Here is a 56171-nt window from a genome sequence, read left to right on the forward strand (position 1 = left end):
GGCGGCCTCGCTGCTGGCGGTGATCGCGGTGGCGATGCTGGGCCGGCGGCAGATCGGCGGGCACACCGGCGACGTCTTCGGCGCCGCGCAGCAGGTGGCGGAGGCCGCTGTCCTGCTGACCCTCTCCGCCTTCTTGGGAGCAGTTGCATGAGCGCGGTGAGCCTTACCCCGCTGACCGTCACCCGCTGGTGGCTGATCCGCCATGCGCCGGTCCACAACCCGGACAACGTGATCTGCGGGGCGAGCGACCGCGAGGCCGACACCGGCAACCGCGCCCCGGCGGCAGCACTCGCGGCCAGCCTCCCCGCCGACGCCCTGTGGCTGACCAGCCCGCTGCGCCGCAGCCGCCAGACCGCCCAGGCGCTGTGGAGCCGCAACCCACGCCTCGCCGACACCGCGGTTGTCGAGCCGGCGCTGGCCGAGCAGGATTTCGGCGAGTGGGAGGGCATCAGCCACGACACCGCGGCCCTGCGCGATGCCGAGGCGGCGGCGCGATTCTGGCGCAATCCGGCCCGCCACGCCCCGCCCGGCGGCGAGAGCTTCGCCACGGTGATGGAGCGTACGGCGGCGGCCCTGCGGCGGCTGACCGACCTCCATGCCGGACGCGATGTGGTTGCGGTGATTCACGCCGGCAGCATCCGGGGCGCGCTGGCGCTGGCGCTGGATCTCACGCCGGAGGCGGCATTGCGGTTGCGGATCGACCCCTGGTCGCTGACCCGGATCGACCACTACCACGCCGGGACAGGATCCTGGTCTGTCGGGGGAGTTAATCAGCAGGTCGGAACTTTCTGACCGCGGCGGGCGTTCCCCAGTCTCCGTTGGGCTACCGAACGAGAGGCAGACCATGGTCCATAGCACCACCGCCGGCCATAACCCCGACCAGGGCGAAGTCAAAAAGCTCTGGGAGATGATGAAGAGCGTTCAGGTCGCGATGATGACGACGCTGGACGACAACGGCCGGATGAACTCCCGTCCGATGGCGACGCTGTCCCATGCGGGGTTCGAAGACGGCACCTTGTGGTTCTTCACCCGCGCCCATTCCGAAAAGGTGGACGAGATCGACCGCCACTGGCGCGTCAACCTCGCCTACGCCAACCCCGACAAGCAGGATTACGTGTCCGTTTCCGGCGTCGCCGAGGTGGTGCGCGATCGCGACAAGATCCGCTTCCTGTGGCGCGACATCATGAGCACCTGGTTCCCCCAGGGTCCGGACGATCCAGAGGTGGCGCTGCTGAAGGTGTCGGTCGATCAGGCCGAATACTGGGACAGCCCGTCCAGCACCATGGTCTACGCCTATGGCTATGTGAAGGCGAAGCTGACCGGCCAGTCGCCCGATCCGGGCGACAACGCGAAGATCGCTTTCCAGTAAGTCGAACGGGCCGGTAAGACGCGTGCGATGGGCGCTCCGGCGCCCATCCCTCTCAGAACTTCACGAACCGGTTGAACCACCGCCCCAACGGCCCCGTCAGCTTCAGCCCGCCGATGGTGGTGGCGAGGCACAGGCAGCCTTCCGGGTCCGACACCGGCCGGTGGACCAGCGACGGGTCGCCGATGGCTAGATCGCCGGGCAGAAATGCGCCGAACTCGTCGGAGAAGCCGCCCTCCAGCACCACGGTCAGCTCGATCCCGCCATGGGTGTGCTGCGGCACGCCGACCCCACCCTTCATGCGGATCAGCCGGGTCGTCCCGTTCGGACCCGACAGCAAATCCATGCAGCGCATGCCCGGCTGAAGGAAGCGCCAGCCGCCCTCACCGATCCGCCCGTCGCCGTCGAGCCGCCCGCGCAGATAGCTGCGCAACGGTTCCGGATAGCGCGACTTTTCAGGTGACGGCTTTACCGCCGGGCGGCAGGGCGCCGGCCGCTCGTGGTCCAGGCGGGCCATCAGCGCTTCCAGGCAGCCGTCGGACAGCGGTTCCGGCTCCAGATCGTCCAGCAGGGCGCCGCCGATCGCCTCCATCTCCGCCACCGCGTGGCGGCAGGCGGGGCAGAAGGCCATGTGGGTGGCGACGGCCAGCGAGGCGCCTTCGCACAGGGCGCCGCCGGCATAGTCGATCAGCAGGGTGTCGCCGGGGTGGTGGCTCGGCCGGTTCATCGGAAATGCCTCATCCGACATCCTTCAGCGACCGGCGCAGGCGTTCCATCGCCAGACGCAGGCGCGATTTGACGGTGCCGAGCGGGATGCCGTTCTCCGCGGAAATGACGCTGTGCGGCTTGTCCTCGAAATAAGCCATGCGCAGAAGCTCGGCCTGTTCCGGCGGCAGGTCCTTCAGCGCGGCGCGCAGGCGCCCGCTGCTTTCCTTCGCCTCGATCCGGCGGTCGGCGGCCTCGTCGGGTTCGGGCACCAGGGCGGGATCGTCGGGGTCGATCTCCGGCCGCTGTTCGCGGCGCAACACATCGATTCGCTTGTTTCGCGCGATGGTGAACACCCAGGTGCCGGCCGAGGCGTGACTCGGATCGAAGGTTTCGGCACGACGCCAGACCAACAGCATGACCTCCTGAACAAGCTCTTCCGCCGCACCGGAATCGCATCCCAACCGGCGCAGATACGTCTTCAGCCGTGGCGCGAAGTGGCCGAACAGCACCCCGAACGCCTGTTTGTCCCGCTCGCGCCCAACGGCGACGAGCAGGGTTTCCAGGCTGGGGGCCGTGTCGGCCGCGGGGGTGTGCTGGTCCTGCATGGTCCCATTCAAGGGGAACATCGGCCGCCGCACAAGCCGGGGATGGCACCCATTCCCGGAAATCGCGGCAGCGCCCCCTTTTTCAAGGCCGCTGCGTCAATCCTGCACTTTGCCCCGCACGCCACCGGCCGTCACGCCGGGCTGTATGTCGCATCGTGACCTTCGGTACGCAACCTCCCGGCCGCCGGATCACAAAAAAACCCGGCTTGCGGCATTTTGTTCGGATTTGCCGGGCGATTAGGCCAGAGTCTATCTGATGAACCCCATGGCGCGCAGGGCCTCCCCCACCTCCGGCATCTCCAGCGCCTCGACGAAGCGGCGGACGGCCGGACGGTCGCGGCGGGCGGCGGGAATGACGAAGTCGTAATGCTCCTCCTGCAGCGGCAGGAAGCCCAGCCCATAGAGGTTCGCAGCGGTTTCGATGGCGACGCCCCAGTCGGCGCGGTTCTGCGCCACCGCGACGGCAACGGCATTGTGCGACTTGGCCTGCGTCCAATAGCCGGTCGGCCGCGCCGGCCCCAGCAGCCGGTCGGTCAGGATGCGGGTGCCGCTGCCGGCATTGCGGTTGATCAGGATGCAGTCGGCCAGACCGGCGACCGCGGCCACCGCCTCCGCTGCCGTCCGCCCTTCGAACCGCGGGTCGCCGCGGCGGAAAACGATGCCCTGCATGCGGCGATAGCCGGTCACCAACTCCAGCCCCGGCGCCAGGAAGGGAATGTTGTAGGTACCAGTCGCCGGGTCCATCAGATGGACCGGGGCGATGTCGCACTCCCCGCGCCGCGCCGCCGCAAGCCCGCCCATCGAGCCGACATTCAGCGCCTTGACCGTCATTCCCTCGCCGATCAGCCGGCCGAGCACGGCGTTCAGCCCGATGCACTGGCTGCCCACCACGATCAGATCGGCGGGAGCCAGCGAACGGCCGAGCAACTGGACCGACACCGGCGTGCCGGCCTCCACCGCCTCCGCCTGGGCGTCGATGGCCAGGAAGCCGTCGGCATGGCTGAAGGCGGTGACCGCGCCCGATCCCTTGGACAGCGGATAGGCCGCCAGCTCGTCCTCGTCGGCGCCATGGACCAGCGAGACCATGACATACTCCGTGCGCCCGCGTTCCGACCCCAGCCGCACCGGCAGGGTGGCCGGCACCTCCTCCGTCAGCGCCGGCGGCAGGCCGGCCATGGCGCGGATCACCGGGGCGACGAAGCTGTGGAAGGTGAACATGGCCGAGGTCGGGAAGCCCGGCAGGATCACCACCGGCTTGCCGCCGGTCACCGCGAGGCACAGCGGCTTGCCCGGCTTCAGCGCCACGCCATGGGCGACGATGCCGGGATCGGACAGCTGCGCCACGATGCGGTGGGAGCGGTCGCCCGCCCCCTTCGACGTGCCGCCCGACAGCAGCAGCGCGTCGCACTCCAGCCCTTTGGCGACCAGCCGTTCCAGCGCCGCGTCCTCGTCCGGGGCGATGCCCAGCGGCACCGGCTCACCGCCCAGTTCGGAAACCGCGGCGGCCAGGATGGCGCCGTTGCTGTCATAGACCGCCCCGGTGCGGATCGGCTGGCCCGGCGCTACGATCTCGTCGCCGGTCGACAGGATGGCGACGCGCGGCCGGCGCACCACCGGCACCTCGGCCAGCCCGATGGCGGCCAGCACGCCGATCTCGCGCGAGGTCAGCGACTGCCCCCGGCGCAGCACCACCTCGCCCCGGCCAATGTCGGAGCCGGCGGCGGCGACGAAGGCTCCGGGGGTCGCCGGGCGGGTCAGGGTGACGAACAGGCCGTCGGGCCGCTCCACCGCCTCGGTCGTCTCCACCATCACCACGGCGTCGGCGCCACGCGGCAGCATGCCGCCGGTGGCGATCACGGTGGCGGTGCCGGGCTCCACCGTCAGTTCGGGGGCATGGCCGGCCGCCAGCACCTCGTCGTTCAGACGCAGGGCGACCGGACGATCCTCTGCCGCCCCCACCGTGTCGGCGGCGCGCACGGCGAAGCCGTCGACCACCGAGCGGTCGAAGCCGGGGACGTCCACCTCCGCCACCACGTCGGCGGACAGCACGCGGCCGAGCGATGCTGCCAGCGGCACCCGCTCCTCCCCCCGCGGCGACAGGTCGAGGTGGCGGTGGAAACGGGCGCGCGCCTCCTCCCCACTGACCACCTCAAGGAACTGGTCCTGGCGGGCGGCCTGGGCGACGAAACGGCGGATGTCCTCACGGCTGCGGTCGGAGCTGTGCACGCGGCAAACCCTTACGGAAAAAGATCAGGGCGGAAGAAGATCAGGCGAAACGATACATAGTGACTGGAGCGCCGTCCGGCACGCCTTCGCTGTCCGCCCCGATCAGGACGAAGCCGTCGGCCCGCGCCGCCGCCGCCAGTCCCGGCCAGTTGGGCGAGGCCACCGGCTCCACCCTGCCGTCCTCGCCCAGCCGGACCCGGTGCAGGTCGAAGCTGCCGATCTCCGACACCAGCTTGCGCGCGGTCACCGCCTCGACCGTCGCATGGGGCAGAACGGCCGGCAAGCCGGCGGCACGCCGCACCGCGCGCCCGGCCAGCAGCTCATAGGCCGCCAGCGCCGCCATCGGCTCGCCCGGCAGCAGCAGGACCGGAACACCGCCGGCAAGCCCGAGCCCGGCGCTGCCGCCCGGCCGCATGGCGATGCCGTGCAGGTCGAGGCTGCCGGCCTGCGCCAGACCGGGCGGCGCCACGTCGTCGGGACCGGTGCCGGTGCGCCCGGCCGACAGGATCAGGTCGGCGCCCGGCCGGGCAAAGGCCTCGGCCAAGGCATCGAGGTCGGCGGGCAGTTCCTCGACCGCCGCGACCACGCCGCCGTCGCGCCCGACCAGCGCCGCCAGCATCGCGCCGAGTTGCTCCGGTGCGCCGGCCTTGGGACCGCCGGCCAGCAGGATGCGCACTGACGGTGCCGGCAGGACCGGCGCCGCGCTGTGCCCGGCGGCGGCGAGCAGGCCGAGATCGCCGGGGCGCAGGCGCCGCCCGGCCGGCAGCAGGGGGCTTCCGGCGACGGTCCAGGCGCCGCGCCGCTCCACCCCGCTGCCGGGCGCCACCGCGTCGATCGCCTCGATGAAGGGGCCGACGGCCTGCGCCGCCTCGAACGGGATCACCGCGTCGCAGCACGGCGGCAGCGGATCGCCGGCGCTCACCGCCACCGCAGCCGTCAGCGGCACCGGGTTGTAGGAGCCGGCCCCCAGTGTGTCGGCCGCCGCCACGGCAAAGCCATCCACCGCCGCCCGGTCGGCCGGCGGCCAGTCGCCCGTCGCCGCGACTGCATCGGCCAGCCGCAGCCCGGCACACTCCGCCAGGGGCAGAGTCCTTGCAGCCGGCGAGGCAACCCGGGCATCGACCCAATCCCAGGCGTCCGTCAGCGGCACACGGCGGGCGAAGCCGCGACCGCGGACGTCATGGAAAGGCGATGGAGGAGGCGGGGCGGTCACAGCGCCGGCACCGTGGCGTCCTGCACGCGGTTCCGGCCGGTGCGCTTGGCGCGGTAGAGCAACTGGTCGGCCATCTCCGCCAGCTTTTCAGGGCTGCTCTCGGCGGACGGGATCACGGTGGCGACGCCCAGGCTGATGGTGACGAAGGGGGCGACCGGCGACTGCGCATGCGGGATGCGGCGTTCGGCGACACCGGCCCGGAACCCCTCGGCCACGCGGGTGGCGCCGGGGCCGTCCGTCTCCGGCAGCAGGCAGACGAACTCCTCCCCGCCATAGCGGGCGACGAGATCGCTCGGCCGCCTTGCCCGCTCCGCCAGCACCTCGGCCACGATGCGCAGACATTCGTCGCCGGCCTGATGGCCGTACTGGTCGTTGTAGGCCTTGAAATGGTCGACATCGAGGATGATGAGCGACAGCGGCAGGTGCGACCGGGCGCAGCGCCGCCATTCGCGCGTCATCGCCTCGTCGAAGCGGCGGCGGTTGGCGATGCCGGTCAACCCGTCGAGGAAGGACAGGCTGCGCAGCAGGTCGGTCTGCCGTTTCAGCAGCAGGTGGTTGCGCACCCGCGCCTTCACGATGGGCGGGCTGATCGGCTTGGTGATGAAGTCGATGGCGCCAACCTCCAGCCCGCGCGTCTCGTCCTCCACCTCGCTCTTGGCGGAAATGAAGATGACGGGGATGTCGTAGGTGGTGGGATCGTCCTTGATGCGGCGGCACACCTCGAACCCGTCCATCCCCGGCATCATGATGTCCAGCAGGACGAGGTCGGGCATTCGCGCCTGGACAAGATCCAGCGCCTTTTCGCCGTCGGTGGCGAAATAGATGTCGTAATCGTCCTTCAGGATGCGGCTGAGCACGTGGACGTTGGACGGGATGTCGTCAACCACCAGGATTTTAGGGCGGGGATCGGCCATGGGCGCGTTCAGACCGTCGGTAACGAAAGGCCGAGGTCGCGTGCGATCCGCTGCACAATCCCAAGCGCCTTGGTGAAGTCCAGAGCGTCGATGGCGGCGGACAGCCCCTTCATCGTCGAAGGTTCGACCCAGTCCGTCAGCAACGGCGCCAGCATAGCGAACTCTTCCGCCGCTGCGAAGTTGCTGTCCTGCAACAAAGTTGCGAATTGCGGGAGTTGCCCGGCCAGCAGCCGCCGGCTTTCCGCCGACCGGGCGGGCGTGGCCGGTTCTCCCGTCCCTCCGTCCGCCGCCTCTCCGCCGACGCCTTCCGCCGCGAGGCGGCGTGCGCTGTCCAGCACCAGCGCCAGTTCGGCGCGCAACACCGGCACCTCGGCCGCCACCGCCGCGGCGTCCCCGCGCTGGGCCGCGATCTGCACCGCATCGGCGGACTCCGACAGGCGGCGGGCACCGACGTTGCCGGCGACACTCTTCAGCTCATGCGCGATGGATTTCGCCACCGACAGGTCGCCGCCCTCCAGCGCCCCGGCGATCCGTTCGACGACATCGCCATAGCTCCCGGCGAACTGGCCGATGAAGCGGCGGAACAGGCCGGCGTCGCCATCCAGCCGGTTGAGCGCGTCGGCAAGGTCGATGCCCGGCAGCTCATCGGGCAGATTGGTCCCTTGGCCGGCCCCTTGTCCGGCCCGACGGCCGGCCGGCGCGGGCGACGCGGCGGCGATGCCCGATGCGGAAGCGCCGGCGGCCGTCAGCATGGCTTCCCCCTGGGGCGGGATCGGCCCGGCACCGCAGGGCGTGGAGGGCCGGACCGCCACCAGCGGCGGGCCGATCCAGCGGGCCAGCGTGGCGAACAGCTGCGGCAGGTCGAGCGGCTTCGGCACATGGGCGTCCATTCCATTGTCGAGGCAGCGCTGCCGATCGGCCGGCAGGGCGCTCGCGGTCATGGCGATGATCGGCAGTTGCCGTCCGCCCGGCAGCGCACGGATCGCCGCCGTGGCCGCGAAGCCGTCCATGTCCGGCATCTGCACGTCCAGCAGCACGGCGTCGAAGGGCTGCTCCGCGCTCCGCACGCACTCCACCGCCTGCCGTCCGGTGCCGACCGTGGTGACGCTTGCCCCGGCGCGTTCGAGGATCTCCCGTGCCACCTGCCGGCTGATGGCGTTGTCGTCGGCCAGCAGCAGGCGGCGGCCATGCAGCGCCCTGCTGGCATCCCAGACCGGCCCCCACAGGCCGCCGCCCGGCGATCCGGCACCATGCTCGCCGGCAGGCGCCGGGACCGGGACCGGCAGGCGGAGACCACCCTCGGGCTGGCCACTTTGAGCATAGGCGACCGTGACGGCGTCGAGCAGGGTGGAGGCGGTGACCGGCTTCACCAGGAAACCGGAGATTCCGGCCTCCTCGAACCGGCTGCCCAGCCGCTCGCGGCCATAGCCGCTGATGACGATGATCATCGGCGTGCCGGACTCGGCGTCGGCGCGGATGCGGCGTGCCGCCTCGATGCCGTCCATCCCCGGCATCTTCCAGTCCATCAGCACCACGTCATAGGCATGGCCGGCGGCGGCCGCGCGCTCCAGCTCGGCGATGGCGGACTGCCCGTCGCAGCAGGCGCTGACGGTCCAGCCGAAGGCGGTGGCGATCTCGCCCAGCACTTCGCGCGCGGTGGGGTTGTCGTCGACCACCAGCACCGTCAGGTCGCGCGGCACCGGCCGCAGCGGCAGGGCGGTCCGTCCCACCGCGCCGCGCTGGAGGCCGAATTCCGCCTGGAAGCGGAAGACGCTGCCCTTGCCGGGTTCGCTCTCCACATCCATGGCGCCGTTCATCAGCCGGACCATCCGCGCGCAGATCGCCAGCCCCAGACCGGTGCCGCCGAAGCGCCGCGTGGTGGAGCCGTCGCCCTGGCTGAAGGCCTGGAACAGCCGCTCGCGCTGCTCCGGCGCGATGCCGATGCCGGTGTCGCGCACGGCGAAGTCCAGCACGGCGCGCTCGCCGCTCAGCGACCGCACACGGACCGACACCACCACCTCGCCGGCCTCGGTGAACTTGATGGCGTTGCCGGCCAGGTTGATCAGGATTTGCTGGAGGCGCAGCGGATCGCCGATCAAATCCAGCGGCACGTCCGGCGCCACGGAGAACAGGACGTCGATGTCCTTCTCCTGCGCGGCCGACCCGACGATCACCGCCAGCGTCTGCAACAGGTCGTCCAGGCGGAAATCGACCCGCTCCAGCTCCAGCTTGCCGGCCTCCACCTTGGAGAAGTCGAGGATGTCGTTCAGGATGCCCAGCAGCGACTGCGCCGACACCCGCACCTTCTGCACATAATCCGCCTGCCGGGCGGTCAGCTCCGTCTGCTGCAGCAGGTGGATCAGCCCGAGGATCGCGTTCATCGGCGTGCGGATCTCGTGGCTCATGTTGGCCAGGAACTCGCTCTTGGCGCGGCTCGCCGCCTCCGCCGCCAGACGGGCGCGCTGCATCGCCGCCTCCGCCCGCTTGCGCTCGGCGATCTCGTGGAAGACCACCACGGCGCCCTCCACCTTGCCGTCGGCCAGCATGGGCGAGGCGGTGTATTCGACCAGGAACGGCGTGCCGGCCTTGGTCCAATAGGTGTCCTCCAGCCCACGGCGGCTCTCCCCGCTCAGCAGCACCTCGGTCACCGGGCATTCGAGCGCCGGGAAATGGCTGCCGTCGGCGCGGCGCGAATGGATCAGCGAGTGCAGATTGCCGCCCAGCAGTTCCTCGTTGGCATAGCCGGTCAGCGCGGAGGTGGCGGGATTGGCGAAGGTGATCATCCCGCCGCGGTCGACGCCGCAGATGCTGTCGGACGCCGAATGCAGGATCAGGTTCAGCCGGCGGTTGGCGCTGGCAAAGGCCTCGTTGGCGGTCTCCAACTCGCGCTTCTTGGCGTCCAGTTCGGCGTTGGTATCGGCCAGTTCCCGGCGGCCGGCGACCTCGCGTTCCAGGCTGCGCAGCGCGGCATAGGCCAGCCCGGCGCAGGCCAGCACCGCCAGCCCGACCAGGATGCTGCCGCGGACCGTCCGCTCCCGCCAGGGAGCAAGCTCCGTCCCCTTCGATAAGGCGACGAAGACGACCAGCGGCAGGGTCGGCACCCGCTGGTAGGACAGGATGCGCCGGCCCGCCGGCCCGTCCACCTCGAAGACCTCGGTCGCGGCCTCCGCCGCATGGCGCAGCACCGTCGGCCCTTCCGGCCCGTCCAGCGGTTCGGTGGAGGGGAAACGCAGCACCGGCTTGCCGTCGGTGCGGTAGAGCGCGATCGCCGATCCGTGGCCGAGATCCAACCCCTCGAACAGCATCCGGTAGTAGTCGATCTCGATGTTGGCGTGGATGACGCCCAGGAATCGGCCGTCCTGCAGGATGGACCGGCTGACGGTGAAGGACTGGGCGCCTGTCAGCCGGCCGGTGATCCGCTCGCCGACATAGAAATCGGCGCCATCGCGGTGGGCCTGGAAATAGGCGCGGTCGGACACGTTGCCGGCCGGTGCCGGGAACTGGCGGCTGGACAGGATATTGTCGCCGGTCGGGCCATGCACCCACAGCGCCGCGATCTCCGGCAGGTTCTCCACCATGTCGCGGATGGTGATCCAGGCCTCGCGGTTGGAGTCCAGGCCGGCCATGCCGTGGTGATGGATCAGATCCTGCGTGCGGCCGATGGCGAGGTCGGCGGTTGCGACCGTCCGCCGCACATGCTCCTGCAGCAGACGGGCGGTGGACTGGGCCTGCTCCCGGCTGTGGCGCAGGGTCTCTTCCCGGTCGGCCCAGACGACATAGCCCCAGAACCCGGCGCCCATCAGCGCGATCAGGGCGAAGGCGGCGGCCAGCAGCAGGCGGGTCCGCGTGGGCGATAGCGTGAGAACCGCAGCGTCGATCCCGTGTCTGTCCATCATTGCCGAATCATCGCCGCCCACCGGCCCTTCCGCCTAGATCGGTCGGAGTATGGTCTTGCGCCGGCTGCGACCGCAAGCAACTTGATGGGTGCAACGATGGCGTTGGCGACACCCGGCGCTTGCGGGGGACCCCTCCGGTACAGCCCCCCTTGCACCGCCTGTCTTTGCGTGCGGTCTGCGGCATCGTCCCCATAGTTACGTCCGATATTTGTCTCATCTGTCGTCCGATCCTCCGTTTCGCCGTGAAAGCGCCCGTCCGATGGCCGACCGCCCTGCCCCGTCGTTCAAGCCTCTATTGGCCGGCCTGCTCGCGCTGGCCGCCGGTTCCGCCCTCGCCCTGACCATGCTGCCGGCCACCGCCCTGGCCCAGGCGGCGATGACCGGCCCGGTGCGCTCCGACCCGATGCAGACGGTCGGCGCCGAGGTGCATGTGCGGATCGAAACGCTGCCGAAGCCCTACGCCACCCCCGCCGTCGCCAACCAGGCGGTGCAGGTGCCGCGTCCCGAGGACCAGCCGCTGCGCGCCCCGCGCGGCTTCACCGTCACCCTGTTCCGCGACCATGTGGAGAATGCCCGCAACCTGCTGGTCCTGCCCAACGGCGACGTGCTGGTGGCGCAGCAGCGGCCGGGCAGCCTGACGCTGCTGCGCGATGCCGACGGCGACGGCCGGGCGGAGATGGCCCAGGTCTGGGCCGACGGCTTCGACCATCCCTTCGGCCTCGCCTTTCATGACGGGGCGGTGCTGGTCGGCGATCTGGCGGGGGTGTGGCGCCTGCCCTGGACCGCCGGGACCGTCCAGGCGGGGGAACGGCGGCGACTGACGGCCGAGGGCGCCTTCGGCCGGCGCGGCGGCCACAACACGCGCTCCATCGCGGTGGCGCCCGACGGACGGCATTTCTATGTCGGGATCGGATCGGAATCGAACATCGGGACGGAGGCCGAACCGCGCGCCACCATCCAGGAATTCCGCATGGACGGCAGCGGCCAGCGCACCTACGCCGCTGGCCTGCGCAATCCGGTCGGCCTCGCCTTCAAGCCCGGCACCGGCGACCTCTATGCCGTGGTGAACGAGCGCGACGGGCTAGGCGACCAGCTGGTGCCCGATTTCCTGACGATGGTGAAGCCGGGCGGCTTCTATGGCTGGCCCTATTCCTACATCGGCGACAACCCGCAGCCGGACCTCGCCGAACGGCGGCCCGATCTGGTGAAGGCGGCGCTGGTGCCGGGGCTGCTGTTCCAGGCGCATTCGGCGCCGATCGGGCTGGCCTTCGGCGACGCCACCCATTTCCCGGAGCGCTACCGCATGGGCGCCTTCGTCTCGCTGCACGGGTCTTGGAACCGGTCCCGCCCCACCGGCTATGCCGTCGCCTTCGTGCCCTTCGACACCGCGCCCTTCGACAAGAGCAAGCCGACCGGCACCTATGAGACCTTCGTCACCGGCTTCCGCGTGACCAGCCCCGCCGGCACCGCCACCGGAAGCGCCGCCGAGGGCGACGAGACACCGAAGGTCTGGGGCCGGCCGAGCGGTTTGGCGGTGACAGCCGACGGCGCCCTGCTGATCGCCGAGGACGCCTCCGGCACGGTCTGGCGCGTCGCCTACGCCGCGGCGGACAAGGAAACAGAGAAGGAGCCGGCGGCGGGCCCCAAGCGCTGACTGTTGGGCGCTGACCGCTCAGCAGCACCCGTCCCTCAGCTCTCGTCTTTCCGCCGGCTGCCCTGGACCAGGGCGGCGACGACGCCGTGGAAGGTGCGCACCTCCTGCTCGGTCATTTCCATCCGCTCGAAGGCGTTGCGGAGCGTGCGGACCATCGAAGGGCGCTTCTCCTCGCTGGTGAAGAAGCCGGTGCGGTCCAGCGCCGCCTCCAGCCGTTCGAAGAAGTTCACCCGCTCCGCCATCGTCGCCGGGCGGGTCTGGCCGGTGTGCAGGAAGCGGTCGGGTGTGCGGTCGCCCGCCTGGAACCACTCGTAGCCGATCAGCAGCACCGCCTGCGCCAGATTGAGCGAGGAGAAGGCCGGGTTCAGCGGCACCGTGACCAGCGTCTGGGCGAAGGTCAGGTCGTCGTTGAAAAGCCCGGTGCGCTCCGGCCCGAACATCACGCCGACCTTCTGCCCGGCGGCATAGCGTTCCCGCATCTCGCCCGCCGCGACGCGCGGGGTGACGAAACGCTGGATCATGTCGCGGGTGCGCACCGTGGTGGCGAAGACCGACTCCAGATCGGCGACCGCCTCGGCCGTCGTCTCGAAGATCTTCGCGTTGTCGATGACGAGGTCGGCGCCGGACGCGGCGGCACTGGCCTTTGGATTCGGCCAGCCGTCGCGCGGCTTGACGAGGCGCAGGTCGGTCAGCCCGCAATTCAGCATCGCGCGCGCGCAGGCGCCGATGTTCTCGCCGAGCTGTGGCTGCACCAGGATGACGGCCGGGCCGCCAAGGATGGACTCACGGGTGGGGTTCTGGCCGGAGGTCATGGGACGTATATTCGTTTGAGGTGAAGTGCTATGGCCCCCTCCCCGACCCTCCCCCGCTAACGCGGGAGAGGGAGTCACTCGCAGAGCGGCGGCAGTCCCCTCTCCCGCAAAGCGGGGGAGGGTTAGGGAGGGGGCAATCTGAACCCGCGCTTGGCCTATTCCTGCTGCTCCGCCGGCTCCGCCTCGACCTTCACCGGGCCACCGTCGATGGCGGTCAGGCGCTTCTTCAGGTCGGAGACGTCGGCGTACAGGCGTTTCAGGCGGGCGAGGCCCTTGTATTGTTCGAAGGCGCGGGCGCGCGGCACGGCGGGATAGCCCATCCACACCGACTTCGGCGGGATGTCCATGCCGACGCCGGAATTGGCCGCCACCACCGCGTCGCTGCCGATCTTCACATGGTCGGCGACGCCGACCTTGCCGGCCAGCACCACGCGGTCGCCGATCACCGTGCTGCCGGCGATGCCGACATGGCCGCACAGCATGCAGTTGGTGCCGACCTGGACGTTGTGGCCGATCTGGACGAGGTTGTCGATCTTGGTGCCGTTGCCGATGCGGGTGGCCGTCACCGTGCCGCGGTCGATGGTAGCGCCGGCGCCGATCTCGACATCGTCGCCGAGGATCACCGTGCCGATGGAGTTCACCCGGCGGATCAGCACGTTGGTGCCGACGACGCGGCCCGTGGTCTTGGCAGATTCGACGCTGCCCGGCTCCGGCGTGACGAAGCTGAAGCCGTCATTGCCGACGGCGGCGTTGGGATGGATGATGCAGCGGGCGCCCATCTCCACCCGTTCGCCGATGCGGGCGCCGGGATGCAGCAGGCAGCCCTCGCCGATCACCGCGTCGGCGCCGACGGTGACGTGCGGCAGGATGATGACCCCGGCACCGATGCGGGCGCGCGGACCGACATAGGCGAAGGGGGCGATGGAGGCATCGGGCGCCACCACAGCGTCGGGCGCCACATAGGCCTGCGCCGACACGCCCGGTTCGGCATGGACCGGCTTTTCGAAGATGTCGAGCATCCCGGCCATGGCGTAGCGCGGACGCTTCACCACGATGCGGCCCTTGATGCCGTCCGGAACCTCGACCCCTTCGGCGACCACGGCGGCGACCGCCTTGCTGCCGGGCAGCAGGGCCATCAGGTCCTTGTCCATCGCCAGCGCCAGATCCTCCGGCCCCTCCGCTTCCGACGGATGGACGGCGCGGCGGATGGTGAGGGAGCCGTCGCCTTCGACCGCGGCGCCCAGCGCTTCAGCGATCTCGGTGAGGGTACGGGGAGCCTGGGTCATGGAACGCACCGGTATCAGGGTCTTGCACGGGGGCGGACCCTAACACGGGTGTCCGGCGGATGGCGAGGCGTCAGAACGCGGCCCCGGCCTGCGCATCGGTGGTCCGCCCGCCCTTGGCGCCGGGCCGCAGCCACCCCTTCACCCGCTCCTTCACCCGACGCATCAGCGGCTGGCGCGCCTGCACCGCATAATATTTGCGCACCGTCTCCAGGATCTCCCAGGTGCCGGTGAAGCCCATCGGCAGCACCAGCGCATCGCCGGCCTTGTATTCGCGCGGGACCCCGCCTTCCGGCGTGATGATGACCCGGCCCGACAGCAGGACGCAGAACTCGTGATAGGGCCAGTCCTTCATCGCGACGAGGCCCGGCGTGCACTGCCACACCCCCGACCGGAAGCGGCTATAGTCGCCTTCGAAGATGTTGCGGTGAATCTCCAGCGGCTGGCCGGACAGGATGGCGCCGAAAACCGCCGGCTTGCCGACCTCGTCGTCGGCGATGCGGCGGCTGTCGATGGGAATGGGGGTGTGGTCGGGCATCGGCTCTCCCGGTTGGAGGGTGGAGGGTCGGCGACCCAAGGTCATGGGCGGGGCCACGGCCCGTCGGCGCCCCTGCGCAACACCTGACGCCGCCGAAGGTTCCTCCAGGCGCGAAAAAATTCATTTGCCCAGATTGATGATCTCCACCCGCCGGTTGGCTGCCGCCTTCGGCTGGTCGGGCAGCAGCAGCTCCCGCGCGCCCATGCCCGACGCCTCCAGCCGGTCGCGGCGGATGTGGTGCTTGGACACCAGATACTCGACCACCGCCGCCGCCCGCTTCCTGGACAGGGCAAGGTTCGCCGCGTCGCCGCCGACGGCGTCGGTATGGCCGACGATGCGGAAGCGGGTGTTGCCGGCCGTCGCCATCACCGTTGCCACCTTGTCGAGGATCGCCCGCGATTCCGGCCGGATGACGGCGGAGTTGAAATCGAACTCCACCCGGAAGGCGGCGCGCAGCTCCGGCGCCGGCATCGCCGCCGGCCCCGGCAGAGGCGGCACTGTCACCGGCGCCGGCCGCTCGGCCGGGGGAGTGGCCGGCGGCGGGGCGGCGGGACGCTGCATCGCCACCGGCGGGCAATTGGGGCCGGTGGTGCCGAGCAGAGCCGCCTGGATCTCGCATTCGCTGGGATTCGGCCCCATCGGCATTGCCGGGTTCGGCAACCCCTGGGCGATCGCCCCGACCGGCAGGGCCAGCCAGACGCAAGCGCCAAGAGCCAAGCCAAGCCGCATGGCCGCATTGTTCGGACCGCGGACGGTCGTGTCAAATTGCTCGTGGAACAGTCCTGCGTGCATCTGTACGATCCCGGTCCGTATCTTTCGTATAGGGCGCTTGGGAGGAAACAAGCATGAAATCGCTGAAGGCTCTGCTCGCCGGCATCGCGCTGGCCGCGCTGACGGTTCCGGCCTTGGTTGCCGGTGCGGCGAACGCTGCCGACTACAAGGCGGAGTACAAGCTTTCCACCGTTCTGGGCAAGCCCTTCCCCTGGGGCGTCGGCGGCGACCGCTGGGCCGAGCTGGTCAAGGAGAAGACCGGCGGCCGCATCAACATCAAGATGTATCCCGGCACTTCGCTGGTGAACGGCGACCAGACCAAGGAATTCACCGCACTCCGCCAGGGCACCATCGACATGGCGGTCGGCTCCACCATCAACTGGTCGCCGCAGGTGAAGGAGCTGAACCTCTTCTCCCTGCCCTTCCTGATGCCCGACCACAAGGCGCTCGACGCCCTGACCCAGGGCGAGGTGGGCAAGAAGCTGTTCGACCTGCTCGCCACCAAGGACGTGGTGCCGCTGGCCTGGGGCGAGAACGGCTTCCGCGAGATCTCCAACTCCAAGCATCCGATCCGCAAGCCGGCCGACCTGAAGGGGATGAAGATCCGCGTCGTCGGCTCGCCGCTCTATCTCGACACCTTCACCGCGCTGGGCGCCAACCCGACGCAGATGAGCTGGGCCGACGCGCAGCCGGCGCTGTCCACCGGCGCCGTCGACGGGCAGGAGAACCCGCTGTCCATCTTCGTCGCCGCCAAGCTCGCCACGCTGGGGCAGAAGAACCTGACCCTGTGGGGCTATGTCGCCGACCCGCTGATCTTCGTCGTCAACAAGGAAGTCTGGGCCAGCTGGTCGAAGGAAGACCAGGAGGCGGTGCGCGCCGCCGCCGTCCAGGCCGCCGCCGAAGAAGTCGCGATCTCCCGCAAGGGCATCACCGCCGAGGACGACAGCCTGCTGAAGGAGATCACCGCCCAGGGCGTCGAGGTGGTGCGCCTGACCCCGGAGGAGCAGAAGGCCTTCCAGACCGCCACCCAGCCGGTCTTCGACAAGTGGACCAAGCAGATCGGCCCCGATCTGGTGAAGGCCGCCGAGAGCGCCATCGCCGCGCGGAAGTGATCCTCACCTTCGCTGGTGTACGGAATGACGGCGTCCTTCGGGGCGCCGTTTTTCATGGCCGCGAAGCACTTGCTTGTGATGCGTGCCCGCGCGGATTGCGCTACAACTTCCCCAACTTGCCGGAAGGATTGCGGAGCGGGCGCCTATGACGTCGGAGATGCTGCTGGCGCTGTTCTGCATCGGCGCCACCCTGCTGTTCCTGGGCATCCGCCATGCTTTGATCCTGCGGGCCGACCGCCAGATCCGCCGCTGCGGCGCCACCCTGGCCGCCGAACGCGATGCATTGGAAGGTCAGGCCAACGAGCTTGAGGCCATGCAGGCCGAGATCGGGGCGATAAAGGCGAAGCTGGTCGAGCTGTCGACCGAAAAACTGATCCTCAACCGCCGCGGCGGCAAGCGCGCCGCCACAGCGCGCCGCTTCATCCACGAGATCGGCCGGCATGAGCCGGGACGCAACCGCTTCGTCTTCCGGCTGGCGATGGCGCCCGGCTTCACCGCCCGCCCGGATGCCAAGGCGGTGGTCCACCCCGCCATCTGGCGCTTCGAGAACGAGGCGCAGGTCTGGGCCGGCGATTTCGCCGCCGCCCAGATGCTGACCCGAAACATCTTCCATGACGGGGTGGGCGTGACCGTTTCCAGCGAGGGCGCCACCGAAGAGGCTGCGGCCGGGGCTGTCGCGCCATGACCATCGTCTGGCTGCTGGGGGCGGTCACCAGTCTTGGCGTCGGCATGCTGGGCGAACGGATCCTCGGCATCCGCGCCCGCCGCCAGTCGGAGAAGCTGACCGCGCTGAAGGAACGACTGGAAGTCTACGCCAACTACGCCAAGCTCGCCGCCGTCCGCCGGGTGGAGGCGGAGGAAACGCTGGCCGGCCTGCGTCGCGAGGTGGCGGCGGTCGAGGGCGAGATCCTGTCGCTGCAGTCAGTCGTGACCGACGATTCGGCACTTGCGCCGATGGAGTTCCACTGTGTCGACCGCGTCGCCCGCTCCAGCGGTCCGCTGTGGTATGTCGCGGTGGAGGCGCTGGACGCCACCGCCCCGTGGACGGGCGTCCGCACCTACGCCGTCGCCGCCGAGAGTGCGGAGGACGCGCGCAAGCGGATCACCGAACGCCACCCCTCCCCCACCGCCTTCGCCATTTCCCCCGCCGCCCCGCTGGTGCTGCCGGAGGGCTGAGGGGGGGGGCGGTGTTGGGGAGTGGTCGGCTGGCGATTGCCCCCTCCCCGACCCTCCCCCGCTAACGCGGGAGAGGGAGTTAAGCGCGAGAGCGGCGGAGTTCCCTCTCCCACCGAAGGTGGGGGAGGGTTAGGGAGGGGGCAAAAAGCCAGCAACTCCGCAAGAAAAAAGGGGCGCCCCACCAGAGCGCCCCCTCCTCCCATCAACCTGGCATCAACCGTTGTTCATGCGGTTGTCGATCAGGTCGGTCACGACACCCGGATCGGCCAGCGTCGAGGTGTCGCCCAGGCTGTCATGCTCGTTCGCGGCAATCTTGCGCAGGATGCGGCGCATGATCTTGCCGGAGCGGGTCTTCGGCAGGCCGGGAGCCCACTGGATCAGGTCGGGCGAGGCGATCGGGCCGATCTCCTTGCGGACCCAGTTCACCAGCTCCTTGCGCAGCTCTTCCGTCGGGGTCTCGCCGGCGTTCAGGGTGACGTAGGCGTAGATGCCCTGGCCCTTCAGGTCGTGCGGATAGCCGACGACCGCGGCCTCGGCGACCTTCGGGTGGGCGACCAGGGCGCTTTCGACCTCGGCGGTGCCCATGCGGTGGCCGGAGACGTTGATGACGTCGTCGACGCGGCCGGTGATCCAGTAATAGCCGTCGGCGTCGCGGCGGCAGCCGTCACCGGTGAAGTACTTGCCCGGGAAGGTCGAGAAGTAGGTTTGGACGAAGCGCTCATGGTCGCCATAGACCGTGCGCATCATGCCCGGCCAGGCATCGGCGATGCAGAGGTTGCCCTCGGTCTCGCCTTCCAGGATCTGGCCTTCGTTGTCGACGACGACGGGCTGCACGCCGAAGAACGGCTTGGTTGCCGAACCCGGCTTCTGGCCGATGGCGCCGATCAGCGGGCTGATCAGGATGCCGCCGGTCTCCGTCTGCCACCAGGTGTCGACGATCGGGCAACGGGCGTCGCCGACCACATTGTAATACCACAGCCACGCTTCCGGATTGATCGGCTCGCCGACCGAACCCAGCACACGGAGCGAGGCGCGCGAGGTCTTCTTCACCGGGCCTTCGCCTTCACGCATCAGCGAGCGGATGGCGGTCGGCGCGGTGTAGAAGATGTTGACCTTGTGCTTGTCGATGACCTGCCAGAAGCGCGAGACGTCCGGATAGGTCGGCACGCCTTCGAACATCAGGGTGGTCGCGCCATTGGCGAGCGGGCCATAGACGATGTAGCTGTGGCCGGTGACCCAACCCACGTCGGCCGTGCACCAGTAAACCTCGCCGTCCTTGTAGTCGAAGACATACTGGTGGGTCATCGACGCATAGACGAGATAGCCGCCGGTGGTGTGCAGCACGCCCTTCGGCTTGCCGGTCGAGCCGGAGGTGTAGAGGATGAACAGCGGATCCTCGGCGCTCATCTCCTCCGGCGGGCAGTCGGCGGAGACGCTGTCCATCTCCTCGTGGTACCAGAGGTCGCGGCCGGCGGTCCAGGCGACGTCGCCGCCGGTGTGCTTGACGACCAGCACATGCTTGACCATCGGCGCGCCGGCCACCGCCTTGTCGGCGTTGGCCTTCAGCGGCACCTTGCGGCCGCCGCGCAGGCCCTCGTCGGAGGTGATGACGAAGTGGCTGTCGCAGTCGACGATGCGGTCCTTCAGGCTGTCGGGCGAGAAGCCGCCGAAGACGATGGAGTGGATGGCGCCGATGCGGGTGCAGGCCAGCATCGCATAGGCGGCCTCCGGGATCATCGGCAGGTAGATGGTGACGCGGTCGCCCTTCTTGACGCCGTTCTTCTTCAGAACGTTGGCGAGGCGCGAGACCTTCTCGTGCAGCTCCTTATAGGTGATGGCCTTCGAAACGCCGGGGTCGTCGCCTTCGAACAGGATCGCGGTCTGGTCGCCGCGGGTCGCCAGATGACGGTCGATGCAGTTGGCGGAAACGTTCAGCGTGCCGTCGTGGAACCAGCGGATGTGGACGTCGTCATTGAAGTTGACATCCTTCACCTTGCTGTAGGGCTTGATCCAGTCGAGCCGCTTGCCCTGCTCGCCCCAGAATGCCTCGGGGTCCTTGACCGACTGCTCGTACATGCGGGCATAAGCTTCCGCATTCACGTGGGCGGTCGCCGCGATCTCGGGCTTCACCGGAAAGAAGCTGTTGTCGGTCATGAGTGCGATTCCCCCGTGGTGCTTCCGAATTGGCCGGAAGATGTTGCAGGGCGGCGGGCCGCCGCCCGGAATTGAGCGGCATTATCCACACAAGTTGCGGGACGAACAAGCAAATCGGCCCCCGCAGGCCCCCCGACCAAAGGAGGATTGTGTCGCTGATTTTGCAGCGCGAGACTGTTTCTTCCTCAAGCATACCAAGGCACGCAGGTTTCGGCGCCGTTCGGGTCCGAATCATGGGCGACCGCGTGCCGCGACCATCCGCCGCGCCGCGGTGCAGCATGCACCGTGTCGGCCCTGTAACGAACAGTCCCTTGCTTAACCCGACCTTAACCGACTGACAGCTATAGAGTTGCTGCATCACGGTAACGATCATCGGCGGCAAGGATCGCAATGGCCAGCACCACCAACGCGGACGATCTTCCCGAAGCGGGCGACACCGCCGGCCGCCTGACCGGTCTGGCCGACCGCACCAGCCTGACGGCCATCGACGCCACGCTGCGCGCCCTGGGCGCGCCCCTCACCGCCACCTCCGCCGCCGGCATGGCCGACGTCGCCCGGCGCATGCTGCAGGCGACCAACGACTTCCGCGCGGCGATGCAGGACGCGGCGGAGTAGGTTTTCGAGTGCGTAGTTCGGCGGCGAATGCCCCCTCCCCATCCCTCCCCCGCTTCGCGGGAGAGGGGGTAGGACGCATGCCGGAGTGATATCGAGGACAGCGGCAGTCCCCTCTCCCACCGAAGGTGGGGGAGGGTTAGGGAGGGGGCGTTCGGCAGCTCCTTTAGGCCGGCACACCTACCCCCGCCAGATCGCACACGTGGGCCCATTCCTCCTCGCTGACCGGGCAGACCGACAGGCGGGATTGGCGGACCAGGGCCATTGATTGCAGCAGCGGGTCGGCCTTGATCTGCTTCAGCGTGACGGGCGTCTTCACCGGCATCACCGGGGCCACGTCGACCATGCCGAAGCGGCCGGATTCGTCGCTGGGGTCCGGGTAATAGGTACGGACGATCTCGACGATGCCGACGATCTCCAGCCCTTCGTTGGAGTGATAGAAGAAGGCGCGGTCGCCCACCTCCATCGCCTTCAGATTGTTGGACGCCTGGTAATTGCGTACCCCGTCCCAATGGGTCCGGCCGTCGGCGACCATGCGGTCCCAGGAATATTTGAACGGCTCGGATTTCACCAGCCAGTAGGCCATCGCCGGCGCTCTCCCGCTCAGGCCTTGGGGTAGACGCGGCGCCAGGGCCGGATCGTCACGCTGTCGAACAGGCCGGCCTTGGCATAGGGGTCGCCGGCGGCGAAGGCTTGCGCGGCGGCGGCATCGGCGCACTCGACGATCAGCAGGCTGCCGACCATGCCGCTCTGGTCGTCCGACAGCAGCGGGCCGGCGACGAAGATGTGGTCGGCGTTGGCCTCCAGATAGGCCAGATGCTCGGCGCGGTTGGCGGCGCGGATATCGGCGGCACCCGCCTTGTCGACGCAATGGAACATGAACAGCATGCGGCTCGCTCCTTCATACGGTGGAGCGGGAGCCTAGCGCAGCCAGCAGCGGGGGGAAAGCGCCGGCTGAAGCGTCACACCACCAAGCGCGGACGCCGCGACGGTGCCTTGCCGCCTTTGCAGGGGGAATAGCCGCCGGGGGCGATGCGGCCCGGATTGATCCCCGTGCGCGAGATCTCGCCGAAACCGCTCAGCCCCATCTCCGCCGCGGCAGCCAGCGCGACGCGGCCGCAGGCCTCGGCGTCGCTGCCGGCATGGTGGTGGTCCAGTGCGATGCCCAGGAAGTCCGCCAGATGGTTCAGCCGGTGCGCCGTCAGCGTCGGCCAGGCACGCCGCGCCATCACGACGGTGCAGAGATAGTCGCAGGCCGGCCAGTCCAGACCATAGTCGGTCAGGGTGTGGCGCAGCACGCTGATGTCGAAGGCGGCATTGTGGGCCAGGATCAACCGGCCCTGCACCCGTTCGCGCAAGGTCGCCCACACCTCCGGGAATTCCGGGGCGTCGGCCACGTCCTCTTCCCGGATGCCGTGGATGGCGCTGTTGAAGGAGTTGAAGCGCAACTCGCGCGGGCGGATCAGATGCTCCTCCGTCCTGGTCACGCGGCCGTCCTCGATCCAGGCGACGCCGATGGAGCAGGCGCTGGTGCGGGTCTCGTTGGCGGTTTCGAAATCGATGGCGACGGCGTGGCCGGAAATGACGGTCATTGAGTTCCGATAAGCAGGCAGGTCACAGGCGCAGAATGCTTGCGAGATCCTCGGGCAGCCCGTCTTCCGCCGCCAGGACCCGCAGCTTCAGCAGGCTGGCAACCGCCATGGCGTCGGTGATGGCGCCGTCCAGCACCATGTCGATCACCTCGGCGAAAGGCAGGCGGCGCACCGCCAGAACCTCGGTTTCGTCGGGAGCGGACTCGCCCTGCTCCAGGCCCCAGGCGACGAAAGTATAAGCCACCTCGTCGGTGATGCAGTTGGACAGGTGCAGCTTCATCAACGGCATCCAGCGCCGCGCCGTCAGGCCGGTCTCCTCGCGCAGTTCGCGCGCCGCGGATTCCTGCGGCTCCAACCCCTTGCGCCCGCCGCCTTCGGGGATTTCCCAGCTGTATTGCTTCAGCGGAAAGCGGTACTGGCCGACCAGAGTCACCGTGCCGTCGTCATGGATCGGCACGACGCCGGTGGCGATGCTGCGGGGATGGACGACGCCGTAGATTCCCGGAGCGCCCTTTGGGGTCAGAACCTTGTGTTCGACCACCTCCATCCAGGCGTTTTCGTATTTCGTCGTGCTGGTCAGCACGGTCCAGGGATTGCCGGTGGACTCACCGGATTCGATCGGCACGCGAAGCCCCCTCCGTCGGTTGCGGCCGGAGTATAGTGAGACAGCCCCTCTGCCGCAATGCCCGCACACAGCAGGCCTACAGACAAAAACCGGTAAAATTTTCCAACAATTGAGAATGATGAAGTCGAAATCGTTAAATAATGGTTTCTTGACAGACAAATGCGTCGCACCTACTTCTAAATCACAGCGTCGAATGCCTATGTCATACCCCAATAGGGCTGGATTGATGTTCCGCCCAACGACCTGGAAAGGGCAGATGCGTGGTTCCGCAGGTCAGTCCGCAGGATTTGGAGCGGTGGCGTAACCCCGACTGGCGCATCCGTTTGGCCGCCTGGTGGGAGGGTTATGACCTGTCCCGGCTGCCCCGCGTCTCGCACCGGACTGACCTGTGTAACTTGGCGGAGCGGCGCCATCCCGGACCGGTGGAGGCGGTCGGCAGCGCCACCCTGCCTGCGGCATCGTCCGGCCCGGTGGCGGCCGACGGCAATCCGGAGCTGGACCGGCTGGCGCTGATGCAGCTCGACCGTCACGGCGAACCCGTCTGGTCGCCGGCGCGCAGCGAGGGGGCGCAGCTTCTGTGGGGGCAGGACATGACCGGGCCGGAAGAAGCGGCCTGGATGGTCGACTCCGTCCGCTCCTTCGGGCTCAACCCTGCCAAGAGCGTGCTGGACCTGTCGGCCGGTCTCGGCGGCACCGCCCGCGCGCTGGTTGAGAGTTGCGACACCTGGGTGACCGGGCTGGAGCCGTCGCCGCTGCTGGCGAAGCTGGCGATGGACCGGTCGAAGGCGCTGGGCCTGTCGAAGAAGGCGCCGGTCGCCCATTACGACCCGGAGCATTTCAACCAGGCCGGCAGCTTCGACCTCGTGATGGCCGACCGCATCGTCCACCGGCTGCGCGACAAGGAACTGTTCCTGGACCGCGTCGGCGACTGCGTGAAGCCCAAAGGTGGCATCGCCCTGTTCGATTACGTGATCGACGGCACCCCCGGTTCCTGGGACGCCTGGAACGGTTGGCGGGAGGAGGAGCCGATGGAGGTCTATCCCTGGACCGCCACCCGCATGGCCGACGAGCTGACCCAACGCAACCTCGACCTCCGCATTTCAGAGGATCTGACCCAGCTGCACCGCCGCCACATCATCGACCGCGTGCGCAGGCTGGCCGACACGCTGGCGAACGCCGTCCCGCCGCCGGCCCCGGTACTGGCGGCGCTGAAGCGGGAGCTTGCACTGTGGTGGGCACGGCTGCGCGTGCTGGGCAGCGGCCTGCGCTTCGTCCGCTATGTGGCGATGAAGCCGGCGTGATGCGCTCAATGTTCATATGAGTAAAGAACGAGTTCGCAGAGACGTCATAGGATGATGGACGGGGCCGGCCCCGTCGCCGCCCATTAGGGAGGTGACGGCATGGCATCCGTCAACCACGCCCATGCTGGCGCTTTCTTGGAGTCATGCGTTTGATCTGCCGGGGCTTCACCCTACATCTTGCCTGCATGATGTAGGGGCGCCCGCGTGGCTGCTCCAGTCTTTTGGACGATCTTTAGGGTCATTTGACCGATCGTCCTTTGGACCGTCATCACCTGGACCGTAACCGAAGCGCTCTCCCAAGCGCCGATCAAGGCGCACGCCCGACCCAAAGGCCCCAATTCAAGAATTAAGGAGGCTTCCCGTGACCACCTTCACCGGTCAGGATTCGCTCAAGACCCGCCGCTCCCTCACCGCCGGCGGCAAGAGCTACGACTATTTCAGCCTGAAGGCCGCCGAACAGGCGGGTCTCGGCGATCTGTCGCGGCTGCCGTTCTCCATGAAGGTGCTGCTGGAAAACCTGCTGCGGTTCGAGGACGGGCGCACCGTCTCCGTCGACGACGTGAAGGCGGTGGCCCAATGGCTGGTCGACAAGCGGTCCGACCGTGAAATCGCCTATCGCCCGGCGCGCGTGCTGATGCAGGACTTCACCGGCGTGCCGGCGGTCTGCGATCTGGCGGCGATGCGCGAGGCGATGGCGTCGCTGGGCGGCGACCCGACGAAGATCAACCCGCTGGTGCCGGTCGACCTCGTCATCGACCATTCGGTGATGGTCGACTATTTCGGCGGCAACGACGCCTTCCAGAAGAACGTCGATCTGGAGTTCGAGCGCAACCTGGAACGCTACGCCTTCCTGCGCTGGGGCCAGAAGGCCTTCGACAATTTCCGCGTCGTGCCGCCGGGCACCGGCATCTGCCATCAGGTCAACACCGAATATCTGGCGCAGGTGGTGTGGACCGACAACGACCCGTCGGGCAAGCCGGTGGCCTATCCCGACACGCTGGTCGGCACCGACAGCCACACCACCATGGTCAACGGCCTGTCCGTCCTGGGCTGGGGCGTCGGCGGCATTGAGGCGGAGGCCGCGATGTTGGGCCAGCCGATCTCCATGCTGATTCCGGAGGTCGTCGGCTTCAAGCTGACCGGCCGGATGAAGGAGGGCATGACCGCCACCGACCTCGTGCTGACCGTCACCCAGATGCTGCGCAAGAAGGGCGTGGTCGGCAAGTTCGTGGAGTTCTTCGGGCCGGGGCTGGACAGCATGACGCTGCCCGACCGTGCCACCATCGGCAACATGGCCCCGGAATACGGCGCCACCTGCGGCATCTTCCCGATCGATGCCGAGACCATCCGCTACCTGACCTTCACCGGCCGCGACCCCGACCGCGTGGCGCTGGTCGAGGCCTATGCCAAGGCCCAGGGCATGTGGCGCGAGCCGGGCAGCCCCGATCCGGTCTTCACCGAGGTGCTGGAACTGGACATGGCCACGGTGGAGCCTTCGCTGGCCGGTCCGAAGCGTCCGCAGGACCGCGTCGCCCTGTCGGGCATCGCCCAGGGCTTCGCCAAGGACATGACCGAGGCCTACAAGGCCGACGATCCCAAGAAGGCGGTTCCGGTGAAGGGCACCGACTACAGCCTGGAACAGGGCGCCGTCGTCATCGCCGCCATCACCTCCTGCACCAACACCTCCAACCCGGCGGTGCTGGTCGCCGCCGGCCTTCTGGCCAAGAAGGCGGTGGAAAAGGGGCTGAAGCAAAAGCCGTGGGTCAAGACCTCGCTGGCGCCGGGATCGCAGGTGGTCACCGACTATCTCGCCAAGGCCGGGCTGCAGCCCTATCTGGACCGCATCGGCTTCAACATCGTCGGCTATGGCTGCACCACCTGCATCGGCAATTCCGGCCCGCTGCCGGAGCCGATCGCCGCGGCGGTGGAAGAAGGCAACCTCGTGGTCGGCGCCGTGCTGTCGGGCAACCGCAACTTCGAAGGCCGCGTCAACCCGCACACCCGCGCCAACTATCTGGCCTCACCGCCGCTGTGCGTCGCCTATGCGCTGGCCGGCAACCTGAACATCGACCTGACCAAGGACCCCATCGGCACCGGCACCGACGGCCCGGTCTATCTGAAGGACATCTGGCCGAGCAACCGCGAGGTGCAGGACGCCATCGACGCCTCGCTGACCGCCGAGATGTTCCGCAGCCGCTATTCCGACGTCTTCAAGGGGCCGGAACAGTGGCAGGCCATCGCCACGGCGGAGGGCCAGACCTACCAGTGGCAAGAGGGCTCCACCTACGTGAAGCTGCCGCCCTTCTTCAGCGGCCTGACCAAGACGCCGGACCCGGTGTCGGACGTGCGCGGCGCGCGGGCGCTGGCGGTGCTGGGCGACTCCATCACCACCGACCACATCTCCCCCGCCGGCTCGATCAAGAAGACCAGCCCGGCCGGCGAATATCTGCTGAGCTATCAGGTCCGTCCGCAGGACTTCAACAGCTACGGCGCCCGCCGCGGCAACCATGAAGTCATGATGCGCGGCACCTTCGCCAACATCCGCATCCGCAACGAGCTGATCCCCGGCGTCGAGGGCGGCGAGACCAAGCATTACCCGTCGGGCGAGCGGCTGCCGATCTACACCGCCGCCATGCGCTACGCCGACGAGGGCGTGCCGCTGGTGGTCGTCGCCGGCAAGGAATACGGCACGGGGTCGAGCCGCGACTGGGCGGCGAAGGGCACCCGGCTGCTGGGCATCCGCGCGGTGATCGCCGAAAGCTTCGAGCGCATCCACCGCTCCAACCTCGTCGGGATGGGCATCCTGCCCCTGCAGTTCAAGGACGGCGTCACCCGCGCCGACCTGAAGCTGGATGGATCGGAGACCTTCGACATCGCCGGCATCGAACAGGACCTGCGCCCGCGCAAGGACGTCACCCTGACCCTGACCCGCGCCAGCGGCACGGTGGAGACCTACCCGCTGCTGCTGCGCATCGATACGCTGGACGAGGTGGAGTATTACAGGAATGGCGGCGTGCTGAACTTCGTGCTGCGGAATCTGGCGAAGTAAGGCTGTTGGAGTTCAGATAAGGAAAGGGCCGCTTCCCGGTGGGGAGCGGCCCTTTTTCTGTCGAGGCAACCGAAGCCGGCGCTCACGCCGCCCCGGCGCTCGCCATCATGCGGCGCAGGTCGTTGGGGAAGACCGGCTTGTGCAGGATGCGGAAACCGCGGCGCTCGGCCTCCTCCTGGCGTTCGGAGCTGGTGTCGCCGGTCAGGATGATGCCGGGAATGGTCTGGCCCAGCATGGTCTGGACGGCACTCACCGCCTCCGGACCGGTGCGCCCCTGCTGGAGCTGGTAGTCGGCCAGCACGATCTGCGGGCAGCGGCCGTCGGCGCGCAGCCGTTCCAGCGCCTGGTCGCCCGACTTGGCGGTCAGCACGTCATAGCCCCAGCCCTCCAGGATCGCCTTGAGGCCAAGCAGGATGATCGCCTCGTCGTCGATCACCAGCACCATGCCCTTGGCCGCAGTGGCCCCCGTGGCCGCCGGGGCGGCAATCGTCGCTGCGGTCCCGCCGCTGCCGCTCCGCCCGCCGAAGGCGTTGGCGATGGCGCTGATCGCCTGCCCGCGGTCGTTGGCCGCTGCATCGTTGGCAACGGAGTGGCGCGCCAGCGTCGCCGCGGCGACGGCGGTGCCGCCGGCCGGACGCGGCGTGCTCCGGGCGTTGCTCTTGGGAGTGCCAAGGATCACCCGCGGCAGTTCGACCGCGAAGGCTGAGCCCCGGCCCTCCCACGAGCGCACCGTCACCGGATGGCCGAGCAGGCGCGACAGACGCTTGACGATGGCCAGCCCAAGGCCGAGGCCGCGCTCGCTGCGCTCGCCCAGCTGGGTGAATTCCTCGAAGATGTCCTCCAGCCGGTCGGCGGGGATGCCGCTGCCGGTGTCCCACACCTCCACCCGCATGCCGGACGGGGTGCGGCGGCAGCCCAGCAGCACCTTGCCCCTGGTGGTGTAGCGCAGCGCGTTCTCGACCAGATTGCGCAGGATGCGTTCCAGATGGGCCGGATCGGTGCGGACCCAGGCGCGGGTCGGCACGGCGCGCAGTTCCAGCCCCTTCTGGGCAGCGCGCGGTCCGTATTCGGCGACCAGCCGGCCGAGCAGCTGGTTCAGCCGCACCTCGACCGGGGTGGCGACGATCTTGCCGGATTCCAGCCGCGACATGTCCAGCAGACCGTCCAGCAGAGTCTTCAGCGTGTCCAACCCTTGGCGGATGTTGTCGAGGATCGGCAGGGCCGGATTGCCCTGCAGCCGGTCGCTCAGCGCCGCGGTGAAGAGGTAGAGCGACTGCACCGGCTGGCGCAGGTCGTGGCTGGCGGCGGCGAGGAACTTCGACTTGCCCTCGTTGGCTTGGTCGGCCTCCTCCCGCGCGCGGCGCAGTTCGGCCTCGGCCTTCTTGCGGTCGGTGACCTCGACGGCGGCGCAGGTGACGCCCTCCACCCGGCCGGAGGGGTCGCGCAGCGGATCGACGGTCAGATCGAAGAAGCGGTCCTCGCCCTTGCAGCGGATGCGCACCTCTTCCCGCGCGCCAACACCGCTCTCCATGACGCGGCGCTTCAGCGCCATGATGCCGTCTGCATCCTCGCCATGATCGGTCAGGTCGGTGTCGGTGCGGCCGATCAGCGCGTCGGGCGCGACGCCGAGCCACTCCGAATGCGCCCAGGTGTAGCGCAAATCCTGGTCCTGGTTGAACACCACCACGCCGGAATTGCGCAGGCCGGTGCGCACGCGCTCCTCGGCGACGCGCAACGCCTCCTCGGTGCGCTTGCGTTCGGTGATGTCGATGCCGGTCGCGATCAGGTGGGTGACATGGCCGTCGGCGTCGACCATCGGGGTCAGGTTGACGTCCACCACCATCTCGCGCTGGGCCATCTCCCGCGATGCCGACTCCCGCCCCGCCGCCAGCCGCAGCCCGGCGTCGAAGCGGGAGGAGCGGCCGCCCGCCCCCAGCGCCAGCGCCTGCCGCAGCCGCTCGCGTCCGGCCTCGTCGAAGGACAGCCAGCAGATCTCGTCGAAGGGACGGCCGACGATGCGCGCGGCCGGCAGCCCGGCGGCATCGGCCGCGACGCGGTTGACCTGGGCCACCGCCCCGTCCGGCGTCAGCACGCCGACGAAAGCCGGCAGCGCGTCCAGCACGGCGCGGATGTGGCTCTCCGACTGGCGCAACGCGGCTTCCCGCGTTTCCAGCCGGTCGGCCATCGTGTCGAAGGCGTGGCCGAGCTGGCCGATCTCCGACGAACGGTCGGACAGCTTGACGCGGGTGGTGGTCTTGCCCTCGCTCCAGTCGCGGGCGGCCGAGACCAGTGCGTCGACCGGGCGGCGGATGAACAGGGTGCCGCCGATCCAGGCGGCGGCGGCGGCGACCAGGAAGCCGGACAGGGTCATCAGCAGTCCGTCGCGGGTGGCGCGGTCCACCACCCCCATGGCGGCACGGCGGTCGACGCCGACGCTGATGAACAGGTCGCGGATGCCGGCGGATGGCGGGGAGTAGGCGAGGATGCGCGACACGCCGTCCAGCCCGGGCAGCATGGCCACGCCGGCCTCCCTGTCCGACAGCAGCGACAGATAGCCGTCCGGCAGCCGTTCGCCGGCACGGCCCTGGGTGCCCGGCAGCTTCACCAGGATGGTGCCGGACCGGTCGGCGACGGTCAGGGTGGTGTTCTCCGGCATCGGGCGGGCGGCGAACATGGCGGCCAGCCGCGACACGTCGAGCGACAGGGCGACCACCCCTGCCCGCCGGCCTTCGGAATCGGCATAGGGAGCCGCGACCGGCAATTCTCCGCCGGTGTCGCCGGAGTGGGTGATCGTCCATTCGCCGACGGAAAAGCGCCCCTGGGCCATCGCCCGGCGGAAATGCGGCTGGGCCGCCAGCGAGGCGCCGATGCGCGACGGGTCGGCGCTGCACAGGATGCGGCCTTCGCCGTCGGTGACCGACAGGGTGCGGTAATCGGCGGAGCGGACGGCCAGCCGTTCCAGATAGGGCTGGCAGTTCTCGATCTCGCCCCGGCGCAGGAAGCGCGTCTCGGTCACCGCGGTGACCATCAGACGGGCGCTGTCGATGATGCGGAAATGCTCGCTTTCCACCTGACGCAGCAGCCGCTCGGCCTGAAGCGTGACATCGGCTTCGCGCTCCGCCCGCTGTTCGAGCACGCTGTAGATCTGGATCCCGATCGCCGGAAGCACTGCAAGCAGGACCAGGATGAAGAGGCGTGCCAGAAGGGTCATGGCGTAGACGAGGCTCCTCCGCGAAGCCGACCGGATGGAACACCAGATGCGCCACCGTGCCGTGTGTCTATCGCTAACGCACTTATGGTTAAGCGCCGGTTAATTTAGAGAACTGCAGCACAGCATAAACGGAAGGACATGAACGAAAGTCGGCATATTTTCTCTAAAGTGCCGGTAATCGAGCGACATTAATATCTAAACTCCAAACATACCACCATCGGACGGCTATTGTCGAAAGGGGTATGCCCGCGTTTCTGCCCTGATTCCTCACCTGCGCGATGATCCGCAACTTCTCCCGCCCCGAATTTGCGCCAAGGTTCCGGTCAGGGAACAGCGTGCGGAATGCGCTGTTGAAGGCTTGCAATGACCACACCCTTCCTCCTCCCCCCGCTCCGCACCACTCCCCAGGGCACGCCGCGCCGTGTGGGGGTGGAACTTGAATTCGCCGACCTGGATGCGCCGTCGGCCGCAGCCTGCGTGAACCGGCTGTTCGGCGGGACGGTCGCCGTCGAGAACCCGCACCGATGTCTGGTGACGGGCACCCGGCTCGGCGACTTCACGGTGGAGCTGGACATGCGCTCCGCCCACAGCGGCAAGGGGGGAGCGGCGATGCTCGACCCGTTGCGTCCGCTGTGGGGCAACATCGGCAGCCTGGTGATGCCCTTCGAGATCGCCGCGCCGCCGGTGACGGTGGAGCAGATGCCGGAGCTGGAGGAGATGGTCGCCCGCCTGCGCGCGCTGGGCGCCGCCGGGACGGAGGCCAGCCCGCTTTTCGCCTTCGGCCTGCATTTCAATCCGGAGGTGGCGCGGACCGACGCCGACTACCTGCTGGACACGCTAAAGGCCTTCCTGCTGCTGGCCCCCTGGCTGCGGCGGGAGATCCGGGTCGACGTCACCCGGCGGCTGTCAGGTTTCATCGCCGCCTTCCCGACACCGTATGCCGCCAAGGTGGTCGATCCGGCATACCGTCCCGATCTCGGCGGGCTGATCGACGATTATCTGGCCGACAACCCCACCCGCAACCGCGAGCTGGACCTGTTCCCGCTGTTCGCCCATCTCGACCGCGACCGGCTGGCCGCGGCGATGCAGGATCCGCATATCCGCCCGCGCCCGACCTTCCATTACCGGCTGCCCAACGCGCGGCTCAGCGACCCCGGCTGGTCGCTCGCCGCCGACTGGAACCGCTGGGTGACGGTGGAGCGGCTGGCCACCGACCGCGCCCTGCTGGACGGTCTCGGCACCGATTACCGGCGGGCGGCCGAGGCGCAGCAGCTGGACGGCTGGGCCGAACGCATCGACGTCCTGCTCGCTGCCAATCCGGCCCTGCGCAATTCGACTCTGGGCAATTCGAATCCGGACGGGGCCGCCGGCCAGAACGGCGCCCTGGACGACTCCGCCCGTCAGGCGGGCTGAGGGGATCGGGATGGCATCCATCGTCGGCAGATCCCGGCCGCTGGTCGGCATCACCGCCTCGATCCATGGCAGCCGCATCGCCGCCATGGCCAACCGGCTGGCCCTGTGGCGGGCCGGTGCCTCGTCGGTCCGCATCACGGCCGACACACCCTTTCCCATCGACCGGCTGGACGCGCTGGTGGTCGGCGGTGGCGACGACATCGACGCCTCGCTCTACGGCGAATCCGCCCGCCCGCAAATCCGCATCGATCCCGAACGCGACCGGCTGGAGATGCGGGCGCTGGACTGCGCGGCGAAGATCGCGCTGCCGGTGCTGGGCATCTGCCGCGGTTCGCAGATGATCAACGTCCACCGCGGCGGCTCGCTCCACGTCGACATCCACGAGGTGTACGAGGAGGCGCCGCACATGCGCACCGTGCTGCCGCGCAAGCGCATCTGGATCGAGCCGGACAGCCGGCTCTACCGCATCCTCGGCATCGCCGAATGCCGGGTGAACGCCCTGCACCACCAGTCGGTGGACCGTGTCGGCGACGGGATGCGCGTCGTCGCCCGCGAACGGGCCGGCGTCGTCCAGGGCATCGAGGCGCCGAACGAACCCTTCCTGATCGGCGTGCAATGGCATCCGGAATATCTGGTCGCCGACAACCGCCAGCAGGCGCTGTTCCGTCGTCTGGTCGCCACCGCCGCCGGCACCGCTCCGCTGGACGATTTCGTCGAGGTTCCGCCCCGCCGTTCAGTCCGCGCATCCGGTTGACGGTGGGCGGCTGACGGCGCGCAGCTGACGGCGCGCTTGCGTCGCATCGCCCTTCCCGGTCTCTCATGCCCGTTCGACATGCCCAAAACGACGCGGGCGCCGCCGGAGGGATGGCTCCGGGGCGCCCGCGGTGACTGCCGCGATGCGGACGGTTACTGGCTGCCGCCCTGGTCCGGGCCGCAGTTCGGGGTGCCCGGCGGGCAGTGGGTGCCGGTGGCGGTCTGGTTGTCGCGCGGAATGTTGCTGCCGGTGTTGTTGCCCATGCCCGACGGCGCGGTGGTCACGCCCGGCATCGACGAACCCGAGCCGTTGCTGTAGGTGCCCGACGAACCGGACGTGCCCGGCATGTCCACACCGCCGGTCGAGGAACCGGCCGACGGCGAGGTGGTTGCGCCCGGCGTGGTGCGGACGACGCCGTCCGGCCCGGTGTAGCCGCTGCTGGTGCTCGGGGCGGTGTCGTAGGCGCCGCTGCTCTTGACGGCGCCGGGGCTCTCTGACTGAGCCGTCTGGGCCATGGCCGGTGCGGCCATCAGGAGAACCGCAGAAACGGCGCCGATCATCAGGTTACGCATCCTCGAACTCCTTCATGGTGGCAACGCCTCGCATTCGGGCGTCTTTCAAAATGAGGCGAACGTCGCGCCTCGAGCCGCTTCGCGACTTCCGGCGTGTGCCTCGCGTCTTTCACCGGTTTAGAACAGGGCAGCACGAACTTGGTTTCGGTCTTCGCCTTTTCTTTTTTTGGAAGCCTGCGGCAAAAGCGTACCGCACGGGTCTCCTTCGGCGAGATACGGAAGCCCAGCCGCCCATGCGGGAACAACGGACCTGCACCGGGGTTCAAGCCGCGAGGCGGACGGTCCCCCGCCGCCCACAATCCCGACGTGCCCCGATGAAGCTCAACTCCTCCGCCCTTCCCGCCGATGCTCCCGAGCCTGGGCCGCCACCGCCGGCAACCGGCCCGGTGCTCCGCCCCGGCCTCACCTGCTGGCGGACCGAGCGGGCCGGGCGCGTGGCGGTGCTGGTCGACGGCGCCGACTATTTCGTCGCCGCCCGCGCCGCGATGGAGCGGGCGCGGCAGTCGATCCTTCTGGTCGGCTGGGACATCGACCCGCGCATGCGCCTCGATCCCGACAGCCGGGAGACGCTGGGCCGCTTCCTCGCCCGGCTGATGCGGTCGCGTCCCGGCCTGCATGTGCGGGCGCTGAAATGGGACATGCCCTTTCCCATCGCGCTAGACCACCCGCACGAACCGCTGGAACGGCTGGACCGCAGCACCGGCCGCCGGCTGACCGCCCGGCTGGACGGCGAGTTGCCGGTCGGCGCCGCCCAGCACCAGAAGCTGCTGGTGATCGACGATGCGCTGGCCTTCTGCGGCGGGATCGACTTCTCCTTCGACCGCTGGGACACGTCGGAGCATCGCGACGACGACCCGCGCCGCCTCTGTCCGAACGGCGAACCCTATGGCCCGCGCCACGACGTGATGATGATGGTCGACGGCGATGCCGCCCGCGCGCTCGGCGAACTGGCGCGGGAGCGCTGGCGCAGTGCCACCGGCGAGGCGCTGGAGCCCTGCCCTCCGCCCGGTCTGGAGTCCTTCGATCATGATCCCTGGCCGGACTGCCCCCTGCCCGACTGCGCCCACCCGGTCTTGACCGACGCGCAGGTCGGCGTGTCGCGCACCGTGCCGGCAACCGACGGCCATCCGGCGATCCGCGAGAGCGAGGCGCTGACCTTTGCCGCCATCGCCGCGGCGGAGCGGACGATCTATCTGGAGAACCAGTATTTCGCCTCCGCCCGCGTCGCCGAGGCGCTGGCCCGCCGCCTGGCCGAACCCGACGGGCCGGAGGTGGTGCTGGTGGTGTCGATGGAAAGCCCGAGCTGGTTCGACCGCATGGCGATGGACACGCCGCGCGCGGTCGCCCTGCGCTGCCTGCGCGAGGCCGACCGCTTCGGCCGGCTGCGCGCCCTGACCCCGGTGACGGAACAGGGCCGGCCGGTGATCGTCCATTCCAAGGTGGTGGCGGTCGACGGCCGGCTGCTGCGCATCGGTTCGTCCAACCTGAACAACCGGTCGATGGGCTATGACACCGAATGCGACCTGACCATCGAAGCGCCGCAGGAGGACGGACCGGAACGGGACCGGGCGAAGGCCGCCATCGAGGGTGTGCGCAACCGCCTGCTCGCCGAGCATCTGGGCATCGGGCAGGACCGGCTTGAAGCGGAGATTGCGAAGACCGGAAGCGTGGTCGGCGCCATCGACCGGCTGCGCCGGCCGTCCGGGCGGCGGCTGGCGGATTTGCCGGCCAGCGATCCCAGCCTGACCGAACAGGCCTTCGCCGCTCTGCGCATCGCCGACCCGGACGACCCGAACGAGGCCTGGGCTCCGTGGAAGCGCCTGCCCTTGCCGCCGCGCTCCGCCCTGCGCGCCGGCGCCGCCGCGTTGCTGACGGTCGGTCTGGCCACCGGAGCCTGGGGAGTCTTCCGCTCCATGCGGGCAAAAAAACACCCCGCGCGCGACTGACGCCGGCGCGGGGGCCTGGGTAGGAGTGGCTGACGCTTACCGCGTCTCCGCCACCCTGCCGTCGTCGGAGATGACGATCTCGACGCGGCGGTTCTGCTGGCGGCCGGCGTCGTTGCTGTTGCTGGCGACCGGCTGCGCCTCACCCATCCCCTGGGTAACGATGCGGGACGGCGAGACGCCGCGGGCGGTCAGCGCGTCGCGGACGGCGTTGGCGCGGGCCTCCGACAGGCGCAGGTTGGTGGCGTCGCTGCCAGTGTTGTCGGTGTGGCCCTCGATCCGGATGGTGCGGCCGGGCTGCGCCTGCAGGAAGCGGGCAAGCCGGTCGACCCGGTCATAGGCGCCGGGGGTCAGCTCCGCCCGGCCGGTGGCGAACAGGATGTCGCCCAGCGTCATGACCAGCCCGCGCTCGGTCCGCTGCGCCTGCAGGTCGCGCAGCTGCTGCTCAAGCTCCGTGTTGCGGGCCTGGAGGCGGTAGGTGTCGGCGTTGGCGACCACGGTCTGGGCGCCCTTCACCCCGGCCGTCTCCTGGGCGATCTGCACCCGGCGGCTGGCGATGTAGGCCTGGTGGTCGACCTCGGCGGCGTCGGCGCCCTGGTCGCGCATCGCCTCGGCCCGGCGCAGCGCCTGCTCGGCGTCGCGCAGCTGCAGCGGAGCGTTGCCGGCGACCTGCGGGTTGGCGGCGGCGAGGCTGTAGTCCTGGCGCGCCTGGGTCAGGGCGGCGCTGTCGGTCGGCTGGGTGGCGCAACCGGCGAGCCCGAGGCCCAGCCCGGCCAGCACGAGGATGGTGCGGGGAGCGAACGCGGTCATTGACGCACCTCCGGATAGCTGTAGCCCCAGCTGTTGCCGCCGCTCGTGCCGCCAATGGTGCCGAGGGAGCCGGCCGGCGCGGGCGGAGCGGCAGGCGGAACGGCATTCGGAACGGCGGCCGGAGCCCCGTAGCTGGAGCCGCTCAGGTTGGAATCGCCGTAACCGGACGTGCCATAGCTCGACCCGCTGTAGACCGGCGCCCTGTTCGGCGCGGCAGCCGATTGCGGGGCGTTGGGAATCGCGGACTTGGCCACCGCGGTGGCGGCCTGCTGCGTCACCGCGCGCTGCGAGGTCACCGTCGCCAGTTCGGCATCGACGCGGGCCTCCTCGGCCAGACGGCGGGCGCGGGTGCGTTCGTCGGCCCGCATCGCCTTGTCGGCGGAGGCCAGCTTGTCACGGGCGCTCTGCAGCGCAACGGGAGCGTATTGCAGGGCGTTGGCGCGCTCGGCCTCCTGCACCGCCTGGGATGCGGCGCCAAGCTGGGCGGTGGGCGGCGGCACGTCGGAGGCGCAGGCGGCCATGCCCAGCGCCGCCGACAGCACGGCGGCGGCTCGCCACCGGATCGGGTTCGCGGATTTGCGGGTCATCGGATCGGTTCCTTTCGGATCGGGCTTCACGCCGGAAACCGGGGGTCTGGCCGGAAGGCTATGTCCTTCTGGTCCATGTCCTTTCGGGGATGTCTCGCGCCTCAAACGCGCAAGGCGGGGTGAAGGTTCCGCAGGAACTCAGCCGCCACCGCGCGAAACGCCGCTCTGCGCCGCCCGGCGCCCCTCCCGACGATTCTCGCGGCGATGGCGGACCAGCCGCAGCACATAGGTGCCCAGCAGGACGATGAACAGCACCAGCGTCGCCGGCACCATCCAGTCGGCGATCCAGGGGAAGCCCACCCGCACCAGATAGCCGGTGGCGGCCAGCACCAGCGACCACAGCGCCGCACCGGCGGCGGCATAGAGCAGGAACACCCCCATCGGCAGCCCGCAGGCCCCGGCGGGAACGGAGATCAGCGTGCGCAGCCCTGGCAGCGGCTGGCACAGCAGCACGGCGAGACCGCCGCGCCGGGCGAACCATTCGGTGGCGCGGTGGACCTGCTCCGGCTTCACCGTCAGCCAATGGCCATGGCGGCGCAAGAAGGCCTCGAACCGCTCGCGCCCCATCCAGTGCGCCGGCAGATACCACACCAGCTCCCCGACGGCGGATCCCGCCCCGGCGGCCAGCGCCACCAGCAGCAGGTTGAACTCCCCCGTCGCGGCGCCCATGCCGGCCAGCGGGATCACCGTCTCCGCCGGCACCGGCGGCAGCACGCGGGCCAGGATCAGCATCAGGAAGATGCCGAGATAGCCGAACTGCTGCACGATCTGGATGATCCACTCGGTCATGGTGTCCACAAGGGTCGGGGGATGAGCCGGTTCTCCACCTGTGAACCGCGCGAGCCTTGCGGTCGTTCCCCATTTCCCGTCTTCTTGACTCCAATCAAGGCGAGTGCCGTTCGTCCACGGTTTAGTGTCTCCATCATGACCGCATCCCTCACCCTCGCCGCCGCCCTGCTGTTCCTCAGCCATGCCCTGCCGTCCTGGCCGGGGGTGCGGCCCGCCCTGATCGCCCGGCTCGGCCGCGGCGGCTTTGCGACGATCCATTCCGTCGGCTCTCTGGTGACGCTGGCCCTGTTCGTGCTGGCCTACCGTGCCGCCGACGGCGGGGAGGTGGTGTTCACCCCCTTCGACTGGGCGGCTCCGCTGGTCGCCGTGGTGATGCCGATCGTCTTCCTGCTTCTGGTCGCCCGCGTCACCACCCGCTTCGGCAGCCAGAGCGAGCCCAACCCGCCCCGCGGCATCTACCGCCTGACCCGCGCGCCGGGCAGCCTGGCGTTGCTGCTGTGGGCGCTGGCCCATCTGAACGCCACCGGCGATGGGCGCCGCGTGCTGCTGTTCGGCACCATGGCGGCCATCGCCCTGTTCGCGCTGGTGAAGAACGAGGTCGTGCTGCGCCGCAGCCCCGGCGGCCGCGCCTTCCGGGCGGAGACCTCGCTGCTGCCGCTGGCGGGACCGCAGGGCTGGCGCGGGGCGCTGCGCGGACTGGCGGAGATGGGACCGGCGCGGCTGGCCGGCGGGCTTGCCGCCTATGGGGGCATGCTGATGCTGCACCCCCTGCTCTTCGGGGTGGATCCACTCTACTGGATAGGTTGAGCGGGACGGCGGACCGGCGCATCTGTTGAGGACGGGACAGGAGTACCGCGCCCCGGCGCCACTGTGCCCGACGACACCGTGCCCTCCGCCACTGTTCCAGGAAGCTCCCGCATGAAAATCCGCGAGATCATGACCCGCGACGTGCAGACGGTACGGCCCGACGAGAGCATCCGCCGGGCCGCGCAATTGATGGACCAGTTGAACGTCGGCATCCTTCCCGTCTGCGACGGGCGGGATCTGATCGGCGTGGTGACTGACCGCGACATCACCGTCCGGGCGATTTCCGCCGGGAAGCAGCCCGACCGCTGCAAGGTGTCGGAGGTGATGACCGCCAACCCGCGCTATTGCTACGAGGACGACCCGGTCGGCAGCGTGACCGAACTGATGGCCGGCCAGCAGGTCCGGCGGGTGCCGGTGGTGGACCGCAACGACCGGCTGACCGGCATCGTCTCGCTGGGCGACCTTGCCACCGATGCCAAGAACGACCGCGCGGTTCAGGACGCGCTGGAACGGATTTCCTCCCCCTCCCAGCCGGACCGGACCTGACCAGCCCCTTCAGCAACTGGAGCCGACCATCATGGAACACACTCTGGGTCCCAACGACCCGCGGGTCCGTGAACGGGCCTATCAGCTTTGGGAACAGGAAGGGCGGCCCGACCACCGCCATCTCGACCATTGGGCGCAGGCCGCCCGCGAGATCGAGGAGGAGGACCGCCGCAATTCCGGCGGCCCCCATGTCAACAGCCCGGAAGCCGGGCTGGCGGTCCCGGATGACGTCGCCGCCCGCAACCAGCGGGAAGCGGCGGCGCATCTGGGCCAGTCCTCGGTGCCGTCGGACAGCTGACGGCCGGCATTGAAGCGGGGGAAGCGGTCACTCGATCTTGAGGCTGACCGCTTCCATCCCCTTTTCGCCCTGGCGGACGGTCATGCGCACGCGCTGCCCGTCGTCCAGGCCGCGCAGGCCGGCGCTTTCCAGCGCACGGGCGGGAATGAAGACGTCGCGACCGCCGTCGTCGGGCTGCGCGAAGCCATAGCCCTTGCCGCCGTTGAACCACTTCACGGTCGCGCCCACCTCGCTGGTCGGGCCGCTGGCCTGCGGCGGGCGCGGGCCCCGGTCTTGGCCCCGGTCTTGGAAGCCGCGATCCTGACCACGATCCTGGAAGCCCCGATCCGGCCCACGGCCCTGGAAGCCGCCACGGTCGCCGCCCCGGTCACCGAAATTGCGGTCGCCGAAGTTGCGCTCACGCGGACCGCCGGCATCGCGGCGCGCCCCAAATCCGCGATCACTGGGCCCACGATCACCGGGCCCACGATCGCCAAACCCGCGATTCCCACGGTCGCCGAAGCTGCGCTCACCGCCCCGGTCGCCGCCCCGATCACCAAAGCCGCGGTCGCGCGCCTGCGGGCGGGCGGGAGCGGCGGTGGAGAGGTCGACGGAATGCAGGACGCTGACCTGCTGGCCCTTGCGGTCCTCGACGATGTCGACGACGACGGTGGCGCCGTCCGGCAGGGTGGTGTGGCCGGCGGGCACGACGAGCGAGGCCGGCAGCAAGGCGTCCTTGCCGCTGTCGCCGACCTTGACGAAGCCGTAGCCGCGTTCGGGGTTGAACCATTTCACGGTGGCCGTCACCTGGGTGGCGACGACGTTGGGCTGGCGATAGACGTGGCTGCGGGGCGGCTGATTGTGCATGGGAAACCCGAACTCCGGCAAACAGAAGCGGCGCCCTTGCCAGCCCATCTATGGACCGGTGGACGCCAACCCCTGACAAATCGCCCGTCCGGGCGCTCTTGGCAAGTCGGGACCGCTCCGAATAAGCCGGACGGGCCATGAAATCACACAAGTGACGTCACACGGGCGGGCGTCAGCCCATCAGTCGGTCCATCAATTGGTCTGGGGGCAACTGGTCTGAGGCCAACTGATCCGGGGCCAGACGGTCGGGTGCCGGCGGCGGCTCACGCGGCGGAACGGGGATCGGCCCCGGCGGCTCCCCCAGCGGCGGGCGCGACGGATCGCCCGGCACCGGCATCGGCTCGTCGGGTACGGACGGCTCGCGCGGCGGTGCCGGCGGAAAGGGTCCAAGACTGAAGGTCATGCATCGCTCCTCGACACTGTTCAGGGCAACCGGCTCCGTCAGCCGCCATGGCCGCCGGGGGCGGTCCGCGACAGGCGGCGGGCGTCGTTCAGGCTGTTCATGCAGCGGGTCTCGTCGCCGTCGCGGGCGGCGCTGCGGGCGGCGGTCACCAGCGATTCCAGCTGGGCGTTCCGCGCCGCCTGCCCCATCAGCCCGTCGCCCCCGCCTGAACCACCCGGACCGCTGTCCGGCGTGGCGCGCGAATTGGCCTGCGGACTGACCGCGGGGGCGGTCGGCATGTTGCTGCCGATGGCCGGCGGTTCGATCACCGCCTGATCGCCGACGGCGGGCGGCGCCACCATGCCACCGGACTGCGCCAGCTCTCCGCTGCTGACGCCCGACCCCTGCTCGTCGCGCGGCGAGGAGCCGGACAGGCCGGGCGCGCCGGTGCCGGGAACGGCGACCGGCGGCGGTTCGGTCGACAGGCCCTGGTCGGCGGCGAACTGCTCCACCATCGCGGCGCAGCCCGCGGGGGCCGCTCCTCCCGTCTGGGCCGCCGCCGGCTGGATGGTGAGAAACCCGGCCGCCAAGACGAGGGCGACGGGGACGACAGGGGCGACGGTGCCAAGCCTCATGAAATCTGTCCGCATCGGTCGCGTGCTCCTCGGATCGGCTATGCCACAAGAGGCGTGTTCCGACCGAATCAACGGCGGGGGGAGGGGCGCGGTTCCGGCGGACGGACGGAAGATCGGCCCGGCCATGCATCTTGCTCATTTCGCGGGCAGCGTGCGGCGGCTGTAGAGTGCTGGTCCTCCTGCTCCCCCATCTCCAAACATACGGTCCGTATTTCCATCATGATCGCCAACATGGCCGCGCTGGGCGCGGCGCTGTGCTGGGCCGCGGGCGGCCTGATCGCCATCGGACCGGTGCGGGTGCTCGGCTCCATCGCCTTCAACCGCGTGCGGCTGACCATCGTCGCCACCGCTCTGCTGATCGCCACGACGCTGATGGGCGGCTGGCAGACGCTGGATACGGGATCGGCGCTGACGCTGGCTCTGTCGGGTCTGCTGGGGATCGTGGTGGGAGACATGGCGCTGTTCTGGTCGCTCAGCCGGCTGGGACCGCGCCGCAACGTGGTGATCTACGCCGCCAACGCGCCGCTGACCGCCCTGCTCGCCTATGCCCTGCTGGGAGAGGCGCTGGGGCCCTGGACCGTCCTGGGCGTGGCGCTGGTCACGCTGGGGGTGATGCTGGCGGTGGCTCTGCGTTCCGGCTCCACCCACAGCTGGGAGGCGATCCAGGGCAGCCTGCTGGCCGGCGTGTCGGTCTGCCTGCTGGCGGCGGTCGGACAGGCCGCCGGCTCGATCATCGCCAAGCCGGTGATGGCGGCGGGCGCCGACCCGATCGCCTCGGCCGCGGTGCGGGTCACCACGGCGGCGCTGATGTTCACGGCGATCGGCGCCCTGTCGGCGATCCGCGGCGGCGGTGCGGCGGCAGGCGGCGGGCTGCCCGGCGGAATGTTCGGTGGGATGCTGGGCGGCCTGCTGTTGCCGCGCGGGCTGACGCCGAAGCTGATGTTGCAGATCGCCGGCAACGGGCTGCTGGGCGTCGGGCTGGGGATGACCTTGCTGCTGGTCGGGCTGGCACACGGCAATGCCGGGGTGGTCGCCACCCTGTCGGCCCTGAGCCCCGTCCTGATCCTGCCGATGATGTGGCTGCTGACGGGTCAGCGCCCGGCGCTGGGCGCCTGGCTCGGCGCCGCGGTCGCCGTGGCCGGAGTTGCCCTGATCGTCAATCGGTAAGCAGCGGCCTCAGCGCGCCGTCTCCACCGCCACGCCCAAGGTGGGCAGCGCCGCCTGAAGCGCGGCGGAGGCGCGGTTGACGGCATCGCGCAGCTCGGCCTTCAGCATCGGCGCGTCCGGCCGATCCTGCTCGCAGGCATGCTGCAGCTTGCGGGCGATGCGCGACAGGTCCAGCAAGCCGACATTGCCGGCCAGCGACACCATGGCGTGGGCGTCGGCCGCCGCGGCCTTCGCCGTCTCCGCCTCGCTGATGCGGTCGGCGCGCAGGGCCAGTTCGGCCAGCGTTCCGTTGACGAAGCGCGGCAGCACCTCGGCGCCCAGCGTTTGGGCCAGCGTGTCCAGCGTTGCCAAGTTCAGCACCGGCGAACTGTCGGAAACCGGAGCCACTCCGGCCAGCACGGCCGCGTCGTCCAGGGCGTCCTCCGCCCCGGCGTCGAGCCAGCGGTCGACCGCCGACAGCAGGGTGTCGCGCTCGATCGGTTTGGTCACATGGTCGTTCATGCCGACATCCAGGCAAAGCTGCAGCTGATCGGTCAACGCATTGGCGGTCAGTGCGATGATGGGCACGGCACCCCGCCGTCCGCCAAGCTGACGGATCGCCGCGGTTGCCTGCAAGCCGTCCATGCGTGGCATCTGCATGTCCATCAGGACAAGGTCGAAATCGCCCTTGCGCATCGCCTCGACCGCCAGGACGCCGTCCTCCACCACCTCGACCGTATGGCCGGCCTTGCAGAGGATGGAGGAGGTGACGATCTGGTTCATCGGCACGTCTTCGGCCAGCAGGATGCGGGCGCAGCGCGTCGCCGCGGCCTCCCGGCGTTCGGTGGCCAGCCCCGGCGCGGCGGCGACCGGCAGCGGCAGTTCGAACCAGAAGGTGCTGCCGACGCCCGGACTGCTCTGCACGCCGATCCGCCCGCCCATCAGCTCCGACAGCTGTTTCGAAATGATGAGGCCGAGCCCGGTGCCGCCATAGCGCCGGGTGGTGGACCGGTCGCCCTGGCTGAAGCGCTGGAACAGGTTGGCCTGTTCGGCCGACGCGATGCCGGGGCCGGTGTCGCTGACGGAGAAGCGCAGCAGGACCGGAGCCCCCTCGCCGTCCTCCGCCGACAGCAGCCCGGCCGATACCAGAACCGACCCGCGCTCGGTGAACTTCACCGCGTTGCCGACGAGGTTCAGCAGGATCTGGCGGATGCGCGCCTCGTCGCCATGGACGAAACGCGGCACGGTGCCGCCCAGCGACAGCTGCAGCAGCAGCCCCTTCTGCGAGGCGGCATTGCTCATCAGGTCGCGGCAGTCGCGCAGCAGCCGGTGCAGGTCGAAGGCGCGCTCCTCCAGCTCCAGCTTGCCGGCCTCGATCTTCGAGTAATCCAGGATGTCGCCGATGATCGCCAGCAGCCCGCGCCCGGCCTCGCGCTGGAGCGCCACATACTGGCGCTGTTCGGCCGACAGGTCGGTGCCGAGCAGCAGGTCGGCGAAGCCGATGACGCCGTTCAGCGGCGTGCGGATCTCGTGGCTCATCGAGGCCAAGAACTCCGACTTCACGCGGTTGGCCGCCTCCGCCTCGGCGCGGGCGGCGGACAGCTCCTCCTCATAGCGCTTGCGCTCGGTCACGTCGCGGACGACGCCGACCACCACGAACTCGCCGTCGGCCCCCACCGTCGGGCGCATGCTGGATTCGACCCACAGGTAATGGCCGTCGCGGTGGCGCAGCCGATGGGTGAAGGTGACGGGAGGCGATCCCGCCTTCATGCCGGCGAAGGCCGTCGCGGCGCTTTCCACATCGTCGGGGTGCAGCAGGGTGGCGGGCGCGCGGCCAACGATCTCCGCCGGATCATGGCCCAGGATGTCGCGCACCGATGGCGACAGGTAGCGCACCGCCCCGTCCGCCTTCATCTCCAGGATCATGTCGGTGGCGTTGTCGGCCAGCAGGCGGTAACGCGCCTCGCTCTCCCCCAGCCGCCGTTCGGCGTCGTGCTGGCGCTGTTCGCGCAACAGCAGGCCGCCCAGGAACAGGGTACCGAACGGAACGATGGCCAGCAGCGGCGGTGCGGTGCGCTGTCCCACCTGCAGCGCCAGTTCCAGGGTCGGCAGCAGCAGCAGGGTCAGCAGCGACACCAGCGTCAGCAGCAGGCCGAAGCCCAGCAACGACACGGCGCCGAGGAGCACGCCACGCCGCTTCACCCACATCGCGAAGCCGACACCGGTCAGGAAGGACAACAGCGCGTTGGCGACGCCGGCCTCCATCCCCACCCCGCCCAGGAAGATGCGGTAGCCGGCGACCGTGGCGGCGGTGATGGCGGCGGACAGCGGGCCGCCGAACAGGGCGCTGAGCCCGACCAGCGGCGTGCGCCCGTCGATGAAGATGCCCGGCCCGATATGGATGGGATGGACCATGGAGAACAGGGCGGTCAGCGCCATCACCGCGCCGAAGACGATCTGGCGGGTGTTCAGCCTCCAGCCGTCGGAGCGGCGGATCAGGAAGGTGTAGGCGAGAACGACGAAGGCGCTTGCCGCAATGTTCTCGGCAAGGTCGTACGCCATCGAAGAAAAGTTGCCCAACATCGTCCGGCCGCCGTCCCCACCCGAATTCCGGCTAGCTCTATACCACGGAAGGGTGTCGCGAAACCGCTAACACCAACGGGCGGGGATGTGATCTGCCGGGGACAAAAGGCGGACCTAAGTCTCGTGTGGGGGGATCAGGCCTCCGCGTCGGGCTGGCGGGCGGGTGCGGCGGCGGCGAAGGCCGGCAGGGCGCGGCAGGCCTCGTCGATGCGCAGCAGGGTGGGATAGCCGTCCAGCGGGCAATCGAGCCGGCGGGCGTTCGCCATCTGCGGCACCAGCAGGATGTCGGCCAGTCCGGGTTCGTCGCCATGGCAGAAGCGTCCGGTGCGCGGATCGGTCGCGAGCTGCGCCTCCAGCGCGGTCAGCCCGATGGCGATCCAGTGCCGGTACCAGCCGTCGACCTCCTCCTGGCTGTGGCCCATCGTCTTCAAATGGTTCAGCACCCGCAGGTTGTTCAGCGGATGGATGTCGCAGGCCACCGCCAGCGCCAGCGCCCGCACCCGCGCCCGGCCCAGCGCATCGGCCGGCAGCAGCGCCGGGGTCGGGTGCGTCTCGTCCAGATACTCGATGATGGCGAGCGACTGGGTCAGCACATGGTGCCCGTCCGGCCCGTCGACCTCCAGCGCCGGCACCAGATGCTCCGGGTTGAGGTCGGCATAGGGCGGCTTGGCCTGCTCGCCCCGGCGCAGATGGACGAAGGCCTGCTCCGGCGCCAGCCCCTTCAGGTTCAGGGCGATGCGCACGCGATAGGCGGCGGAGGAACGGAAGTAAGTGTGGAGTTTCACGGGTGTGTGTCCGCTAGGTTGATGCTGCGCTTTGCCCCCTCCCCATCCCTCCCCCGCTCTCAGCGGACCTATGGTCCGCCTGTCGCGTCAGCACAAAGCATAGCTTTGTGCTGGAGCTCCGCGGGAGAGGGGGCAGGATGCTTGGCGGCGTGAGTTCAATCGCAAAGCAGCGGCAGTCCCCTCTCCCTCGAAGAGGGGGAGGGTTAAGGAGGGGGCATTCGCCAGCCGACACTCTACCAACCCTCACAGCCCCAGATAAGCCTGCCGCACCCGCTCGTTGCTCAACAGCGCGGCGCCGCTGTCGCTCAGCACGATCTCGCCGGTCTCGATCACATAGCCGCGGTCGGCGATGGCGAGTGCGGCGTGGGCGTTCTGCTCCACCAGCAGGATGGTCGTTCCCTCCCGCTTCAGCCGCTGCACGGCGTCGAAGATCTCCGCCACCAGCAGCGGCGCCAGCCCCATGCTGGGCTCGTCGAGCAGAAGCAGGCGCGGCTTCGCCATCAGCGCGCGGCCCAAGGCCACGATCTGCTGCTGGCCGCCCGACAGGGTGCCGGCAGGCTGGTCGCGCTTGACCTTCAGCACCGGGAACATCTCGTACAGCCGGTCGATGTCGTCGTCCGGCTTGCCGCTGCCGCGTCGGTAGGCGCCGAGGCGGAGATTGTCCTCCACGCTCTGCGGTCCGAACAGCTGCCGGCCCTCCGGCACCTGCACCACCCCTTCGGCGACACGGCGCGACGCCTTCATCCGGGTGATGTCGCAGCCGTCGAAAGTGATGCGCCCGCTGCTGGCGGGGTGGACGCCGGACAGGGTGCGCAGCAGCGTCGTCTTGCCGGCGCCGTTGGCGCCGACCAGCGCCACCAGCTCGCCCTCCCGCACGGTCAGGCTGGCCGATTTCAGCGCGTGGATGCGGCCGTAATGGCTGTTGAGTCCCTCGATCTCCAGAAGCATGCTCCGCGCCTCCCTCACGGTGCCGCGCCGAGATAGGCGGCGATGACGTCCGCGTTGGCCGCCACCTCCTGCGGCGTGCCCTCGGCCAGCATGCGGCCCTGATTCAGGGCGGTGATCCGGTGGGAGATTCCCATCACCATCTTCATGTCGTGCTCCACCAGGATGATGGTGACGCCGGACGCCGCGACGGTCTTGATGACCTCGTCGATCTCGCGGCTTTCGGTGGCGTTCAGGCCGGCCGCCGGCTCGTCCAGCAGAAGCAGCTTCGGCTCCGACGCCAGCGCACGGGCAATCTCCAGCCGCTTCAGCGCGCCGTAGGGCATCGCCGCCGCGTCGGCGTCGATGTATTTCTCCAGCCCGACCTCGGTCATCAACTGCGCCGCCCGGTCCTTCGCCTCGCGGTCCTTGCGCACCAGCGACGGAAAGCGGAACAGGGCCGGCAGAAGCCGCGTGTTCAGGTGCAGGTGCCGCCCCACCATGACGTTCTCCAGCGCCGTCATGTTGAAGAAGATCTGCAGGTTCTGAAAGGTGCGCGACATGCCGCGGGCGGCCAGCTTGTAGGGCGCCATGCCCGATACGTCAGCCCCGTCGAACAGCACCCGGCCGCCCGACGGCTTGTAGACGCCGGTCACCAGATTGAACAGGGTGGTCTTGCCCGCGCCGTTCGGCCCGATGATCGAATGGATGTCGCCGGCCGCAACGGTGAAGCTCAGATCGCCGATGGCGAGCACGCCGCCGAACTCGCGGCTGAGATGCTCCACCTTCAGGATCGGCGGGCCGACGCGGCGGGCCTGCGACGTGGTATCGGGGGAAAGATCGGTGGTCGCCAGCATCTTCATGCCCGCCTCCGCGCCGGGAGCAGCGCCGCCAGGGTGGGGAGCAGGCCCTTTGGCATGAACACCATCGTCGCCATCAGGATGCCGCCCAGCACGATCTGCTGGTAGTCCTGGAAGACCGTCAGCGCCTGCGGCAGCAGGGTCAGCACCACCGCGCCGACGACGGCGCCGAAGGTCGACGCCATGCCGCCGAACACCACCATGGTCACCAGCTCGATCGACTTGAAGAAGTCGGCCTTGGCCGGGGTGATCAGGCCGGCGTAATGGGCGAACAGGCTGCCGGCCACGCTGGCGAACACCGCCGACACCACGAAGACCAGCACCTTGAAGCGGGCGGTGTCGACGCCGACCACCTCGGCCGCCACCTCCGACCCGTGGACGGCGCGCAGCGCCCGGCCCATCGGGCTGTCGATCAGGTTCAAGGACAGCCAGACCACGCCGACCAGCAGCACGCCGACCACCCAGTACCAGACCTTTTCGCCATACAGCTCAAAGCCGAAGATCCTGAACGGCTCCACCATCATGCCGTCGGGACCGCCGGTCAGGCCGCTTTCGGTGCGCAGCACGATCGACACGATAATGCCGATGCCGAGCGTCGCCATGGCGAGGTAATGGCCCTTCAGCCGCAGGATCGGCTTGGCGACCAGGAAGGCCAGCAGCCCGACCACCACGGCGCCGGTCAGCAGCGCCAGGATCGGCGGCCAGCCATAGACGCCGACCAGCACGCCCGAGGCATAGGCGCCGATGCCGAAGAAGCCGGCATGGCCCAGGCTGATCTGCCCGGCATAGCCGATCAGCAGGTTCAGCCCGACGCAGACCACGGCGTTGAAGCCGGCCAGGATGGCGATGTCGAGATAGAAGTTGTTGGGCAGGAAGGCCGGCAGGACCGCGATCACCGCGCCCAGTGCCAGCAGGCCGGTCAGCCGCCCGTGAAGGAGTGCGTTCATCGGTTCTACTGTCCTTACACCCGTTCGGTGCCGCGCTTGCCGAACAACCCGTTCGGCATGAAGAGAAGGACGGCCAGGATGATGACGAAGGCCACCGCATCCTTGTAGGCCGAGGAGATGTAGCCGGCGCCCAGCGCCTCCGCGACGCCGACGATCAGCCCGCCGGCCACCGCACCCGGCCCATGGCCGAGACCACCCAGAACCGCGGCGGTGAAGCCCTTCAGCCCCAGCATGATCCCCATCTCGGTGTAGGAGAAGGTGATGGGGGCGACCACCGCCCCGCCGACGGCGCCCAGCGCCGCCGACAGCGCGAAGGAGGCCAGCACCACCCGCTTCACATCGATGCCGACCAGCTGTGCAGCCAGCCGGTTGTGCGAGGTGGCGAGGATCGCCTTGCCGGTCAGCGTCCGGTTGAAGAACAGGCCGATGGCGACGATCAGCACCGCGGCGGTGCCCACCACCCACAGCGACTGCGGCTGCATCGAGGCGCCGAGGAACTGGATCGGCGTTTCACCCGAGAAGGCGTCCAGCCGCTTGAAGTCCTTGCCCCAGACCAGCTCCGCGACGCCGCGCAGGAAGATCGAGGCGCCGATGGTGATGATGATGAGGGTGACGGTCGAGGCGTTGCGCGCCCGTTCGACCGCGAATTTCGCCACCAGTACGCCGACCAGCATGGCGCCGCCGCAGCCGATCAGGATCGCCAGCGGCAGCGGCACACCCGACGCCGTCAGGGTGGCCGACGCCATGCCGCCGATCATGATGAACTCGCCCTGGGCGAAGTTGATGACGTGACTGGCGTTGTAGATGATCGAAAAGCCGAGCCCCGCCAGCGCATAGATCGCGCCGATGGTCAGCCCCGACAGCATGTATTGCAGCAGTTCCGCGAACATCGTTGGGTTTCCGCTTCGCAGGCCCCCTCCCCCGCCCTCCCCCGCTTTGCGGGAGAGGGTGCCTCACGGGAAAGCGGCGGCAGTCCCCTCCACCGCTGAAAAGCGGGGGAGGGTTAGGGAGGGGGCATCGTGGCGTTAGTTAAGATAGGGCGGGAATCCTCCCTCACTTCACCAGCGACCAGTCGCCCTGCTTGACCTCCACCATGTGGAAGGCGTCCAGCGTCAGGCCCATGTGGTCCTTCGGGCTCATGGTCACGGTGCCGCCGGTGCCGACATAGCCCTTGGTCTGCTCGATGGCGTCGCGCATCTTGGCCTTGTCGGTGCCGCCGGCGCGCTTCACCGCGTCCAGCGCGATCATCAGACCGTCATAGGCATGGCCGGCGAAGGTCGAGACTTCCGAGTTGAAGCTGTCTTCATAGACCTTGGTGAACTCGGTCACGACCTTCTTCTGCGGGTCGCTGTCGGGCAGCTGGGCGGCGACGACCAGACCGGCGGCCGGCAGGCGGACACCCTCGGCGGCACCGCCGGCCAGACGGATGTATTCCTTCGACGCAACGCCGTGCGACTGGTAGAGCGGCAGCGAGATGCCGAGCTGGCGGTAGTTTTTGGTGACCACTGCCGGACCCTGGCCCAGGCCGAACACCAGAACCGCCTGGGCGGCCGCGGCGTTCTTGATCTTGGTCAGCTGGGCGGTGACGTCGGTGTCCTTGGCGCCATAGGTCTCGTCGGCGACCAGTTCGATCCCGCGCTCCTTGGCGACGGCGACGGTCTGCTCGCGGCCCGACTTGCCGAAGCCGGAGTCCTCGGACAGCAGGGCCAGCTTGGTCAGCCCGCGCTTCTTCATGTCCTCCATCACCTTTTCCGCGGCCATGCGGTCGGTGTGGGGGGTCTTGAACACCCACTTCTTCACCGGCTCCACGATCACCACCGCGCCGGCCAGCGAGATGAACGGCACGCCGGCACGCTCCACCAGCGGCACCGCCGCCATGGTCGCCGCCGTCGTGGTGCCGCCGACGATCACGTCGACGCCGTCGCTCTCGATCAGGCGCTTGGTGAAGGAGGCCGCCTTGTCGGCAGCGCCGCCGTCGTCATAGACGGTCAGCTGCACCTGACGGCCATCGACGCCGCCCGCCTTGTTGATGCGGTCGGCATACAGCTCCAGCACCTTCTTCTCCGGATCGCCGAGGAAGGAGGCCGGACCGGTGGCCGAGATGATGGCGCCGACCTTGATCGGGTCCGCGGCCTGTGCCGCCCCGGACAGCAGGCCGGATGCCGCCGTCATGGCGGTCATGGCGGTGAAGGCGATGGTGGCAAGCAAACTTTTGCGCATGATGTCCTCCCGATTGCTGCCCCCCTTTGCACGAGGGACCGGACCGAAGCCCGATCCCTCGTGCTGAGGGACGATTTGTTTCACATAATGTTTCAAACGAAATGATTTCGAAAGACCAATTTCAGCTCCCGCAACCACAATCGAAATACGGATGTTGCGGCCCGCTTCCCCTCCCCTTTGCAATCCTTCCCGCTTCTGGCCGGCAGATCGTCATTTCGTTTTATGACACAAAATTACTTTGAGACGCCAACCTAGTGTATCACGTTATTGATTGTCAAACGGAAAGTCCGGATTGCCTCCTATCGGCCGCCCGCCAGTTCATCCACGCTGTCGGGGCACTGGCCCAACCGGCATCAGGTTTCGTATACAATTCCATCGCGCCGCCTCACTCCGGTCCATCCGCATCACAAGCCGTATCGATAAGGACACCCCACCCGCATGGCCCGCCCGCGCCGCCCCGAAGACCTTGCCGCCCAGTTGACCGAAGCGATCGCGCCGCGCGCGAAGTCGCTGATCATCACCGTCTATGGCGACGCGGTGCTGCCGCATGGCGGGTCGCTGTGGCTGGGCAGCCTGATCGAGCTGATGGGCCTGTTCGGCATGAGCGAACGGATCGTCCGCACCTCGGTCTTCCGTCTGTGCAAGGACGACTGGCTGACCAACACCCAGATCGGCCGGCGCAGCTTCTATCGCGTCACCGACAGCGGGAAGGAGCGCTTCGCCGCGGCGGAACGGCGGATCTACGCGCCGCTGGCCCGCGAGTGGAACCGTGGCTGGGACCTGCTGATGGTGCCGCCCAACGCGCTGGACGCCGAGACGCGCGACGCTTTGCGGCGGGAGCTGACCTGGCAGGGCTTCGGCACCGCGTCGGCCACCGTCTACGCCCATCCCAACTGCGACGAGGCGGCGATGCACCGCTCGCTGGCCGAGTTGGGGGTCGCCGACAAGATCGTCCACATGAAGGCCAGCCTGGACCGGGCGGAAGGGTTCGGCGCGCTGCGCGATCTGGTGCGCGGCTGCTGGGACATTGACCAGCTCGAACACGACTATGCGGCGTTCCTGGATCACTTCCGTCCGGTCTGGGCGGCGATCGACGCCGCCGAGGCGCCGGCCCCCGCCGCCTGCTTCGTCCTGCGTACGCTGATGATCCATGATTTCCGCCGCATCCTGCTGCGCGACCCGATGCTGCCGCCCGACCTGCTGCCGGCGGACTGGCCGGGCCAGGAATCGCGGATGCTGACCCGCAACCTCTACCGCCGCCTCGCCGGCCCGTCGGAATCCTTCCTGATGCAGGCGGCGACCACCGCCAACGGACCGCTGCCCGATGCCCAGCCCGCCTTCCACGGCCGGTTCGGTGGGTTGGAGACCATACCGGCGGGTTGACCAGCGATCTGCGACAAAGGGTGCCCGTGGAAGCCGCTCCTTCGGCCTAAAGTTCATACATAAAATGCAAGGCATCGCGGTAAGCTGGGGTCGCAGCCGTCCGATCCAACCGTTCCCGGGACACCGCCCATGCTGACCATCGTCTACCGCAGCGAGGCCGTCGACCGGCTGCCCTACAGCGCCCTTGCCGACATCTGCCTGTTCAGCGCCCGCAAGAACCGCGAACTGGGCGTCACCGGTTTCCTGGTGGAGTTCGAGGGCATCTTCCTGCAGGTGCTGGAAGGCGAACCGGATGTGGTGGAGACGCTTTTCGCCCACATCGCCGCCGACACGCGCCACAGCAATGTCGAGCTGCTGCTGCGCGAAACCACCGTCGGGCAGCCCAATTTCGGCTTCTGGGCGATGAATTTCGGCCCGCTCGACACCCCGACCTTCTGGCAGGCGGTGTTCGGCTCCCCCGTGCGGACCGAGGAGTTCCGCCGCCGGTCGCACGATGCCGATTTCGCGCTGGACGTCCTGGCGCGGGCCTACATGCATGCCTGCATCGCCGCCGACGTCGATGCCGCGACACGCGATCTGGTGCGCGGCAACATCCCCTGCTTCGAAGCCGCCTGACCCCGACGGGGTCCAGCCTTTCGATACCGCACGATCGGATAAACTCCGTTTTGCGAACGAATTGATCTGGATCAATTCGGCGCACTCGCATGCATTCTGCTTTTAAATCAAGAAGTTGGCGGATTTTCCAGGCCGGCTTAAGTGATACAGATGCCGTTGATGACTGCAAAATTCTGTGTCATATAAAGACCACAGGGCGCCAGTGGTAATGTGAGCGCCCGCGGAATGCCCCCGGAGGAAACGCCCCCATGTCCAAGGACTACACCCCCATCGCCAACACGATGGAGCTGCCCCCCGCCACGCCGCAGCCGAACGTCTATCCGCTGTCCTGGGTGTCGCAGACCAAGAAGCTGGAAGAGGTCTATGCCGCCGCCCAGCGCGAGAACTGGGACCCGGCCAAGCTGCCCTGGGACAGCTTCGACGTGTCGCGCTACAGCTGGGAGGAGCGGGAGGCCATCGCCTATTGGTGGACCATCCTGTCGGTGTTCGACGCCTCGGCCCCGCCGGTGTTCGCCCATGCCCTGATCAAGACCTACGAGGTGCATGAGGAGGACCCGGTCCGCCGCTGCTTCTTCTCCGTCACCCGCGACGAGCAGAACCACGAGCAGATGTGCGGTCTGGCGATCACCAAGCTGCTGGAGGCCACCAGCCCGCTGACCTACGAGCCGAAGACGGATCTCGGCCGCCGGCTGCAGAAGAACGCCCATTGGCTGTACTACAACGGCGGCCGCTATTGGGACGGCTACAAGAAGGCGGTTCCGAAATACTCGCTGGCCGTTCTGTTCAGCTCCTTCCTGATGGGCGAGATCGCGGCGGCGACCATCTTCCACCAGATGGCGGCCGGCTGCACCGAGCCGGTGTTCAAGGAGGCCTTCCGCAACATCGGCCGCGACGAGGGCCGCCACATGGCGATCTGCATGTCGGTGATGGAGCGCGACTATCCCCATCTGGCGGTGGAGGACCGGTCGATCATCACCAAGCAGATCCGCGCCGGCTACCTGTTCCTGTCCGCCGTGCTGTTCGAGCCGCCGCCCCAGTTCTGGGACCTGCCCGACGACTTCATCGCCACCCAGCGTGAGGCCGAGGCCATCGCCCGCAACGCCGGTTTCCACATCCCGGATTACGAGGCAAAGAAAGAGAACTGGCGCAACGCCATGCTGAACCTGAAGGGCGTTCTGGACCGCTACAACATCCCGTTCCCGGCGATCCCGGAGGTCGGCATCACCGGCGAGGAAGTCCGGGACGTCGACATGGACGAGATCATCCCGGTGTTCTGAGGCACGTCCTCGCGGCCCCCTCCCTCCCGCTTCGCGGGTCCCACCCTCCCCCTCTTCGAGGGAGAGGGTGGATTTGCAGTACGGCGGCAGTCCCCTCTCCCACCGAAGGTGGGGGAGGGCTAGGGAGGGGGCATCACCTCTACACTCTCCCCATCCCGCCCAAGGATCCCCCCGGTGAGCCGCATCCGCCTCCACCCCTCGGGCCGCACGGTCGAGTGCCGTGACGGCGAGACCGTCCTGTCGGCGCTGGAACAGGCCGGCTACGCCCTGCCCAACAACTGCCGCGCCGGCGCCTGCGGCGAATGCAAGGTCAAGGTCCTCAGCGGCCAGTTCGACCAGGGCATGGTTCTGGACATGGCGCTGTCCCAGTCCGAGCGGAAGGACGGCTATGGCCTGATGTGCATGGCCAAGCCGATCTCCGACGAGCTGGTGATCGAATACGGCACCGCCGACGCCCAGCCCAAGCTGTTCCCGCCGCGCGAGAACGTGCTGTTCATCGTCACCGACCGCATCCCGCGCACGCCCCGCATCGTGGAACTGCGCCTGCGCCCGCTGGGTCAGCCGCTGCGCTACTGGCCGGGCCAGTATGTGATGTTGGGCGACGCATCGGCCGGCGCACCGCCGCGCTGCTATTCCATCGCCAACGCGCCCCGTCCGGACGGCGAGATCGTGCTGCAGGTGACCCGAGTCGATGGCGGCCCGACCAGCGGCTGGATCCACGACACGCTGACCGTCGGCAGCATGGTGAAGCTGTCCGGACCCTACGGCACCTTCATCGGCGACCCGTCGGTGGACAGTCCGGTGCTGTGCATGGCTGCCGGCTCCGGCCTCGCCCCCATCCTGGCGCTGACCGACGCGGCGCTGCGCCGCGGCTACCGCCCGCCGGTGACGCTGCTGTTCTCCGCCTGCACCCAGGCCGACGTGTACGAGTTGGGGCTGCTCAGCTACTGGCAGGCCAAATACCGCAACTTCAAGGTCAAGGTGACCCTGACGCGCGAGGATGCACCCAATCATCTGAAGGGCCGCATCCCCACCATCCTGCCGGACATGTTCCCCGATCTGTCCGGCCACGCCATCTTCACCGCCGGCAGCCCCGCCTTCGTCGAATCCTGCGTCGCCGCCGCCCGTGCGCTCGGCGCCAGGGACGACCAGATCCACAGCGAAGGCTACGTCTCGCAGCACATCCCGGAGACGTTGCCTGCCGACCGGCTGATGGCGGTCGGCTGAGACGGACGGACCGGCCTCACGCCCTGTGGACGCCGGCGATGAAGCCGTCGATCTCGCGGCTCAGGTCCTTCGACTGGCCGGCAAGCGCGGCGGCGGCGGCGAGAAGCTGATCGGCCGCCGCCCCGGTCTCCCCGGCGCCGGTCCGGATGTCACCCATGCCGCCGCTGACCTCCTGCGCCCCGTCGGCGGCCTGGATCACGCTGCGGGCGATCTCCTGGGTCGCCGCCGCCTGCTGGTCCACCGCCGCGGCGATGCCGGACGCGATGCGGCTGACCTGGGCGATGGTTTCGCTGATGCCCTGGACGGCGGTGACCGCCTCCTGCGTGGCGTCGCGGATGCCCTTGATCTGGCCGACAATGTCCTCGGTCGCCTTGGCGGTCTGGTTGGCGAGATTCTTGACCTCCGAAGCCACCACGGCGAATCCCTTGCCCGCCTCCCCCGCGCGCGCCGCTTCGATGGTGGCGTTCAGCGCCAGCAGGTTGGTCTGGCCGGCGATGGAGTTGATGAGTTCCACCACGGCACCGATCCGCTCGGCGCTTTCCGCCAGCACGACGACGGCCTCGTCGGCCCGTCTGACGTCGGTCACCGCCGCGTCGGCGATGCGGGCGGATTCCCCGACCTGCCGGCCGATGTCCTGAACGGAAGCCGACAGTTCCTCCGTCGCCGCGGCGGCGGTCTGCACATTCTCCGCGGCGGCGCGGGCGGAAGCCGCCACCTGCTCCGACCGGCCCAGGCTCTGGTCGGCGATGCCGGTCAGGCCACGCGCGGTCGATTCCAGCTGCTGGGCCGCCGACGCCAGCGCGCCGGTCAGTCCGCCGACCCGTTCGTCGAAGCCTTTCTGCAGATCGGCGAGCGCCGCGGCGCGCGCCTCCTTGGCCTGCCAGTCGGCCTTCTGCTGGCGGTCCAGTTCGCGGGCGCGGACCAAGCCCTCCTTGAACACCTCGACCGCGCGGGCCATGCCGCCGGCCTCGTCGTCGCGGTCGGCACCGGGCACCGACGTTTCC

General features: G+C 69.1%; 52 protein-coding genes (1 of these 52 running past the window's edge). 21 read left to right on the forward strand and 31 right to left on the reverse strand.

Translation table 11 applies throughout. The features are described from left to right. Nucleotides 1–19: 19 nt before the first annotated feature. Genes TSO5_RS26605 through TSO5_RS26615 form a run of 3 tightly spaced genes read left to right on the forward strand, consistent with a single transcriptional unit; the run spans nt 20 to nt 1369 of the window. The gene (locus TSO5_RS26605) at nt 20–151 is read left to right on the forward strand and encodes an adenosylcobinamide-GDP ribazoletransferase (RefSeq protein WP_282183536.1); all 132 of its coding nucleotides are present in this window, start codon (nt 20–22) and stop codon (nt 149–151) included. Beyond that, nucleotides 148–792 (forward strand): histidine phosphatase family protein, encoded by a 645-nt coding sequence (locus TSO5_RS26610; RefSeq protein WP_109154445.1) that lies wholly within the window; start codon nt 148–150, stop codon nt 790–792. The genes TSO5_RS26605 and TSO5_RS26610 overlap by 4 nt, the downstream gene beginning before the upstream one ends. Nucleotides 793–844: 52 nt before the next feature. Beyond that, nucleotides 845–1369: a pyridoxamine 5'-phosphate oxidase family protein gene (locus tag TSO5_RS26615; RefSeq protein WP_109154446.1), complete on the forward strand. Its 525-nt coding sequence runs from the start codon at nt 845–847 to the stop codon at nt 1367–1369. Nucleotides 1370–1421: 52 nt separating this feature from the next. Here TSO5_RS26615 and TSO5_RS26620 read toward each other — a convergent pair whose 3' ends face one another. The 6 genes from TSO5_RS26620 to TSO5_RS26645 form a co-directional block, all read right to left on the reverse strand. Beyond that, nucleotides 1422–2093 (reverse strand): ChrR family anti-sigma-E factor, encoded by a 672-nt coding sequence (locus TSO5_RS26620; RefSeq protein ID WP_247870979.1) that lies wholly within the window; start codon nt 2091–2093, stop codon nt 1422–1424. A 10-nt stretch (nt 2094–2103) separates the two neighbouring features. After that, nucleotides 2104–2679: a sigma-70 family RNA polymerase sigma factor gene (locus tag TSO5_RS26625; protein ID WP_109154497.1), complete on the reverse strand. Its 576-nt coding sequence runs from the start codon at nt 2677–2679 to the stop codon at nt 2104–2106. Nucleotides 2680–2928: 249 nt separating this feature from the next. Continuing rightward, a complete protein-coding gene (locus TSO5_RS26630) occupies nt 2929–4905 on the reverse strand; it encodes a molybdopterin biosynthesis protein (RefSeq protein ID WP_109154448.1) in 1977 nt (658 codons plus the stop codon). A 40-nt stretch (nt 4906–4945) separates the two neighbouring features. Continuing rightward, entirely contained in the window at nt 4946–6118 is a 1173-nt protein-coding gene (locus tag TSO5_RS26635; protein ID WP_109154449.1) for a molybdopterin-binding protein, read from the reverse strand. Further along, a complete protein-coding gene (locus TSO5_RS26640) occupies nt 6115–7032 on the reverse strand; it encodes a PleD family two-component system response regulator (RefSeq protein WP_109154450.1) in 918 nt (305 codons plus the stop codon). Before TSO5_RS26640 ends, TSO5_RS26635 begins: the two co-directional genes overlap by 4 nt. 8 nt (nt 7033–7040) lie before the next feature. Continuing rightward, complete coding sequence (locus TSO5_RS26645; RefSeq protein WP_109154498.1) at nt 7041–10928, reverse strand: response regulator; 3888 nt, start codon at nt 10926–10928, stop codon at nt 7041–7043. A gap of 259 nt (nt 10929–11187) precedes the next feature. On the opposite strand from TSO5_RS26645, the gene TSO5_RS26650 reads away from it, so the two are divergent. Further along, on the forward strand, nt 11188–12582 hold the full coding sequence (locus TSO5_RS26650) for a PQQ-dependent sugar dehydrogenase (RefSeq protein ID WP_109154451.1): 1395 nt from the start codon (nt 11188–11190) through the stop codon (nt 12580–12582). Nucleotides 12583–12617: 35 nt separating this feature from the next. Here TSO5_RS26650 and TSO5_RS26655 read toward each other — a convergent pair whose 3' ends face one another. From TSO5_RS26655 to TSO5_RS26670, 4 genes are all read right to left on the reverse strand, one after another. Further along, nucleotides 12618–13394 (reverse strand): RNA methyltransferase, encoded by a 777-nt coding sequence (locus tag TSO5_RS26655; RefSeq protein ID WP_109154452.1) that lies wholly within the window; start codon nt 13392–13394, stop codon nt 12618–12620. 155 nt (nt 13395–13549) lie between these two features. Continuing rightward, nucleotides 13550–14680, reverse strand: coding sequence for a UDP-3-O-(3-hydroxymyristoyl)glucosamine N-acyltransferase (lpxD, locus tag TSO5_RS26660; protein WP_109154453.1), 1131 nt, complete (start codon nt 14678–14680; stop codon nt 13550–13552). A 70-nt stretch (nt 14681–14750) separates the two neighbouring features. Beyond that, nucleotides 14751–15215, reverse strand: coding sequence for a cupin domain-containing protein (locus tag TSO5_RS26665; RefSeq protein ID WP_109154454.1), 465 nt, complete (start codon nt 15213–15215; stop codon nt 14751–14753). 120 nt (nt 15216–15335) lie between these two features. Next, nucleotides 15336–16007: an OmpA family protein gene (locus TSO5_RS26670; protein ID WP_109154455.1), complete on the reverse strand. Its 672-nt coding sequence runs from the start codon at nt 16005–16007 to the stop codon at nt 15336–15338. A gap of 53 nt (nt 16008–16060) precedes the next feature. Between TSO5_RS26670 and TSO5_RS26675 the strand changes: the two genes are divergently transcribed. From TSO5_RS26675 to TSO5_RS26685, 3 genes are all read left to right on the forward strand, one after another. Next, nucleotides 16061–17098, forward strand: coding sequence for a DctP family TRAP transporter solute-binding subunit (locus TSO5_RS26675; protein ID WP_109154456.1), 1038 nt, complete (start codon nt 16061–16063; stop codon nt 17096–17098). A 145-nt stretch (nt 17099–17243) separates the two neighbouring features. Next, complete coding sequence (locus TSO5_RS26680) at nt 17244–17783, forward strand: hypothetical protein (protein WP_109154457.1); 540 nt, start codon at nt 17244–17246, stop codon at nt 17781–17783. Further along, entirely contained in the window at nt 17780–18274 is a 495-nt protein-coding gene (locus tag TSO5_RS26685; protein WP_109154458.1) for a hypothetical protein, read from the forward strand. Before TSO5_RS26680 ends, TSO5_RS26685 begins: the two co-directional genes overlap by 4 nt. A 213-nt stretch (nt 18275–18487) precedes the next feature. On the opposite strand, the gene acs is transcribed toward TSO5_RS26685, so the two are convergent. Further along, nucleotides 18488–20428, reverse strand: coding sequence for an acetate--CoA ligase (gene acs / locus TSO5_RS26690; RefSeq protein WP_109154459.1), 1941 nt, complete (start codon nt 20426–20428; stop codon nt 18488–18490). A 390-nt stretch (nt 20429–20818) separates the two neighbouring features. Here acs and TSO5_RS26695 point away from each other — a divergent pair, with 390 nt between their 5' ends. After that, complete coding sequence (locus TSO5_RS26695) at nt 20819–21043, forward strand: hypothetical protein (protein WP_109154460.1); 225 nt, start codon at nt 20819–20821, stop codon at nt 21041–21043. A gap of 163 nt (nt 21044–21206) precedes the next feature. On the opposite strand, the gene TSO5_RS26700 is transcribed toward TSO5_RS26695, so the two are convergent. The 4 genes from TSO5_RS26700 to TSO5_RS26715 form a co-directional block, all read right to left on the reverse strand. Further along, the gene (locus TSO5_RS26700; RefSeq protein ID WP_109154461.1) at nt 21207–21626 is read right to left on the reverse strand and encodes an EVE domain-containing protein; all 420 of its coding nucleotides are present in this window, start codon (nt 21624–21626) and stop codon (nt 21207–21209) included. 17 nt (nt 21627–21643) lie between these two features. Then, nucleotides 21644–21928, reverse strand: a complete 285-nt coding sequence (locus TSO5_RS26705; protein WP_109154462.1) for a YciI family protein — start codon at nt 21926–21928, stop codon at nt 21644–21646. 74 nt (nt 21929–22002) lie between these two features. After that, on the reverse strand, nt 22003–22632 hold the full coding sequence (locus TSO5_RS26710) for a 3'-5' exonuclease (protein WP_109154463.1): 630 nt from the start codon (nt 22630–22632) through the stop codon (nt 22003–22005). Nucleotides 22633–22654: 22 nt separating this feature from the next. Beyond that, the gene (locus TSO5_RS26715; protein ID WP_109154464.1) at nt 22655–23257 is read right to left on the reverse strand and encodes an NUDIX hydrolase; all 603 of its coding nucleotides are present in this window, start codon (nt 23255–23257) and stop codon (nt 22655–22657) included. 260 nt (nt 23258–23517) lie between these two features. On the opposite strand from TSO5_RS26715, the gene TSO5_RS26720 reads away from it, so the two are divergent. Next, nucleotides 23518–24558: a class I SAM-dependent methyltransferase gene (locus tag TSO5_RS26720; RefSeq protein ID WP_199231030.1), complete on the forward strand. Its 1041-nt coding sequence runs from the start codon at nt 23518–23520 to the stop codon at nt 24556–24558. A gap of 361 nt (nt 24559–24919) precedes the next feature. After that, nucleotides 24920–27607, forward strand: coding sequence for an aconitate hydratase AcnA (acnA, locus tag TSO5_RS26725; protein WP_109154465.1), 2688 nt, complete (start codon nt 24920–24922; stop codon nt 27605–27607). 82 nt (nt 27608–27689) lie between these two features. Here the strand turns inward: acnA and TSO5_RS26730 are convergent, their stop codons facing one another. Further along, on the reverse strand, nt 27690–30818 hold the full coding sequence (locus tag TSO5_RS26730) for a PAS domain-containing protein (RefSeq protein ID WP_109154466.1): 3129 nt from the start codon (nt 30816–30818) through the stop codon (nt 27690–27692). Between the two features lie 363 nt (nt 30819–31181). On the opposite strand from TSO5_RS26730, the gene TSO5_RS26735 reads away from it, so the two are divergent. After that, nucleotides 31182–32231: an amidoligase family protein gene (locus TSO5_RS26735; RefSeq protein ID WP_109154467.1), complete on the forward strand. Its 1050-nt coding sequence runs from the start codon at nt 31182–31184 to the stop codon at nt 32229–32231. Between the two features lie 10 nt (nt 32232–32241). Further along, nucleotides 32242–32985 carry a gamma-glutamyl-gamma-aminobutyrate hydrolase family protein gene (locus TSO5_RS26740; RefSeq protein ID WP_109154468.1) on the forward strand — a complete coding sequence of 248 codons (744 nt, stop codon included), beginning with the start codon at nt 32242–32244 and terminating at the stop codon, nt 32983–32985. A gap of 152 nt (nt 32986–33137) precedes the next feature. Here TSO5_RS26740 and TSO5_RS26745 read toward each other — a convergent pair whose 3' ends face one another. After that, nucleotides 33138–33557, reverse strand: coding sequence for a hypothetical protein (locus tag TSO5_RS26745; RefSeq protein ID WP_109154469.1), 420 nt, complete (start codon nt 33555–33557; stop codon nt 33138–33140). A 314-nt stretch (nt 33558–33871) separates the two neighbouring features. Here TSO5_RS26745 and TSO5_RS26750 point away from each other — a divergent pair, with 314 nt between their 5' ends. Continuing rightward, on the forward strand, nt 33872–35503 hold the full coding sequence (locus tag TSO5_RS26750) for a phospholipase D-like domain-containing protein (RefSeq protein WP_109154470.1): 1632 nt from the start codon (nt 33872–33874) through the stop codon (nt 35501–35503). Between the two features lie 36 nt (nt 35504–35539). On the opposite strand, the gene TSO5_RS26755 is transcribed toward TSO5_RS26750, so the two are convergent. The 3 genes from TSO5_RS26755 to TSO5_RS26765 all read right to left on the reverse strand — a co-directional run bounded on the left by TSO5_RS26755 (nt 35540) and on the right by TSO5_RS26765 (nt 37686). Beyond that, nucleotides 35540–36310, reverse strand: a complete 771-nt coding sequence (locus TSO5_RS26755; RefSeq protein WP_109154471.1) for an OmpA family protein — start codon at nt 36308–36310, stop codon at nt 35540–35542. Then, a complete protein-coding gene (locus TSO5_RS26760) occupies nt 36307–36897 on the reverse strand; it encodes a DUF4398 domain-containing protein (RefSeq protein WP_109154472.1) in 591 nt (196 codons plus the stop codon). The genes TSO5_RS26755 and TSO5_RS26760 overlap by 4 nt, the downstream gene beginning before the upstream one ends. 138 nt (nt 36898–37035) lie before the next feature. Then, nucleotides 37036–37686, reverse strand: a complete 651-nt coding sequence (locus TSO5_RS26765; protein WP_109154500.1) for a DedA family protein — start codon at nt 37684–37686, stop codon at nt 37036–37038. Nucleotides 37687–37821: 135 nt separating this feature from the next. On the opposite strand from TSO5_RS26765, the gene TSO5_RS26770 reads away from it, so the two are divergent. From TSO5_RS26770 to TSO5_RS26780, 3 genes are all read left to right on the forward strand, one after another. Next, nucleotides 37822–38493: an NnrU family protein gene (locus tag TSO5_RS26770; protein ID WP_109154473.1), complete on the forward strand. Its 672-nt coding sequence runs from the start codon at nt 37822–37824 to the stop codon at nt 38491–38493. Between the two features lie 111 nt (nt 38494–38604). Beyond that, on the forward strand, nt 38605–39039 hold the full coding sequence (locus TSO5_RS26775; RefSeq protein WP_109154474.1) for a CBS domain-containing protein: 435 nt from the start codon (nt 38605–38607) through the stop codon (nt 39037–39039). A 31-nt stretch (nt 39040–39070) separates the two neighbouring features. After that, nucleotides 39071–39337, forward strand: coding sequence for a DUF2934 domain-containing protein (locus tag TSO5_RS26780; RefSeq protein WP_109154475.1), 267 nt, complete (start codon nt 39071–39073; stop codon nt 39335–39337). A gap of 27 nt (nt 39338–39364) precedes the next feature. Here TSO5_RS26780 and TSO5_RS26785 read toward each other — a convergent pair whose 3' ends face one another. The 3 genes from TSO5_RS26785 to TSO5_RS26795 form a co-directional block, all read right to left on the reverse strand. Next, nucleotides 39365–40183 (reverse strand): cold-shock protein, encoded by an 819-nt coding sequence (locus TSO5_RS26785; RefSeq protein WP_109154476.1) that lies wholly within the window; start codon nt 40181–40183, stop codon nt 39365–39367. 172 nt (nt 40184–40355) lie between these two features. After that, nucleotides 40356–40586, reverse strand: coding sequence for a hypothetical protein (locus tag TSO5_RS26790; RefSeq protein ID WP_109154477.1), 231 nt, complete (start codon nt 40584–40586; stop codon nt 40356–40358). 38 nt (nt 40587–40624) lie between these two features. After that, nucleotides 40625–41200, reverse strand: a complete 576-nt coding sequence (locus TSO5_RS26795) for a hypothetical protein (protein WP_247870980.1) — start codon at nt 41198–41200, stop codon at nt 40625–40627. A gap of 219 nt (nt 41201–41419) precedes the next feature. Here TSO5_RS26795 and TSO5_RS26800 point away from each other — a divergent pair, with 219 nt between their 5' ends. Continuing rightward, a complete protein-coding gene (locus TSO5_RS26800) occupies nt 41420–42367 on the forward strand; it encodes a DMT family transporter (RefSeq protein ID WP_109154479.1) in 948 nt (315 codons plus the stop codon). 9 nt (nt 42368–42376) lie between these two features. Here the strand turns inward: TSO5_RS26800 and TSO5_RS26805 are convergent, their stop codons facing one another. The 7 genes from TSO5_RS26805 to TSO5_RS26835 form a co-directional block, all read right to left on the reverse strand. Continuing rightward, on the reverse strand, nt 42377–44908 hold the full coding sequence (locus TSO5_RS26805; RefSeq protein ID WP_109154480.1) for an ATP-binding protein: 2532 nt from the start codon (nt 44906–44908) through the stop codon (nt 42377–42379). A 155-nt stretch (nt 44909–45063) separates the two neighbouring features. Next, entirely contained in the window at nt 45064–45714 is a 651-nt protein-coding gene (gene maiA / locus TSO5_RS26810; RefSeq protein WP_109154481.1) for a maleylacetoacetate isomerase, read from the reverse strand. Between the two features lie 243 nt (nt 45715–45957). Then, on the reverse strand, nt 45958–46662 hold the full coding sequence (locus TSO5_RS26815; protein WP_109048004.1) for an ABC transporter ATP-binding protein: 705 nt from the start codon (nt 46660–46662) through the stop codon (nt 45958–45960). 14 nt (nt 46663–46676) lie between these two features. Continuing rightward, nucleotides 46677–47501 carry an ABC transporter ATP-binding protein gene (locus tag TSO5_RS26820; RefSeq protein WP_109154482.1) on the reverse strand — a complete coding sequence of 275 codons (825 nt, stop codon included), beginning with the start codon at nt 47499–47501 and terminating at the stop codon, nt 46677–46679. Then, nucleotides 47498–48445, reverse strand: a complete 948-nt coding sequence (locus tag TSO5_RS26825; RefSeq protein WP_109154483.1) for a branched-chain amino acid ABC transporter permease — start codon at nt 48443–48445, stop codon at nt 47498–47500. The genes TSO5_RS26820 and TSO5_RS26825 overlap by 4 nt, the downstream gene beginning before the upstream one ends. A gap of 14 nt (nt 48446–48459) precedes the next feature. After that, a complete protein-coding gene (locus TSO5_RS26830; protein WP_109154484.1) occupies nt 48460–49335 on the reverse strand; it encodes a branched-chain amino acid ABC transporter permease in 876 nt (291 codons plus the stop codon). 163 nt (nt 49336–49498) lie between these two features. Then, a complete protein-coding gene (locus TSO5_RS26835; RefSeq protein ID WP_109154485.1) occupies nt 49499–50665 on the reverse strand; it encodes an ABC transporter substrate-binding protein in 1167 nt (388 codons plus the stop codon). A gap of 438 nt (nt 50666–51103) precedes the next feature. Between TSO5_RS26835 and paaX the strand changes: the two genes are divergently transcribed. From paaX to TSO5_RS26855, 4 genes are all read left to right on the forward strand, one after another. After that, complete coding sequence (gene paaX, locus TSO5_RS26840; RefSeq protein ID WP_109154486.1) at nt 51104–52048, forward strand: phenylacetic acid degradation operon negative regulatory protein PaaX; 945 nt, start codon at nt 51104–51106, stop codon at nt 52046–52048. 129 nt (nt 52049–52177) lie between these two features. Next, entirely contained in the window at nt 52178–52663 is a 486-nt protein-coding gene (locus TSO5_RS26845) for a BLUF domain-containing protein (RefSeq protein WP_109154487.1), read from the forward strand. 248 nt (nt 52664–52911) lie between these two features. Continuing rightward, a complete protein-coding gene (locus tag TSO5_RS26850) occupies nt 52912–53940 on the forward strand; it encodes a diiron oxygenase (protein WP_109154488.1) in 1029 nt (342 codons plus the stop codon). A 174-nt stretch (nt 53941–54114) separates the two neighbouring features. Beyond that, nucleotides 54115–55167 (forward strand): 2Fe-2S iron-sulfur cluster-binding protein, encoded by a 1053-nt coding sequence (locus TSO5_RS26855; protein ID WP_109154489.1) that lies wholly within the window; start codon nt 54115–54117, stop codon nt 55165–55167. A 16-nt stretch (nt 55168–55183) separates the two neighbouring features. Here the strand turns inward: TSO5_RS26855 and TSO5_RS26860 are convergent, their stop codons facing one another. Next, on the reverse strand, nt 55184–56171 hold the end of the coding sequence (locus tag TSO5_RS26860) for a methyl-accepting chemotaxis protein (RefSeq protein WP_109154490.1). It continues 1091 nt past the right edge of the window; only the last 988 of its 2079 coding nucleotides appear in the window; its start codon lies beyond the right edge, outside the window; its stop codon occupies nt 55184–55186.

Source organism: Azospirillum sp. TSO5 (assembly GCF_003116065.1).
Taxonomy (GTDB): Bacteria; Pseudomonadota; Alphaproteobacteria; order Azospirillales; family Azospirillaceae; genus Azospirillum.

Coding starts and splice junctions, on each gene's coding strand:
- TSO5_RS26610 (WP_109154445.1), top strand. CDS start 148: ATGAGCGCGGTGAGCCTTACCCCGCTGACCGTCACCCGCTGGTGGCTG.
- TSO5_RS26615 (WP_109154446.1), top strand. CDS start 845: ATGGTCCATAGCACCACCGCCGGCCATAACCCCGACCAGGGCGAAGTC.
- TSO5_RS26620 (WP_247870979.1), bottom strand. CDS start 2,093: ATGAACCGGCCGAGCCACCACCCCGGCGACACCCTGCTGATCGACTAT.
- TSO5_RS26625 (WP_109154497.1), bottom strand. CDS start 2,679: ATGCAGGACCAGCACACCCCCGCGGCCGACACGGCCCCCAGCCTGGAA.
- TSO5_RS26640 (WP_109154450.1), bottom strand. CDS start 7,032: ATGGCCGATCCCCGCCCTAAAATCCTGGTGGTTGACGACATCCCGTCC.
- TSO5_RS26645 (WP_109154498.1), bottom strand. CDS start 10,928: ATGATGGACAGACACGGGATCGACGCTGCGGTTCTCACGCTATCGCCC.
- TSO5_RS26650 (WP_109154451.1), top strand. CDS start 11,188: ATGGCCGACCGCCCTGCCCCGTCGTTCAAGCCTCTATTGGCCGGCCTG.
- TSO5_RS26655 (WP_109154452.1), bottom strand. CDS start 13,394: ATGACCTCCGGCCAGAACCCCACCCGTGAGTCCATCCTTGGCGGCCCG.
- lpxD (WP_109154453.1), bottom strand. CDS start 14,680: ATGACCCAGGCTCCCCGTACCCTCACCGAGATCGCTGAAGCGCTGGGC.
- TSO5_RS26665 (WP_109154454.1), bottom strand. CDS start 15,215: ATGCCCGACCACACCCCCATTCCCATCGACAGCCGCCGCATCGCCGAC.
- TSO5_RS26670 (WP_109154455.1), bottom strand. CDS start 16,007: ATGCACGCAGGACTGTTCCACGAGCAATTTGACACGACCGTCCGCGGT.
- TSO5_RS26675 (WP_109154456.1), top strand. CDS start 16,061: ATGAAATCGCTGAAGGCTCTGCTCGCCGGCATCGCGCTGGCCGCGCTG.
- TSO5_RS26680 (WP_109154457.1), top strand. CDS start 17,244: ATGACGTCGGAGATGCTGCTGGCGCTGTTCTGCATCGGCGCCACCCTG.
- TSO5_RS26685 (WP_109154458.1), top strand. CDS start 17,780: ATGACCATCGTCTGGCTGCTGGGGGCGGTCACCAGTCTTGGCGTCGGC.
- acs (WP_109154459.1), bottom strand. CDS start 20,428: ATGACCGACAACAGCTTCTTTCCGGTGAAGCCCGAGATCGCGGCGACC.
- TSO5_RS26695 (WP_109154460.1), top strand. CDS start 20,819: ATGGCCAGCACCACCAACGCGGACGATCTTCCCGAAGCGGGCGACACC.
- TSO5_RS26700 (WP_109154461.1), bottom strand. CDS start 21,626: ATGGCCTACTGGCTGGTGAAATCCGAGCCGTTCAAATATTCCTGGGAC.
- TSO5_RS26705 (WP_109154462.1), bottom strand. CDS start 21,928: ATGCTGTTCATGTTCCATTGCGTCGACAAGGCGGGTGCCGCCGATATC.
- TSO5_RS26710 (WP_109154463.1), bottom strand. CDS start 22,632: ATGACCGTCATTTCCGGCCACGCCGTCGCCATCGATTTCGAAACCGCC.
- TSO5_RS26730 (WP_109154466.1), bottom strand. CDS start 30,818: ATGACCCTTCTGGCACGCCTCTTCATCCTGGTCCTGCTTGCAGTGCTT.
- TSO5_RS26735 (WP_109154467.1), top strand. CDS start 31,182: ATGACCACACCCTTCCTCCTCCCCCCGCTCCGCACCACTCCCCAGGGC.
- TSO5_RS26740 (WP_109154468.1), top strand. CDS start 32,242: ATGGCATCCATCGTCGGCAGATCCCGGCCGCTGGTCGGCATCACCGCC.
- TSO5_RS26745 (WP_109154469.1), bottom strand. CDS start 33,557: ATGCGTAACCTGATGATCGGCGCCGTTTCTGCGGTTCTCCTGATGGCC.
- TSO5_RS26750 (WP_109154470.1), top strand. CDS start 33,872: ATGAAGCTCAACTCCTCCGCCCTTCCCGCCGATGCTCCCGAGCCTGGG.
- TSO5_RS26755 (WP_109154471.1), bottom strand. CDS start 36,310: ATGACCGCGTTCGCTCCCCGCACCATCCTCGTGCTGGCCGGGCTGGGC.
- TSO5_RS26760 (WP_109154472.1), bottom strand. CDS start 36,897: ATGACCCGCAAATCCGCGAACCCGATCCGGTGGCGAGCCGCCGCCGTG.
- TSO5_RS26765 (WP_109154500.1), bottom strand. CDS start 37,686: ATGACCGAGTGGATCATCCAGATCGTGCAGCAGTTCGGCTATCTCGGC.
- TSO5_RS26770 (WP_109154473.1), top strand. CDS start 37,822: ATGACCGCATCCCTCACCCTCGCCGCCGCCCTGCTGTTCCTCAGCCAT.
- TSO5_RS26775 (WP_109154474.1), top strand. CDS start 38,605: ATGAAAATCCGCGAGATCATGACCCGCGACGTGCAGACGGTACGGCCC.
- TSO5_RS26780 (WP_109154475.1), top strand. CDS start 39,071: ATGGAACACACTCTGGGTCCCAACGACCCGCGGGTCCGTGAACGGGCC.
- TSO5_RS26785 (WP_109154476.1), bottom strand. CDS start 40,183: ATGCACAATCAGCCGCCCCGCAGCCACGTCTATCGCCAGCCCAACGTC.
- TSO5_RS26790 (WP_109154477.1), bottom strand. CDS start 40,586: ATGACCTTCAGTCTTGGACCCTTTCCGCCGGCACCGCCGCGCGAGCCG.
- TSO5_RS26795 (WP_247870980.1), bottom strand. CDS start 41,200: ATGAGGCTTGGCACCGTCGCCCCTGTCGTCCCCGTCGCCCTCGTCTTG.
- TSO5_RS26800 (WP_109154479.1), top strand. CDS start 41,420: ATGATCGCCAACATGGCCGCGCTGGGCGCGGCGCTGTGCTGGGCCGCG.
- TSO5_RS26805 (WP_109154480.1), bottom strand. CDS start 44,908: ATGGCGTACGACCTTGCCGAGAACATTGCGGCAAGCGCCTTCGTCGTT.
- TSO5_RS26815 (WP_109048004.1), bottom strand. CDS start 46,662: ATGCTTCTGGAGATCGAGGGACTCAACAGCCATTACGGCCGCATCCAC.
- TSO5_RS26820 (WP_109154482.1), bottom strand. CDS start 47,501: ATGAAGATGCTGGCGACCACCGATCTTTCCCCCGATACCACGTCGCAG.
- TSO5_RS26825 (WP_109154483.1), bottom strand. CDS start 48,445: ATGAACGCACTCCTTCACGGGCGGCTGACCGGCCTGCTGGCACTGGGC.
- TSO5_RS26830 (WP_109154484.1), bottom strand. CDS start 49,335: ATGTTCGCGGAACTGCTGCAATACATGCTGTCGGGGCTGACCATCGGC.
- TSO5_RS26835 (WP_109154485.1), bottom strand. CDS start 50,665: ATGCGCAAAAGTTTGCTTGCCACCATCGCCTTCACCGCCATGACCGCC.
- paaX (WP_109154486.1), top strand. CDS start 51,104: ATGGCCCGCCCGCGCCGCCCCGAAGACCTTGCCGCCCAGTTGACCGAA.
- TSO5_RS26845 (WP_109154487.1), top strand. CDS start 52,178: ATGCTGACCATCGTCTACCGCAGCGAGGCCGTCGACCGGCTGCCCTAC.
- TSO5_RS26850 (WP_109154488.1), top strand. CDS start 52,912: ATGTCCAAGGACTACACCCCCATCGCCAACACGATGGAGCTGCCCCCC.